A 57,671-nucleotide genomic window follows, 5' to 3' on the forward strand; every position below is an offset into this window, starting at 1 on the left:
ACAGGCCCGAATCTATCATTAGACCATTACTTCAGGAGTCGTCAGACCTATGAAACTAATCGTAGCCATCATCAGACCGGAGAAGCTCGACGACGTCCGGAACGCGCTCGACGAGAAAGGCATCCCCGGCATGACCCTGTCCAGGGTGTCGGGGCATGGCCGCACCGCCCATCGCACGGGGCTTTACCGGGGCCAGGAGATCGACATTCCCCTCGCGGCCAAGATACGCATGGAAATCGCCGTCACCAACGATCAGAAGGACGAGATCGTGGACGTGATCTGGAAGGCCGCCAGGTCGGGCGGCGACCGGACGGGAGACGGCAAGATATTCGTCGTGCCCGTGGAAGAAAGCGTCCGCATCAGCAGTGGGGAACGCGGCGAGGACGCGGTGTAGGCCTACAACGCCTCGGCCCGCGCCCTGAGTTCGTCTATACCCTCTGCCATGGCCCGCAGGCGCGGGCTATCTGACTGCATGATCCGTTCGTGGGGCTCCAGGGTGTAGGGACTGAACCGCTTGATGGACGCCAGGTGGGCGTCCGAAGTGGGACGGGCCGCGTACTTGAGGGCGACATATCGCCTGCGCCCGGCTTTGCCATAGACGGCGTGGTAGAGACTCTGGTTGAATACGACCGCGTCGCCCGGATCCGTCTCGACGGGATGACAGGGCACTTCGCTGCCCGGAGATCCGAAGAAGGCGGGATCGTCGAGTCCATGCCGCTGCTGGAACGGGGCAAGTTCTTCGTGGAAGGGAGACCGGTGCGATCCGGGTATGAAGCGCAGTGCTCCCCCGTCCTTCCGCATGGGATCCAGGTACATCATGATCTTGATGCGCAGGTAGCCGAGTTCCTGCGGCCCGGGCCGGTCCGCGTGCCAGTGGTGGAAGGGCCGCCGGGTCATGGTGCCCTGTACGCCTTCCGACCCCGACCAGATCATGTCCTGGCCGAGCAGTTGCAGCATGGGCGTATATAATCGGTCGTCCTCGATCATCGGCAGGGCGGCCGGGTGCAACTCGAGGAACGGCGCGATGGACACGTGCTCGTCCTCCGAGGGCTGATGTCCCAGCTCCGCCGTCCATATCACGTCCGCCAGGCGTCCCAGTTCTTCGGTTTCCTCCACATTCAACACCTGCCTGAGCACGATAAATCCGAACACCCTGAAATGATGGATCTGGTCTTCTGTCAGCATGGCGGGAACCCTGCCTGAAGGTGGTTTACGTGGTCGTGTGATGGCACAATAAGGTCTTGTAAAAAAGCCGTATCCTTAATAACATGGGTGCATTGCGAACCGCAAGACTAATTCAACTGGATACGTAACCGGCGCGGCGCGACCCGCTCATGAGTGGCCCGACTGACTCAAGCGCGGCGCCACCGGTCGATGTGCGACCTGCCCCTGCGCGCCCGCCTTGCACGGTGTGGCCAACCTGTGCGCTGCCAACCTGACACAGGATCAAATGACCATGGCCCTCACAGAAGGCAAGACCGTAAACGGCAAGAAGGACGGCTACTGGATTACCTATTACGCTAACGGTAATAAGCGGTCCGAAGGCTACTTCCGCATGGGCGTGAAGGACGGGAACTGGATCCAGTACCACAGCAACGGAAACAAGAAGAGCGAAGGACGGTTCAAGAACGGCCTCAACGAGGGCTGGTACGTCTGCTGGCACGAGAACGGAACCAGGCAGTGGGAAGGCGATTACGGTCCCCACGTGGGGAAGTCCTACGACGGCAAGAAAGAGGGCCGTTGGATGTGCTACTCGGCGAAGGACGGCGAGACCGTGTGGCGCACCATCGAGTACAAGCACGGCACGCGAACGAAACCCGACGAGTATCCCCTCGGATCGTGTTCCTCATGCGGAGATCCCATCCACGATCTCGATACCGATCGGTGTCCAGTCTGTTCGGGGTGATAGGGGGCCTCGTGTCTACTCGTGCCAGTTGGCCGCTCCTACCCCCCGGCCGCATCGCGCGGTTTTCATCTGAAGGGATCGACCGCCCGTGAAATCCTGGATGACGCGCCGCGCATTCCTCCAGTCGTCGACCGCCGCGGGCCTGGGCCTGGCGGCCGGCTGCAACCCGGCGCCGGCGCCCGGCGTCATCTTCAAAGGCTGGGTCTACGAACCCGACCTGGTCCGGGAGAACCTGGACTACTTCGAACGGCAGACCGGCATTCGGGTGGACTACAACGCGGTGTCGGGCAACTACCACGACAAGATGGTGGCGCTGCACGTGGGCGGCGCACCCATGGAATGTTGCTACGTCCGCGACGACGACTTCGCCGAGTGGGTAGAGGCCGGCTGGTTGCGTCCCTGCGATGACCTCCTGGCCGCGGATCCCGATACGTCGGCGACGACCGCGGATCTCTTCCCCTACAACCTCTCGTCCATGACCTACGGCGGCAAACGCTACGGGTTGCCGTACTATACCGACTTCAACATCTGGATCTACAACGCGCCCATGCTCGAAGCGGCGGGGTTCGACACCCCGGCCCGCACGCTGGACGAGCTGACCGAGCAGGCCATCAAGGTCCGGGAAGCGCGGGTCCGCACGCCGGCCGGGGACGTCATCGAGTACCCGATCATGCTGAACTTCCGGCAGAGCGTGCTCGGATTCCTTGACTGGTGGACGCTGAACTACGCCAGCGAGGCGACGCTGTTCGACGATGACCTTAACCCCACCTTTCCGGACGACGAGGACCGCCGGGCCGAGACCATCCTGCAGTGGCTCACCGACGGCATCCACCGTCACCGCATCATCTCCCCCTCGTCGCTCACCGCGGGACAGATGCGCGACCACGTGGCCAGCGGCCGGCAGGTCTACGGCATCCTCAACAAGTACGACCTGGAGTACGTGAACAACCGCCGGAACTCGGCGGCCGCGGACGATGAGCTGAAGCGGAGGGGATCCGACGCGCAGCACGCGAAGGTGTACCGGATGGCGCCGGTGCCGTCGATCTCGGCGGAACAGCACGGCACGCTGGGCTGGACGCGCATGTACTGCCTGACCTCGAGATGCCGAGAAGACCGGATGCAGGACGCGTGGGCGCTGATGAAGTTCCTGGGCGCGAGGGATGCGGAAGGGGAGTACTACACGGCGCGGCGATGGTTCCGCCTGCGGGGACTGGGCTTCGCCTACCGGTCGCTGCTGGACGATCCCGACATCGTCGCCCAGACGGAGCAGTGGGGCGAGATCGACAAGGTCCGAGAGCAGTCCCGCCACGTCCGGCCGCGGGAGAACATCAAGGCGCCCTGGTTCCCCGATTTCAAGATCTACTACCAGCCGGAAATCCAGAAGATCCTCCTGAGACAATTGACCGCCCGGGACGGCCTCGCCCGGATCGCAGGGCGGTGTCGCCAGTTGATCGCGGAATGGAGCTGAGCACGCAGATATGACCGTACTGAGACCTTCCCTTCTCATGACGAGGACGCGGGACTTCCTGCCCCTGGTGCTGAACCTGCCGGCGGTGATCCTGCTCCTCGCCTTCATCGCCTATCCCATCGGCATCTCCTTCTGGATGAGCCTGCACCGGTACAACCTGCGACGGCCCGACCAGGTGTACTTCCACGGCCTGGAGAACTACGCGACCATCCTCGCGAGTCCCGAGTTCTGGAACGCCCTGTGGATCTCGCTGTACTTCACCTTCATGGCCGTCCTCCTGGTCATCGTGATCGCCATGGCCATCGCCCTGCTGCTCCACGAGTCCTTCCGTGGCCGCGGCGTCGTGCGCGCCCTGCTGCTCATCCCCTGGGCCATCCCGGGCGTGGTCAACGGCCTGATGTGGGTGGGGCTGCTCGGGGACTACGGCGCCTTCAACGCCATGCTGGAGGACACGGTCGCCGCCGTCAACTACCTGTTTGGTCTAAACATTGTGTATACAGGCATGGCCTCGCCCTTCGTCGCGCTGAACGCCGCCATCGGCGCCCACGTGTGGCGGAGCGTGCCCTTCGCCTGCATCATCTTCCTGGCGGCGATCCAGGCCATTCCGACGGAACAGTACCGGGCCGCCCGGGTGGACGGCGCCACGTCGTGGAACCGCTTCCGGTTCATCACCTTGCCCTGGCTGTACCACGCCGTGCTCGTCGTTGCCATCTTCGAGACCATGAACGGCTTCCGGGCCTTCGACCTGATCTACGCGCTCACGGGCGGCGGGCCCGGAGACGCGACCCACGTCATCGCCTGGCAGACCTACAAGGAGGCCTTCGCCCGCCTCGATTTCGGCGGGGCCAACGCCTATTCCTACCTCATCACGCTGATTACCATGACCCTGGCCATCATCTACATCCGGCTGCTATATCGCCGCGGACTCGTTCAGGGATAGGGGACTATCATGTGGCGACGCGCCTCGCTCTACATCTATGCTCTGGCGGCCGTGATCTACCTGACCCTGCCCTTCGCCTGGGTGGCGGCCGTCAGCTTCATGCCCGAGCGCGAGGTGACGCAGCAGCGCTGGTGGCCCGAGGAGCCCACCATCGGCAACTACAGCCTCTATTTCGACGTGGAAGGCCGGACGGCGGACGTGGGCGCCGCCATCGCCCGGCAGTTTCCCCGCGCCATCGTCAACAGCCTGATCATCGGGACCGCGGTGATGCTCCTGAACCTGACCTGCGGCTCCCTGGCGGCCTACGCCCTGTCGCGCCTGCCGTTCCGGGGCAACCTGCTGCTCCTGCTGTTCTATCTCGGTTCGCGGAGCGTGCCCGGCGTGGCCATCATGATCCCCATGTACCTGCTGATGCGGAGCTACGGACTCCTGGACACGCACCTGTCGGTGATCCTGTCCCATACGACCTTTACCCTGCCCTTCACCATCTGGATCCTGAAGGGCTATTTCCAGACCGTGCCCCTGGACCTGGAACGGGCCGCGCGGGTCGACGGATGCACGCCGCTGGGCGCGTTGCTGCGGGTGTTTCTGCCGGTGACGACGCCGGGATTGGTCGCCGTGGGCATCTTTGCCTTCATCGCGTCCTGGGGCGAGTTCCTCTTCGCCCTGCTCTTTACCACCACCATCGCCTCCCGGCCGGTGACGGTGCTGGCATCGGATTTCGCCCAGGAATTGCAGGTGCCCTTCACCGTCATCGCCGCGGGCGGCGTGCTGGTCATTCTCCTGCCCCTGGTCCTGTCCTTCCTCTTCCAGCGGCTCATCATACAGGGTATCGGCGGATCGGTGACGGGGTAGGCAAGCGATTGGATAGTCAGATGGTCAGATGATCCCGCGGCCGGTTCATCGTTTAATTGAGGAGCAACTCCATTGGCACGAGTCCGGTTGAAAAACCTTACGAAACACTTCGGCGACGTGGTGGCCGTGGACGACGTGACGCTCGACATCGCCGACCGCGAGTTCCTGACGCTCCTGGGCCCCTCGGGCTGCGGCAAGACCACCCTGCTCAACATGATCGCCGGGCTGGAATCGCCCACGGCGGGCGAGGTGTGGTTCGACGACCGGAACGTGACGGCCGTGCCGCCCGAGCGCCGGGACATCGCCATGGTTTTCCAGACCTACGCCCTCTATCCCCATATGAGCGTCTTCGACAACGTGGCCTTCGGACTCAAGATGCGCGGCGTGCCCGCGGAGGATCGAAAGCGACTCGTGCTGGCAGCGTCAAAGACCATGGAGATCGAACACCTGCTGGACCGCAAGCCCCGGGCGCTGAGCGGCGGGCAGCGGCAGCGGGTCGCCCTGGCTCGCGCCATCGTCCGCGATCCGGGCGTGTTCCTCCTCGACGAACCGCTGTCCAACCTGGACGCGCAGCTTCGCGTGGTAATGCGAACGGAATTGAAGCGCCTCCACGGCGAGCTCGAAATGACCTTCGTCTACGTCACCCACGACCAGGCCGAATCGCTCATCCTCTCCGACCGGATCGTAGTCATGAAGGAGGGGCAGATCCAGCAGATCGGCACCCCCGAGTCCATCTACGACAGCCCCGCCAACACCTTCGTTGCCGGGTTCGTGGGGAGCCCGCCCATCAACCTGCTTAAGGGCACGCTGAAACAATCGGCCGGTGGCGCCTGGCAGGTAGTCGGCGAGGGGTACGCTTGTGATGTGGCTGCGTCGATGGTTGAGCGCATGGAACCGCCGGAAGGGCAGGAGGTATTTCTGGGTGTTCGGGCCGAGGATATCGAGGTCGGTGAGGTGACGGCTGCGGGATCGGCCTGCGAGGCGCAGGATGCGGAGACTGCGGTAGCACCGACGCCTGATTCCGAGTCGGAAAACACCCGGTCCGTGGCTCGTGCGTCCGTCGTCGTGCGCGAACCCATGGGCAGCGACCTCTACCTGACGGTTGACGTCGGGGGCAACAACGTCAAGGTACGCACCCGGCCGGACGTTCGTTTCGACCGGGGCGACAGCGTGGACCTCACCTTCGATCCGGAGAAGATACACCTGTTCGACGGGGAGAGCGGAACGTCGTTGACACTTGAAATTTAAATCAGGGAAGTCCGGCCAAGCGTTCTTTCGCACGTATTCTGATCCCTGTCCGAAATCACGAGGTGAAAAATGACGGCAACATCACAGCGCATATTGGTAGTACTGGCATGGGCTTGTGCAGGTTGCTGGCTGATCTATTGCCTGATGCTCAGGAGCCAGTTGCCCGCTGACATGGCCATTCAGTTCAGCCTGGACGGCGATCCGAACCTGTGGCTGGGGCGCGAGATGTTTATATTGATAACCGTCCTGTTGATCGCTGTCGATGCCGGAATCTTCCATCGCATGGTCAGCCAGGTCGGTGACGCATTAACTTCAGTGGTTGTTTACGTTTTCTTTTTGTTCTACGGGGGTGTGATCGGTGTATTCTGGGAGGTCCTGGCGTTTAATCTGAGTAATTCACCCATCCAATGGATGTGGATCGGTACATTCGCTGTCGTATCGGGTCTGATTACCCTGGTGGTCGATATGGCGGGGAGGATGTCAAAATGAGATTCGGCGCGCCGTGGAGTACGTCTGTAAAATGGATTACAGGAATAACGGTTACTTTTCTGGCTATCCTGGTGATCTTTGGGATATCCCAGATGGAGGAGATAGGATCCGGGTCCAGCATCCTGCTTGCCCTGCTCACTGTCGTTTTACCTGCTTTGGTACTAGTCTTGTCGGCATGCTGGATGATCCGGGGTTTTGTGTTATCCGGCGATTCGCTGTTGATCCAGCGCTTGGGATGGCAATCGAGGCTGGACTTGACGGAATTGGTGTCCGCAGAGGCGGATCCGGAGGCGATGGATAAATCTCTCAGGACTTGGGGGAACGGCGGGATATTTTGCTTCTGTGGCCGGTTCCGGAATACGAAGTTGGGCGCCTATCGCGTTTACGCAACAGACCCGAAGCGGTCCGTTGTGCTGAAGTTTAATGACCGGTCTGTCGTAGTTACCCCGGACCGGCCGGATGATTTTATCGCCAGCATCAGTGAGCGGACATGACTGTAGGAAATCGGTGTCGGCTCCGTATCCGACTGCCGGCTTCGTATCCGACTGTCGGCTCCGCATCCGACCCATCACGTCGCTTCATTTAATCCTCAATACTTCTGCTCATCCGGTGCGTTCGGCTGGCCCGGATGGGATCCGCCCGCGTTCTTGGCCGTGTTCCCGCCGTCCAGCGGCATCAGCGCCCCGGTGACCCAGCTAGAGGCGTCGGAGGCGAGGAAGATAGCCAGTCCCTGGATGTCTTCCGATTTACCCAGGCGGCCGATGGGGATGCCCCGCAGGTAGGTGTCGCCCAGCTTGGCGTCGGCGTCGATGCGCTTGCTCAGGCCTTCGTTCATGATCTGGGCGCATACGATGGCGTTGACGCGCACGCCCTTGCTGCTCCACTCCGTGCTCATCTCCCGCGTCATCTGGGCCACGCCGCCCATGGCGATGCTGTAGGACATGTGGCCGCGGCCGAGGGCCGACAGCCCGGCGATGGACACGATGTTGATGATGCTGCCCCGTCCGGCCGCGATCATGCGCTTCGCGCCTTCCTGGCAGCAGACGTACCTTCCGACGACCAGGGTGTTCAGGGTCTGTATGAGCCCGGCTTCGGTGATTTCCAGCGGCAGTTGGTTGATGCCGCCCTCCCCGGCGATATTGGCCAGTACGTCGAGGTGTCCGTAGGTTTCGTCCAGCCTGCCGAACATCTTGCGGATCTGCGCGCCGTTGGAGACGTCGCATACCACCGGCTCTGCGCGCCGGCCCCGACGTTCGATCTCCTTAGCCGTATCCTGCATGCCTTCTTCATTGATATCGGCCAGCATGAGATCCGCGCCCGCTTCGGCATAGGCGATGGACGTCGCCCTGCCCATGCCGGCGGCTGCGCCGGAGACCAGGGCCACCCGTCCGCTCAGGTCGAATAATGGATGAGACATTGCCACTCCTCCTTTGCATTTGAGGCTTCTTCGGCATATATTATATGGGTCGTTGCACCTATTTATCCAGTCGAAATTACGGCCAGTTACCTCGACGGACTTACGAATGCCTCCCTTCACTGTTGTCTCCGACTACGAACCCCGGGGTGACCAGCCCAGGGCGATCGAGGAACTCGTCCAGGGCGTGCACCGGGGGGACAAGCACCAGTGCCTCCTCGGCATCACGGGCAGCGGCAAGACCTACACCATGGCCCAGGTCATTGCCGAGTTGCAGAAACCTGCCCTGGTGATTTCGCCCAACAAGACCCTGGCCGCCCAGCTTTACGGCGAGTTCAAGGGGTTCTTCCCGAAGAACTCCGTCGAATACTTCATCAGCTACTACGACTACTACCAGCCGGAAGCGTACATGCCGGTGACGGATACCTATATCGAGAAGGATTCGTCGGTCAACGAGGACCTGGACAAGCTCCGTCTTCGGGCGACCAGCGCGCTGCTGGAACGGCGGGACGTGGTGATCGTCGCCTCGGTGTCCTCGATCTACAGTCTGGGATCGCCCGACGAGTGGAAGGAGTTCATCCTTCTCGTGGACCGGGGCGAGGCGTACGAGCGGGACATGATCATGCGCAAACTGATCGACATGCACTACAACCGGAACGATTACGATTTCGCGCGGGGCACGTTCCGCGTGCGGGGCGACACCCTCGACATCCTGCCCGCGGACCAGGAGAAGGGTATCCGCATCGAGATGTTCGGCGACGAGGTCGACCGCATCACCGAATTCGATCCCCTGACGGGCGAGGTGCTGGCCGAACGGGACCGCATTGCCGTCTACCCGGCCCGCCACTTCGTCACCACGGCGCCGCGCCTGGATCACGCCATGAAAGCCATCGAGGAGGAACTGGACGAGCGTCTACGGGTGCTGTACGACGAGAACAAGCTGCTCGAGGCCCAGCGGCTGGAACAGCGCACGCGCTTCGACCTGGAGATGATGCGGGAGATCGGGTTCTGCGCTGGCATCGAGAACTACTCCATGCACCTGTCGGGCCGGTCCCCGGGTGAGCGTCCCTTCTGCCTCTTCGACTTCTTCCCCAACGATTTCCTGCTGGTCATCGACGAGTCCCACGTCTCCCTGCCCCAGCTCCGGGCCATGTACAACGGCGACCGTTCGCGGAAGACCACGCTGGTGGAGCACGGATTCCGGCTGCCGTCGGCGCTGGACAACCGGCCGTTGACCTTCGAGGAATTCGAGACGATGGTCAACCAGGTGATCTACGTGTCGGCCACGCCGGCCGACTACGAGCTGAGCCAGTGCCAGGGCGTCGTGGTCGAACAGATCATCCGGCCGACGGGGCTGATGGATCCCGAGATCAGCGTTCAGCCCGTGGAAAACCAGATGGACGATCTCCTGACTCGGATCCGGGAGCGCGCGGACCGGCAGGAGCGAGTGCTCGTGACGACGCTGACCAAGCGGATGGCCGAGGACCTGACCGACTATCTCAGGCAGCTGAACGTGCGGGTGCGCTATCTCCATTCCACCATCGATTCCATCGAGCGCGTCGAGATCCTGCGCGACCTGCGCCTCGGAAAGTTCGACGTGCTCGTGGGCATCAACCTCCTCCGCGAGGGGCTCGACCTGCCCGAGGTCTCCCTGGTCGCCATCCTGGACGCGGACAAGGAGGGGTTCCTGCGGTCGGAACGCTCGCTGATCCAGACGGCGGGGCGGGCGGCGCGGAACGTGCGCGGCGAGGTGATCTTCTACGCCGACAACATCACCGACTCCATGCGGCGGGCCATGGAGGAGACGAACCGCCGGCGGGTGCTGCAGCAGGAGTTCAACGAACTGAACGGAATCGAGCCCGAGACCGTGTACAAATCCATCGAGGAGATCATCCAGACCACGGCCGTGGCCGACGTGAAAGCCGTGGACGACGACATGCCGATCCTGAACACCATCGCGAAGATGGACCAGAGCACCGTCCTGGAGGAACTAAAGCACGCCATGTACGAGGCCGCCGCCAACCTGGAGTTCGAGAAGGCGGCCAGGCTGCGCGACGAGATCAACCGGCTGGAGTCCCAACCCACGAAATGAGACGGGCCGTTGCCTGCCGGGTCGGTTCGCTCCCTCCCGGGCCGGCCGCGACCCGTCAACCTGCCCATGCTCCTACCTCTCCAGGCTGAAAGCCCGTCCTATGGCCGGCCCGTGATCACCTACGGGCTGCTCGCGGCCAACGTGGCCGTCTTCCTTTTCCAGTTCGTCCTGGGACCGGTGGGCGAACAGATCTTCATCTTCAAGACCGCGGCCATTCCCTTAGAACTGACCCATTTCATCGACCGGAACGAGATACCCATTCCAGGCACCTCCCTGCTTTACCCCGACGCCCTGGTGCCCTTCCCCCTGACCCTTTTCACGGCCATGTTCGTCCACGGGGGGTTCATGCACCTCGCCGGCAACATGCTGTACCTGTGGATCTTCGGCAACAGCGTGGAAAGCGCCATGGGGGCGGGCCGCTACCTGCTCTTCTACCTCCTGACCGGCCTGTGCGCCACCATGGTGCACGTGATATCCGAGCCCGATTCCGCCATCCCGATGATCGGCGCCAGCGGGGCGATCGCGGGCATCCTGGGCGCCTACTTCATCCTGTATCCCAAGGCCTACATCAAGACCTTCGTCCTGCTGTTCATCTTCATCCAGATCATCCACGTGCCCGCCATCATCGTACTCGGGATCTGGTTCCTGAGGCAGATCCTGGGCATCGGCAGCGACGGCGTGGCCTGGTACGCCCATATCGGGGGATTCCTCGTCGGAATGGTCCTCGTGCGGCGCTTCCTGCAGCGGCGGCCCCGAACGATTCATATCCGTCCGGGGGGCGAGTGGTGAGCGGACCGGCGGTGGAAACACCCTTTCTCGACACGCTCGGGATTCGCCGGGGAGACGCCGTGGCTATCGTCGGCAGCGGCGGCAAGGCCACGCTGATGTACCGGCTGGCCGGCGAGGCCGTCGATCGGGGAGACGCCGTCATCACGACGTCCACCACGCATCTGCATCCGCCGACGTCGAAGCAGACGCGCGGGTTCTACGTGACTAGCGAAACGCCGGACTGGCTGGCGCTTGTTCCTCCTGAACTGAAAACGCGCCGACACGTGACCGTCCTGGGCGACCGGCCCCGGCCCGACAAGCTCAAGGGGCTGGACGCGGAGGAATTGGAGAAGTTGCGGGAGGTTTGCGCGCCCGACCTGCTGCTCATGAAGGCCGACGGCGCCCGCGCCCGTCTGTTCAAGGCCCCGGGGGACCACGAGCCCGTGGTGCCGGAGGGTACAACACGGGGCGTGGTCGTCGCCACCGTGAGGGCCGTCGGCATCCCGCTGGACGAGCGGCAGGTGCACCGGCCGGAGCGCGTGGGCCGTCTGACCGGGTTGGGACAGGACGAACCGGTAACGCCCGAGGTCATTGCCGGCGTCGTGAGTCATCCCGACGCATACCGGCGGGCCTTTCCGGATTCCGTACCTCTTTCACTGTACCTCTCCTGCGCCGGCGACGGGGAGAGCCGGGACCTGGTCCGGCGAATCGTCGCGGCCGTACCCGGCTCGGTTTTCGAAGGGATCTACTGCGGGGATATTCAGCGGTCGCGGGCGGTGGTGTTTCGGCTTGCCTGATGTGGGTTGAGGGCCCCGGCGGAACCGTGTCCCCGCCGACTTGCGCGACCCTGTGCAGCCGTGTCCTCGCCGCCTTGCGCGCCCCGGCGTTCCGCCAAAACCGCGTTGACACTCGACGCCCGCCGTGGTACTTTCTTGCCACGTCCCTGGGCTTTCCGGTTTCGGAGAAACGGAGCGGCGCGGCGAAGGTTACGCAGGATTACCGGTGATTTCTGAGGAATGCCATGAAGATGGGTATGCGCTTTTCGACATTGGTTCTGTTCACGGCCGTTTCGGCGTGCACGGTCATCCTCGCCTGGGGCTGTGGCGGCGGCGATCCGGACCGGCGTGTCGTGACGGTCTATTCGCCCCACGGCAAGCCGATCCTGCCCGAGTTCGAGAAGCTCTTCGAGGCCGCTCATCCCGATGTGGACGTCCGCTGGCTCGACATGGGCTCGCAGGACGTGCTGGACCGGGTGCGTTCGGAGCGATCCAATCCCCAGGGCGACGTCTGGTGGGGCGCGCCGGCGACCAATTTCATCCAGGCCGCCGACGAGGGCCTGCTCAGTCCCTACCGGCCGACCTGGGCGGACGCCCTGCTTCCCGAGTTCAGGGACGAGGAGGACCGGTGGTACGGCACGGCGCAACTGATTCCGGTCATCGCTTTCAACAGTCTCGAGCTGACGAAGGAGACGGCGCCCGGGGACTGGGACGAACTCCTCGACCCCCGGTGGCGGGACCTGATCGTGATCCGGTACCCGCTCGCGTCCGGCACAATGCGGACGGTCTACTCGGGGATGATCTGGCGCACGTACCGGGATACCCGGGTCCCCGACGCGGGGTATGAGTGGCTTACGCGGCTCGACGCCAACACGAAGGACTACGCCGCCGATCCGAACATGATGTTCCAGAAACTCGCCCGCAAGGAAGGGCTGGTGTCCATCTGGCTGATGAGCGACATCATGCTGCAGGTGGACCGGTACGGCTATCCCTTCGATTTCGTAGTGCCGAGGAGCGGCGCGCCCGTGTTGACCGACGGCATCGCGCTGATCGCCAACGGCAAGAACCTCGACGACGCCCGGCTGTTCTACGAATTCGTCACCAGTGTGGACCACACCGTCCTGCAGGCCACGGAGTACTACCGGATCCCGACCCGGGGCGATATCCCGAAAGACCGCCTGCCCGCGTGGATGGCCGATCTCTCCGTCGCCCCCTTCGACATCGACTGGAAGGTCTTCTCCGAACAGTCCAGAACCTGGATGAAGTACTGGGACGACAACATCAAGGACCGGGGATAGCTCTTTTCGCCTGCTGTTGCGGCCGGTTCTGATCCGCGGCCCGTTTTGATCTAAGCTTCATACTGATCCGCGCCCTATTCTGATCTCCGCCCATGGCCCAGGTCACCCTCAATCGCCTCACCAAGCACTTCGATGACACCCCGGTCGTGAAAGGCATCAGCCTGACGGTGGCCGACGGCGAGTTCTTCAGTCTCCTGGGACCGAGCGGTTGCGGCAAGACGACCATCCTCCGCATGATCGCCGGGTTCATCTTCCCCACCTCCGGCACCGTGCTCTTCGACGACCAGGACGTCACCCACGTGCCCGCCAACCGGCGAAACACCGGGATGGTATTTCAAAACTACGCCCTCTTTCCCCACATGACCGTCTTCGAGAACGTGGCCTTCGGCCTGCGCACCCGCAAGGTGGCTGCAACCGAGACCAGGGATCGCGTGGCGCGGGCCCTCGACCTGGTGGGACTGGCCGGGCTGGAACAGCGTCCCGTGCCTCAGTTGTCCGGTGGACAGCAGCAGCGGGTGGCCCTCGCGCGGGCCGTGGTCATTGAACCCGACCTGCTGCTGCTCGATGAGCCGCTGTCCAACCTGGACGCCAAGTTGCGGGAAGAAACCCGGGACCAGATCCGGGAGCTGCAGACCAAGCTGGGCATCACGGCCATCTACGTCACCCACGACCAGGAGGAGGCGCTGGCCGTTTCCGACCGGATCGCGGTCATGGAGGAGGGTGTGTGCCGGCAGCTGGACCGCCCCGACGCGATCTACCGCAGGCCGGCCAACCGGTTCGTGGCCGCCTTCATGGGCAACATGAACCTCTGGGAGGGGGTGCTGGATAAGGACGGGGGCAGGACGGTTTTCCGCCACGCGAGCGGACTGGCCGTCGCCTTGCCCGCACCGGCCGCGTCAACCTCGTCGGCCGATGACTCCGTGCCGCCGGCCGATGACACCTCCGCCCCGGCCGGCACCGCGCCGCCGGCTGATCCCAAAGGCCCCATTCACCTGGCCTTGCATCCCCAGGCCGTACGGTTGACCGACGAGGATACGGAAGACACGGTGGGCGGCGTCGTGACCACCCGGCGATTCAAGGGCGCGACGGTCGAGTTCACCGTCGATGCCGGCGGCGTCTCCATCCAGGTCGTGGAGAACGCGGAAGGCCCCATGGCCGCGCGTCAGCCCGGCGATACGGTGCGCGTCCGCATCCCCGGCGACCAGGCGATCATCCTGAGGGATTGAACCGGACCATGAACCTGTACGCATTCCTCCGGCAACCCCGCGCCCTCGTCTTCATCCCCCTGGGATTCATCCTGCTCGGTTACATCGTCTATCCCGCAGCGCTCGTCCTGTGGGAAAGCCTGTTCCGGGAAGGGCAGTTCGGCTTCGGCAACTACGGGGAGTTCTTCGATCCGGACAGCCCGTCCTACATGGAAGGCCTCTTCAACAGCGTCATGGTCTCCGTGGGCAGCGTGCTGCTCTCGGCCCTGATCGGCGTCCCCCTGGCCCTCATCTTCACCCATTACGATTTTCCCGGCCGGTCCGTGTTTTCCGCGCTGGCCATCCTGCCCATCGTCCTCCCGCCCCTGGTGGGCGTGCTCGCCTTCCTGTTTCTCTACAGCGAAAGCGGCATGGTCCCGCGCCTCATCCAGGCGGCCCTGGGACTGGAGCGCCCGCCCTTTTCGCTGAACGGGGTGTGGGCCGTGCTGCTCGTGCACGGTTACACCATGTACGTCTTCTTCTACCTCTTCACTTCGGCGGCGCTCCGGGGCATCGATCCCGCGGTCATGGAAGCGGCCCGCAACCTGGGCGCGTCGTCCTGGTTCAGCTTCCGGACCGTCACCCTGCCCCTGCTCACGCCCGCCATGGTGGGGGCGACGCTCCTGGTCTTCATGACGTCCATGAACTCCTTCAGCGCACCCTTCATCTTCGCGGGCGGATTCCGCTTCCTGAGCCTCAACATCTACACGTCCAAACTGAACGGCGATATGGCTATGGCCGTCACGCAGACCGTGGTCCTCTCCGCCTTCTCCATCGCCTTTCTGTTCTGGATGCGCCGGTACGAGGGGCGGCGGCAGTACGCCATGAGCACCAAGGGTACTGCGAACGTCCGGCGCGAAATCCGGGGACGCTGGGCGCGCCTGCTCACGGGCGCCGCGGGAATCGCCATGGTGGTGGTGCTCCTGCTGCCCCACCTGACCATCCTCCTGCTGTCCTTCGTCCAGGACGGCACGTGGACCCACCAGATCCTGCCCCAGGTCTATACTTCGGACAACTACGGCCGCCTCTTCCAGGATTCCACCTTCTGGGAACCGATCCGGAACAGCCTGAACATGGCGGTGGTTTCCACGGCGGCCGACGTGGCGATCGGCGTCACCGCGGCCTACCTGGTCGTCAAGGGCACGTTCCGGGGCCGCAAGCTGCTCGATGCACTCGTGATGGTGCCCTGGGCCCTGCCCGGCACGGTGGTGGCCATCAACCTGATCGTCGCCTTCAGCCAGGGCACGCCCTTCAGCTTCGGACAGGTGCTGGTGGGTTCCTTCTGGCTCTTGCCCATCGCGTACTTCGTCCGCCACCTGCCTATCGTGTTCCGGGCGTCCTCGGCGGCCTTCAGGCAGCTGGACGACTCCCTGGAGGAGGCGGCGCGCAACCTGGGCGCGGGGTGGTTCTACGCCTTCCGCCGGGTTACGCTGCCCCTCATCGGTCCGGGCGTGCTCGCCGGCACGCTGCTGGCCTTCGTCACCGCCCTGGGTGAATTCGTGGCCTCCATCCTGCTCTACGTCTACGACAACCGGCCCATCGCCATGGAGATCCTGTCCCACCTGCGCCAGTTCAACATCGGCAGCGCCGCGGCCTACGCCGTCCTGCTCCTGCTCCTCGTGTCCGTCGTGCTGCTGGGCTCCAACTACTTCTCCCGCGGCACGGCGCAGCGCAGCCTGTCATAGACCCACGGATGCAAGCGTCTCCCTCCACCCAGGCCACACGGAGTCATACGTAACCCGTGCTCAAGCGTTCCGACTACTTCCTCTTCACAGCCGCTTTCGTCATGGACTTCTGCACAGGCCTGGTGTCCTTCGCCGTGCCCCTCCGGGCCCTCGACCTGGGCGCATCCGTGGTGGAACTCGGGTTCATAGGCACGGCGGGCTCCCTCAGCTTCACCCTGGCCTGCACCTTCACGGGCAAACTGGCCGACCGCTTCGACCGGCGCCGGATCCTGGCCATCGCCGCCGGGTTGACCGCGCTGGTGTTCGGCATGCTCTTCCTGGCGGTGAACTACTGGATGCTGCTCGCGGGCACGGCCATGGGATGGGGGCTGCTGGCCCTCTTCTGGCCGTCGGTGCAGGCGATGCTGGCCGAGGGCCGTAGCCGGACCCAGCTGGTCAAGACCCTCGGCACGTTCAACATGTTCTGGACCATGGGATTCATGCTGGGCCCGTTGGCGGGGGGCTATCTCTACCTCGTGGGTCCATCCGTGCCCTTTGCCACCGGCACGATCGGCATGGTCCTGCTTACGCTGGCGATCGCCTTTCTGCGCTTCCGGTCCGCCACAACGCAGGATGAGGATCCGGTAGAGGAGGCACAGGGACACTCGCGCGAGGACACGGCGCGCTTCCGCTGGATCGCCTGGACGGCCAATTTCACGGCATTCTTCATGATCGGCATGCTCAACAACCAGTTCCCCAAGCTCGCCACCGAGCTCCTCATCCGGCCCGATACGCTCGGTATACTGCTCGCCATCCCGCGGCTTCTGCAGATGACGGTCTTCCTCATCGCGCGGTACACGACCTGGTGGCAGTTCCGCCTCAGGCCCCTCGTCATTCCCCAGATTGCCGCCGTAGCCGGCATGATCGTCGTCGCGACGCAGGATGCCACCGTGGTGCTGGCCTTCGCCTTCGGAACCGTCGGGTTGCTGGTCGGCGCCGCCTTTTCGGCCAGCCAGTTCTATTCCTTCTTCCAGGAGGAACGAAAGGGGGAAAAGGGCGCGCGCAACGAGATGATCGTCGGCATGGGCATGGTTTCGGGACCCCTGGTCGGAGGCCTGCTGGCGCAGCTCATCGGACTGCGCATGCCCTACGTGCTTTGCTGCATCGTGCTGATCGCGGGAATGATCGTCGAATACCGGTGGTACCGGAAGCGGGATTAGGGATCGGGATCAGGGGCTTGGGATCAGGGGCTTGGGATTGTTCGAACGCAGCAATCACGATCCCTGAAAATAAAATGCCGAGATGTCTTCGCTCAAATCTGACTAATCCGTAAACAGTCCGATTTACCGCATTCAACCGATGCAGGAGACGCCGTGTCCTATTATCCCATAGATACCCACGCCACGGTCCGCGAATTCGAAGCCGCGGGCATCGAGACGAGGCAGGCGGAAGCCATCGTCAAGGCGATGACGTGGAGCCGGAACGACCTGGTGACGAAGACAGATCTCGCGGGATTCGCGAAGAAAGAGGATCTGGAGGAACTTAAATCTCGTTTGGATGCACTAAGCGCGAAGATGGAGCGATTCGCAACGAAGGCCTATCTTGAAAAGTTCGCGACGAAGGAGGACCTGGAGCGATTTGCGTCGAAGGAAGACCTGGAGCGATTCGCCACGAAGGAGGATCTGGAGGAACTTAAATCGCGTGTTGATTCCTTAAGTGCGAAGATGGAGCTTTTCGTGACAAAGGAAGAATCGAAGCGATTCGCCACGAAGGAGGATCTAGTTGTTTTAAGGGCCGAGATGGCCGCGATGAAATCGGACCTTGAGAAGCAGATCAGCAGCGCCGTCAACAAGATGATGATATGTATGATCAGCATGTCCGCGCTGATAGTGGGTTTGATGAAATACCTTTGACCACCCACGAGCACCTAGGCGTAGAACGACGGTAAAACGCCTGTTACCCTTCGGCGATCCGCTTGATCTCGTCCAGCCCTTTGGGCCAGGTCTCGTTGAAGTACTCCACGTAGTCGTTAAAGGTGTCCGTTTCAACGGTCAGGTGGGTGCCGCCTTCCACGTCCTTCAGCGTGTAGTTCTCGAACGCCGGCGTCCATGATTTCACTTCGTCGCTATCCGTATCCTCCACGCCATTGACAATATACCCGAGATGCCGTATGGACATGAACTCGTGGGGTCGGTTTGCGTCGATCATGCTGATCATTCCGTCGTTGCCCGCATTCAGGAACCGTATTTCACTGCCTTCGCTCCAGTCCCCGACAAAGTAGGACCCCTCGGCGAACAGGCTCGTCCACTTCCGAAACGATTCGTCCTCGAACAGGGCCTGCCACACCCGTTCCCTCGAAGCGTTTACCGTAATCGAGTAGCTGAGTTTCTCGGTGGCGTTTTGTTCTGACATTGCTCTACTCCTTCTCCAAGTCTGTTTTCTCTCCGGTTTTTTTACCCTTTTACTTTCCAAGTTTGGTTTCGTCAACTTCTTCACGCTTCGTCTTGCGTCATGGGCACTATCCTTCGCCAATCGCCGCCTGTTCGACCACCTCCGGCAGGCGCACCAGTGCCATTTCCAAACGGTGGGCACACGTCTCTTTCCCCAGGACGGCGATAAGATGGAACAGGGACGGACCAGCCATTTCGCCGGTCAGCGCCACGCGGCAAGGATGGATGAACTGGGCCGCCTTCAATCCTTCCCGTTCCGACAGGTTCCGGACGACCTCCTCCACTGCTTCCGTGTCGAACGCTGCAAGCGCGGCGAATTCGTCGCGAAGCCAGCTGATCCGCGCAACAACGCCATCCGGATCTTTCGACCAGTGCTTCCGGACGGCCTTGGGATTGTACTCGAATTCGTCCGTGAAGAAGAACCTGCCCTGGACCGCAAAATCGGCCAGCGTGCGGCACCGTTCCCGCAGCAGGCCGACGACCTCCAATGCGTAGTCGTGGTTTATAGGCTGTTCTCCGCCGAGGAGCCCCGCGCGTACCAGAAACGGCTTCGCCAGCGTCCACAGTTCCTCGTTGGACAGGGCCATGATGTGCTGGCCGTTGAGCCACTCGAATTTGCGCAGGTCGAAGACGGTGTCCCGCTTGTGGACCTGGTCCAGGGAGAACCGCTCCATGAGCTCGGCGCGGGTGAAGAACTCCTGGTCGTCGCCGGTCTGCCACCCGAGCAGCGAGAGGAAGTTGACCACGGCGTCGGACAGGTAGCCGGCGTCGCGGTATTCGGAGACGGACACGGCGCCGTGACGCTTCGATAGCTTCTTCTTGTCCTCCCCGAGGATGCTGGGAAGATGGGCGAACTCGGGCAGCTCGGCACCCAGGGCGCGGAACAGGTGGATATGCTTGGTGGTATTAGTGACGTGGTCGATACCTCGGATGACGTGAGACACGTTCATGTCCACGTCGTCGGCCACCACGGCCAGGTGGTACAGGGGCGTGCCGTTGGACCGTACGATGACGAAATCGTCGATGGTCTCGTTCTCCACCGCGATCTCACCCAGGATCCGGTCCTGGAATACGGTTTTCCCCTCGGGGATCTTGAGCCGGATGACCGGCTTGCGGCCCTCTGCCTCCAGGGCTTCGGCCTCGGCATCCGTGAGGTCCGCATAGCGGAGGTCGTTCCGCCAGGACCGGCCCTCGGCGAGGGCTTCCTTCTTTTTCGCTTCCAGCTCTTCGGGCAGATAGTAGCACCGGTAGGCTTTGCCGCTATCGACCAGGGCCCGGGCCCTGGCGACATGCCGGTCGGACCGCTGGGACTGATAGACTACCTCTTCGTCCCAGTCCACGCCCATCCACTCCAACACCTCGAATATGGCATCGACCCACTCGGATCGGGAGCGGGCGGTGTCGGTGTCTTCGATGCGCAGGAGGAAACGGCCCTTCTCCCTGCGGGCGAAGAGCCAGTTGAACAGGCCCGTGTGGGCGCTGCCGATGTGGAGCAACCCGGTGGGACTGGGGGCGAAGCGAACGCGTACGGGCCGGGACATGGGTCGTCAGGATGCCTGCGGATCCGAACCGCCGGCGTCTGTCGCCGAGGTCGAAGCATCGGTGGCGGGAGGCGTGGCAGGGGGCGTGGCGTCCGCCGGTGCGGGTGTTGCCGCTGGCACGACGGAAGGTGGCGGCTCCAAGGTCATGGTCACCCCACCTATCGCGCCTGCCAACAGGTTGTACAACCAGGTGGCCAGCGAGACCACCAGGGCACCGAGCACGGCGTACAGGATGGTAATCACGATCCAGGCTAAGACCGCGATGAAGCCCGTGGCCCCCACGATGTAACCCATCTCGTCGGGCATGCCTTCGGACATCCCCACCATGCCCATGAAACTCGCCATCAACGTGATCATCACGGCGTATAGCGCTCCGACCACGAAACCCACGGCGCCGGCGATGAGGAAGGTGATCTTGCACGCGGACCATGGGTCGATACGCTTTAGCTGGTACCTCATAGGTGGTGCTCCCGTTGGCATTACGTGGATGGGGCTCCCGAGGTTCCGGTTCGGTCCGGAACCCGGTGGCGGCCGCCATGCTGCCGATGAAGAACAGCGAACTGACTACGAACGGAGAGGGAGGGATTCGAACCCTCGGTAGGTTTTTGACCCACAATCGCTTAGCAGGCGATCCGATTCAGCCACTCTCGCACCTCTCCCAAGAGATTTCCGCGTCGCTGGACGGTGGGGGTGGGATTCGAACCCACGGTACCCGCAAAGGTACAACGGTTTTCAAGACCGTCTCTTTCGGCCACTCAGACACCCCACCTGACAGGCGGCAATATAGGCCGATAAAGTGACGGGTGTCAATCTAAAACAGCGGTCTGAACCGCCTTTGACGTCCCGGAAGGTACGTCCTTCGGCTCCCCGGAGCGCTTGACCTGATTTACAGGTTTCTTAGTATATATTTTAAACCATTTACAGGAGACAAGTACCATGAAACGGCGAATCTGGCGGCTCACCGGCTACGTGCTGTTCTCCCTGTTCATCGGGACGTACACGGCTTCCCACTTTGCATCGCCATATGAATCTACGAACGAGGACGGCTCATACCCTGTGGATGGCACGAAATCGGTGGATGGCAAGCACTCGGGGAATGCCACGCCGGGGAATGCCGCGCCGGGGAATGCCGCGCCGGGTGATGCCGTGCCGGGCGATGAGGACTGTTATGCGGAGATCGCGTCCATCGACTACGGGGACGGGAGCGAGAAGCTCGAGAACAACCGGTTCCGCCATGTCTTCCAGTACATCGATACGTATCCCTACTTTCGTCGAATCAGCGACGTGTACGTGGGCATCGAGACGGTCCGGTACTTTCCAAATTCGACCCGGCCGAACCGGTCCTACTGGAGAATCGTGGACGGAAGAAAGGGCGTCGGCGCCGAGGGACACTACTCGTTCATCCAGGACTTCCGCGGTGAAGCGAACGTCCTGGGCGTCGCCGTCGGTGTGAATGTGGCCGACGAGTTTGCGTTCTTCTTCTACGACCGGGACAGCGATACAAACGCCAGTCATTATGCGCACGGCGCGAGGGAGGGCCTGCTCGACGTGATGACGACCATTGAGGACAAGGCGGAGTTCATCATCGTGGAGAAGGCGTCGAGCTGGCGCATCGGTACCAATACGAAGCTGCGAGCGTGGAGCTCGCGTTTCGTGGATTCGGACGGCGATTGGAACGAAGGGATTTACTCGAACAAGCTGTTCAGGACGTTGTACTTCATCAAAAGCCAGGTGACCGTTGCGGGCGTCGAGCGTGAAGTGAACGGGATCTGCAGGCTCGCCTGGTCTCCCGTGGCCGTGACGAATTCAGACAAACTGGTACCGGCCATCGAGGCGGAACTGTTGCGCCGGGCTGATAGGATACACGCGTTGCGGATCGTCAACAACGAAGTGCCGGCATCGCGGGCGGAATGGAGGTCCGCTTTCAACAGCTTAAGACCCGAGACGTTCATTCATGTGCTGACGGTCCCGAGGAGTCATTCCGGTGACTTCGGCGTGAGCACTGAAGTCGGTGAAATCGCGATCACCTTTACGCGTGATCCTTACAGCGACCAGATCCGCTATCGCCCTGAAAAGGTGTGGAGGCTGGATGGAGCACAGCACAACTCCGGATTGTATCACTTCGACATTCAGGGACGTCTGTCCGTCGACGGACGGGACTTGGGATGGATCATCGACGCCAGGATCGGTACCTACTGGCGGTGCTGCGACGAGAACACCTACAATCTGAAGCACCAGAAGTTCGGGATGCAATGGAGGAATGTCGACAGGGATGACTACCGTATGCGATGCGGGTCCGAGGAGTGCAAGGTGTACATCAGGAAGGGGATCCTGCGGTTTCGCTGAGCCCTCCTACACCCGTACCGTCAGCCCATCGTGGAGGGCCGTGCGGTAGGCTTTGAGGGCGGGGACGAAGCCCATCAGGAAACCGGCCGTCACCACGGCGCCCATGAAGAGCAGCTCGACGGAACCGGGGGGCCGGATGGGGATGAAGAGCCCTACCTGTGCTTCGACGATAGACTGTCCGACTGAGAGCAGAACATACACCAGGCCAAGTCCGGCGAGCGCTCCCGCCGCGGCCAGGCAGGCCGATTCGAGCACCAGCAGGGGAACGATCCGGTTGGGACCGGCTCCGACGGCGCGAAGGATCGCCATCTCCCGGCGGCGCTCGTTGAGCGACGTGTAGAGCGAGACCAGCATGCCCAGCAACCCCACCATTACGACGAAGATGGTCACCAGCCGCAGGCCGGTCTCGGCGTAACCCAGGCTCCGCCACATCTCGTTCAGGGCGACTCCAGGGATCACGGCCATCATCGGCTCGTCCTCGAAGTCGTTGATCTCGCGTTGCAGCATGAGCACGTCCCGGCGGTCGGTCGTGCCCACGAAGAACGAGGTCACCTGGGTGACTTCGACATCTTCAATCGAGAGATTCGCTTCGCCGTGTGCGTGTCCGTCGTCGGCGGCAGCCACCTCGGACTCGTCGTCATGCGTGTGTCCGTCGTCCGCAGCAGCTGTCTCCGTCTCTTCCTCGTGGTCGTGTTCGTCTTCTGCCGGAACCACCTCGGCCTCCTCCTCGTGGGTGTGTCCGACGTCCGCGGGGGCCGCCTGCGCTTCTTCCTCGTGGGCATGGCCGTCTTCTGCCGAAGCCGCCGCCGTCTCCTCCTCGTGTGCGTGTCCGTCGTCTATCGGGGTCGCCTCGGTCTCCTCCTCGTGGGCGTGCCCATCGTCAACAGGGTCCTCCTCCTCGTGTGCGTGCCCATCGTCGGCCGGGGCCGCTTCCATCTCTTCATCATGGGCGTGCCCATCGTCAACAGGGGCCTCCTCCTCGTGTGCATGCCCGTCGTCCGCGGCAGCCGCCTCAGGCTCCGCCTCGTGTGCGTGTCCGTCTTCTGCCGGGGCCGACTCTTCCGCTTCCTCGTGCACATGACTATCGTCCGTCGGGGCCTCCGCCTCATCGTGGGCGTGCCCGTCGTCCGATGCCGACGACGTACCTTCCTCCAGGTGGATAGCCTCCATGCCCTCGAGGGTCACGTAGAGGGCGCGGTCGACGGGGGTGAACGTCTTGGCGAGGACGCCCACTACCGTGAAGGGCATGTGGTCGTGGACCAGGAAGCCCACTTCGCCGATCCCGTGGGTCACCGCGATCTCGTCGCCCAGTGTATAGTTCAGTTCGGTCGCCACGTCTGCGCCCAGGGTCACGTCGTACAAACCCTCGCTCGCCCGTCCCTCCGCCAGCGCGATCTCCTGGCCTCCACGGTAGCGGTAGCGGTGATAGAAGTCGTCATTCGTTCCGATGACCCGGAATCCTCGGTGGCTGTCCCCCAGGCTGTAGGGGATGGTCCATGCGACGGCGGGGTGCTCCGCCCACTGCCGGTAGGCCTCCCACGAGACGTTCTCCGTCGGCGCGCCCATGCCGAAGACCGAATACAGCAGCAGCTGGATCGTGCCGCCCTTGGTACCCACGATCAGGTCGGTCTGGCTGATGGTGTTGGAGAAGCTTTCTCGCATGCCTACGCGCACGTTCTCAACACCGATAAGAAGGGCGACGCTGAGGGCGATGGAGCCCACCGTGAGCGAGGTGCTGAAGGCGCGGTTGCGGAGCGACTTGAGCGCGAGGTCCAAAACCAGCATCAAAGCACCGCCTTGTTGATGTCGGGGAGCGAAATGGTGCGGGAGAACATGCCTTCTAGGGCGCGGTCGTGGCTCACGAACACCAGCGTTGCGCCCGCGCGCTCGCACTCCTGGAAGAGCAGCTCGAGGAAGTCCTCTCGGCGGTCGAAGTCCAGGGAGGAGGTCGGCTCATCGGCGACGATGAGCTCCGGTGCCCCGATGAGCGCGCGGCAGGCCGCCACCCGCTGTTGCTGGCCCACCGAGAGTTCGGTCACCGGCTTATTCAGTAGATCGCCGATGTGGAGATGACCGGCCAGCAGTGCGGCGGACTCCTTCACGCCTGCGCCGTCCAGCCGGGCACGGCGCCCCGCGTGCATGCGCACCGGAAGGGTGATGTTGTCGAGCACCGACAGGTAGGGGATGAGGTTGAACATCTGGAAGACATAGCCGATGTGCTCCGCCCGGAAGGCATCCCGCTGTGAGCCCGAAAGTGAGGTGAGGTCTTCGCCCAGCACCGTGACCTCGCCCTCGTTCGCTTCCAGGACCCCCGCAAGTACGCCGAGCAGCGTGGTCTTGCCGCTGCCGCTGGGGCCGAACAGGAACGCGCGCGTTTCCCGTTCGAGGGTCAGCTCGGGGATGTCCAGCACCCAGGGGCCGCTGCCGTAGCGGAAGCGCAGATTCCGGATGTCGATGGCGAGACTCATCTGTAGCCTATCCCTGCGAAACGTTGTTCAAAAAAAACCGCGCGTCCCGGCACAATCGAGTGCGCGCGCTGAGTGCATGCTGGAGACCGCGTCGTGCCTTGCAGGCGTCCGCGTCACGGATCAGTACTCGTACGGATAGACCCGCTTGCCGGTGATGGTGAAGCCGACGTAGCCGTACACGCTTTTGGTCATCTCGATCTTGAGCACGCCTTCGACCCACACCGGGTTCCACCCGTTCAAAAACGCCCATTTGTCCTTTTCCATCTCGATGTAGATGAGCTGGTTGGGCGGCGGAGGCGGCGTATGGATGCAGGCGCCGACATAGGGTACAAGGAGGAACTCCGTCACCGAGGACGCCCAGTCTTCAAGTGGAACAGCAAATCCGGGGACCTTGACGACTTTACCGTCGAGTTCCGCCAACTCCTCGCCCGGTTTGCCGGTGCGGTAGTCGAGACTGGCCAGGAGGTGCCAGCCCACCTTGATGGGCTCGTCGGCCGATTCGACCGACGGTACATCCGGCGGTGCGTACACCGGTGCGACGACCGGATGATTAGGAGCGGGCTTCGGTTCGGCCTTCGGGGATTCGCGCACAACGCTGAGGGACACCGTGACCAGCAGGGCGGCGGAAACAAAAAGTAGTTTGCGGGTGACGCCGATCATCGAAAAACTCCGTTTGTCAGGTCGTCTGTTCAATATATATAGCATACAGCCATCTATTGGCAATATAAACGTATATGCTCCTTTAACGCGTTCACTGCTTGAAATGAAAACACGAACCGGTCATTTCCATCTGATCCTTTTTCTGGCGATCGCGCTCCTGGCGTTCACGACCTTTGGTTGCGACAAACCGACGTCCAGTGTCTTCAGCGAACTGCAGATCCGGCTGGCGGCGCAATCACCGAACCAGCAGCACGTCGGATCCGTCGTCGTGCGATTCTCCGAGATGGCCGTACGCTCCGCCGCGAACAGCGAGTACGGAACCCCTGGCGCCGTGCCCCACACGATCGACCTGGCCGAACTCGGCGGGAGCGGAACCCGTATTCTGGATGTCTTTTCCGTGGCCGAAGGCAGATACGACGCGGCTCGGCTCAAACTCGACGGCGTAACCGTGACGCTGACGAACGGTTCTCAGTTCAGCGAAGTGTTCTCGCCACCGCTCGACGTGGAGATCGTCGTCCAGGGATCTACCCCCGTAGTCGTCGAGCGAAATCGAAAAGCCGATGCGGTCATCGATTTCGACCAGATGCGATCGATCACCCTCGAGGGGGGCACCCGGCGACCCCACGACATCACCGGCTTCAGGTTCCAGCCGAGGGCCCGGCTAGTCGACCTGGCGAGTTCGGGACAGGTCTCCGGAACCGTCAAACACGATAACGGCACGCCCTCGGTCCTCCGGGACGACGTGCCATTGCCCGGATACCCGGTTACCCTCTTTCAACCCGGCGGGACGGATTCGGTGACGGTCCGTACCAATGACGCGGGCCGGTACACCGCCTTCTTCATGCCGGCCGGGTCGTACGCCCTGTACGTTCCGCAGACCGAAGCAACCGAAGCCTGGGCATCGGAAAACGTCGAGGTGACGACCGCCAGCACCACCCGCCAGGATATCGTCCTCGCCAGGCGCTGAAGTCACGGCCGGGCGGCTGATTTCGCCAGGCGCTGGAGTCGCGGTCGGGCGGCTGATCTCCCGGGAAATGAAGCCTTGACGGTACCGGGGCCGGCCTGCACATTGTCTTTCTGTTTTCAGGCAAAATGGCTGGCCGAATGCGAGCGATACCGATGCCGCGGCCCGGTGCGTTTGCCACCGCGTGGGAAGGGGCGTTTGATGGCATTTTACATGTACCTGTCCATCACCGGCGAGGGTAAAATCGCCCTTTACGAAATGGACCCGGATAGCGGCGGATTGACCTTCAGGGAAGATGTCGCCGCGGGTGCCGGCGTGATGCCCCTGGTTGCGGATAGCGACCTTGAACGTCTCTACGCCGGACTGCGCGGCGAGCCGTCGGTACAGACCTACAGCCTGGATCGCGGAACGGGCCGCATCACGCTGCTGGGCACCACGCCTTTCGACTGGGACACGACATACATGTCCCTGGACAACACCGGTCGATTCCTGCTGTCGGCTTCCAACGGGCACGCCGTGGCGGGCGTCCATGCCATCGGTTCGGGCGGCATCGTCCAGAAAGCGCCGGTAGACCGGCAAAAGACGGCGCGGGGCGCCCACTACATCCAGACCGACCGGTCGAACCGTTTCGCCTTCGTGCCCCACGTGTCCGAATCGAACACGATCTGCCAGTTCAAGTTCGACGAGCACACCGGCAGGCTGACACCGAACGATCCGCCCCGGGTGGAGCAGCCCCCGGATACCGAGCCGCGGCACTATTGCCACCATCCCACGCTGGATGTGCTATACGTCGACAATGAGAAGGCAAGCAGCGTGACGGCCTACCGGTTCGATCCGGACCGGGGGACGCTGGAGGCGATGCAGACGGTGTCGACGTTACCCGCGGGGTTCACCGGCGAGAACACCTGCGCGCAGTTCCATATCCATCCGACCGGCCGGTTCGTGTACGTGAGCAACCGGGGGCATGACAGCATTGCCGGATTCGCGATCGACCCGGACTCCGGGCTGCTGCGTGCCATCGGGCAGACGCCGACCGAGAAGACACCCCGCGCCTTCAACCTGGATCCACACGGTCGGTTTCTCTACGCCGCGGGACAGGCAGACGGAAGACTGGCGTCCTACCGAATCGACCAGGACACGGGCGCGCTTGCGCCGCTCGACGTGTACGACGTGGGACCTTCGCCGGCCTGGGTGATGGTCCTGGACATGGATGCGTAAAGCCGGACTGCGCACCGTTTCATCGGACTGACGGGAGTAAGCCATGGCTTCCACCTTTGATCTACTCGTAACCGACGGCCTGGTCGTCAACCACGATGACGTGACCGCCGCCACGGTCGCCGTGCGGGACGGACGCATCGCGGGCGTGCTCGAACCCGACGCCCGGCCCGATAGCGCACAGCAGATTTCCGCGAAGGGCCTGCACGTACTGCCCGGCCTGATCGATCCCCACGTGCATCTCAGGTCGCCCGGCCACGAGGAGCGGGAAGATCCCGTCTCCGGCACGAGCGCCGCGGCGGCCGGCGGCATCACGACCCTGCTCGAGATGCCAATCTCTCCGGTCGCTGCCAGCTCCGCCGAGGGTCTCCGCACGCGGGGCGAGGCCATCGGCGCGCAGTCGCTGATCGACTTCGGCCTCTACGGCGCGGCCGGCCATCAGAACGTGGACCTCATCGCCGAAGTGGCCGAGGCGGGCGCCGTGGCCTTCAAGACCTTCCTGACCGCGCCGCCGACCCATCGCGAGGGCGAGTTCTTCGGCCTCTGGTGCCTGGACTACTCGCTGTTGCGGGACGTCATGGCCGCCACGGCCGCCACGGGCCTGCGCCACAGCTTCCACTGCGAGAACTGGCCCATGATCGAGACGCTCATCGCGTGGTTGTCCGCCCAGGGCCGAAACGACGGCCTGGCCCACGCGGAAAGCCGGCCCTCCATCGTCGAAGACACCTCGGTCGCCATGATGATGAGCCTGGCCGCCGAGGCGGGCGGTCCCGTGGAGGTCGTGCACCTTTCGAGCCCTCGGGCCGCGCAGATGGTGAAGGAGGCCAAGGCGCGGGGTCTCGACGTCATCGCCGAGACCTGTCCCCAGTACCTCTTCCTGACCGACCAGGTCCTTGCCGCGCACCGCGGCTTCGCCAAGTGCAACCCGGCCCTGCGGCCGGCCGAAGAGGTCGAAGCGCTCTGGTCCTACCTGCACGACGGCACCCTGGAGTTCGTCGGCAGCGACCATTCCCCTTTCCGGCCGGAAGAGAAGGAAGGGGAGGACATCTTCGCCATTCCGCCCGGCCTGCCCGGCCTGGAGTCTATGGCGCCCCTGATGCTGACTGCGGTTAACGACGGCCGGCTGTCGATCACCGACCTGGTTCGGCTGATGTCGACCCGCCAGGCCGAGATCTTCCGGCTTCCCGGCAAGGGACGCATCGCCATTGGAAACGATGCCGATCTCACCTTCGTGGACCTGGACGCGCGGTGGACCTTCGACCGGAACCAGTGCTTCACCAAGGCGAGGGACGTCATGCGCATCGTGCACGGTATGCCCATGAAGGGCCGCGTCCGACGTACCATGGTGCGCGGGGAGACGGTGTACGAGGACGGCAGGATCACGGGCCGGCCCGGCTACGGCCGGTGGCTTAAGCCCAACTGACCGAGGAAACCCGGCCGATCGAAAGGATAAAGTATGGCAGTTCCAGATCCCAGGGGCGTGTATACCATTGCGCCAACGCCCTTCGAAGAAGACGGCAGCCTGGATACGGGCAGCCTCTCGACGCTGACCAATTTCCTTATCGACCTGGGGATCGACGGGATTACCGTCCTGGGCGTAATGGGCGAAACCAGCAAACTGGTCGAAGCCGAACGGGACCGGGTCATCGCCGGCGTGGTCGAAGCCGCCGCGGGTCGTATACCGGTCTGCGCCGGAACCAGCCACACGGGGACGGACGGATGCGTCGCGCTCAGCCGGCGTGCCGAGGAGCTGGGCGCCTCCTCGCTCATGGTGGCGCCGTCGAAACTGGCCAAGGGCACGGACGAGGCCCTGCTCGCCCACTACCTCAAGGTGGCCGACGCCGTATCCATACCCCTCGTGATCCAGGACCATCCCACCAGCAGCGGTGTCCAGATGAGCATCGACTTTATCGCGACGGTGGCCGACCGGTCTCCGCAATGCCGCTTTCTCAAGTTGGAAGAAGAACCGTCGCCGCGCAAGGCCAGCCAGGTGCTCGCGGCCAATCCCGACGTGGAGATCTTCGGCGGCCTGGGTGGCGTCATGCTCCTGGAGGAACTCCGCCACGGGTGCATGGGCACCATGACCGGCTTCGCCTATCCCGATATCCTGAAGGACATCCACACGAAGTACATGTCCGGCGACCTCGACGGCGCCACCGAGACCTTCTACAGGTACTGTCCCCTGATCCGCTTCGAGGGCCAGCCCGGCATCGGGCTGTCCATCCGCAAGAACGTCTACCAGCGTCGCGGCGCTATCAAGACTGCACGGGCACGCCAGCCCTACGTCCCCCTGGACGACGGGACCCTGGCGGACCTGAACGATCTGCTGACGAGACTCGGATTGGAGTGATCGAAGAGGCTACCGCTCAATCCCGCCAGTCGAGCAGGACTCCCAGCGCTTCGCCCGGTTTCTGATAGAGCAGCGCGAAGGCGTCTGCCGCCTGGCGCCAGTGGAAACGGTGCGTGGTCATTCGATCGGTCCGGATCGCGCCCGACGCGAGGAGTTCCATGGCGCGGCGGGACTGGCGGGCACCCGCACGCGTCCGGAAGTACCCGCCCAGCAGTTTGCGACCCTGGATCTTGTTCGAAGGCAGCGAAAGCGGCTGGTCTTCGTACAGCCCGATCAGGTGCATCAACCCGCCTAAGGCCAGCATGTCGAGTCCCTGCCCGAAGGCGACCGGACCCGCCGGACCGCCCACTGCATAGACCACGATATCGGCGCCGAGGCCGTTGGTCAGGCGCTTCACGGCCCTGACGGGATCCTCCTCGCGGGCGTTGATCACCGTGTCGGCGCCGCATTCCGCCGCCATGGCACACCGGTTGGCCAGTGCGTCCACGGCCACCGTCCTGCCCACGCCATTGGCCTTGATGACCTGAAGGATCAGGTTGCCCACGAGGCCCTGGCCGAGCACGACCACGGTGTCCTGGGGCTGGATATCCTCCACTTCCACCCAGGTGACCGCACCCGCCGTCAACGGGTAGTACGGGGCGCGGTCGAAGGAAAGGTCCGCCGGCATGGGCATGACGACGGTCTGGTCCCACGGAAAGACGAGCCGGGCCGGCCGGACCACGTACTGGGCGTGGGGCGCCAGGGCGACGACGCGGTCGCCGGTTTCCAGGTGTTCGACCCCTTCTCCGAGCGCATCCACCGTCCCCGCCATGGAATAGCCCATGATGTCCGGGCTCACGGCGTGTTCCCGCGTGTACCGGCCGCCGAGTTCGGAACCCCGGCTGATGAGGCTGCACGCCGCCTTGATCCGTATCTCTCCGGGACCGGGGTCGGGAATCGGCACCTCCTCGATCTCGATCCGGTGAAGTCCTTCGGGCTTGATGACGCGCTTCATGGTTGGGGGTTTCTTTTTCGACATACCCATATATCAATCCAATGTGAACTTCGCCAGGGTCCTTTGAACGTCGGTTACGTCAATCCCCTTCTTGAACTCTTTCTTGACTGGCAATTCGTTACCTGAAATCCATACCTTCATCTCGGAGTCGAGATCGACCCGCCCCGCAGTCTCGAACGAAAAATGGGTGATCGACTTATACGGGATGGAGTGGTACTCCGTCTTTCGGCCGGATATCCCCTGTTTATCCACCAGGATCAGCCGCCGGTCCGTGAAAGCGAACAGGTCTCTGACCAGCTTGAAGACCCTGACCAGTTTCTCTTCCTCGATCAGTATCTGCGAGAACTCCTTTTCCATCTCTTCAACTTCAACCTCCGAAGCGTTGCCCATGACGGCGTTCAGAATCGACACAATGCCTCCCTGTGGTTTCTCCCTGTGGTTTCTCCTGATATGCGCTACCCGGGTTCTTATTGAACAGTCCTGATTCTTCCTGAACAGTAATGCCGATTGAACGGCAGCCCGTCAAGACCGGTCTTCCTCGTCCAGCAGCGCCGCGGCCTTTCGCAGGACGTCATCCATGGCCTCGGCGGGCAATGTGCAGATCCGCACCACCGTGCCGGACCGCCAGTCCACGCTTTCCAGTTGGTCGGCCAGGATGATCCCGGTTGCCGCAAGCCCCCCGGGGATCGAAACTTCAAACGGATACCCCTTCTCCTCGTCGGTAATCGGACAGAAGAGGGCCAGGCCGGACCTGCGGTTATAGGCCTCGGGCGAAACCGTGACGGCGGGCCGCCCGGAAGGCAGGTAGGTGCCCTTCCCCGACCGGGAATAGATCCACACGATTTCACCCCGAACCGGTACGTAGCTTGGTGTAGCCATTGTTCGTCTCCTTTTGTCTCGCCTTCAGCGGTGGCTGCCGATGCTTATTCTGCCGTGCAGGTTGCGTTTCGAGATGCCCGGAAGCAGGTCGGGAAGTTTGAACCGGGTTCGTTCCAGCGGCACCAGGGTCAATTCCTTGCCCCGGAGCATGAGTACCACCGGTGAATCGTCCCGGACACCCATCTGGACGGCGACCGGTTTCGGTATGCGCAGCGCCAGGCTGTTGCCCCATTTCTTAATGCGGGATTTCATGCGAGCCTCCTGTAAGAATGATGTAGATGCCTCGTCTAGACACACTGCCAATGGGTGTATCTACCATGGTTCGTTAATTGATTAGTCGAGGTAGTTGCCGGAGTCTCGACTGAATAGGTAACACGATCAATTTCATCGAAGGCAGTTTGCTAGGAATAGACTACAGGAGGAGTGGCGGTGCTCAAATACGACTCAGTCAGATATCCTGCATTGATCGATGGCCAAAAAGGTGCCTATGGCGTGGCCTTCCCCGATCTTCCAGGCATCGTTGCCGTGGGAGACACCATAGACGAGGCCCTGATGAACGCGGAAGAAGCACTCAGGGATTATGCGATTGAAACGGAAATGGACGGCGAGGCGATCGTGCAGCCATGCGAACTGGACGAAGTCGTGGTTGAACCGGGCCAGATACTGACGGCCGTTCCACTGATCCGTCAATCCGGACGAAGCGTACGCATACATATGGCCATCAACGAGGGCGTGGCCGTTTTCATAGACAGCGAGGCGAATCGGCGAGGAATGACGCGTACGGCTTACGTGGAGTGGATGGCGCGGTGTATCGCCAAGATGGGTGGTTAAGGCGAGTTACTTTATCGTCTTCCGCAGCGTATACCGTCCCGGTTCGGGAACATATCCCAGCTTGCGGTTGAGCGCCAGCATGGGACTGTTCGTCGAGTCGTTGTGCGTACTGATCGACCGTGCGCACTGGCTTCGGGCATAGCGTATCGCGGCGAGTTTCAGCGCGAGGGCGATGTTTCGCCTGCGGTACGACCGGATCACCCCGGTGTGCACGTTGAAAGCCTGGCCCACCTCCGGGTAAAGCCGGACGGCGCAGATCCCAACCCAACGATCGCCGTCGGCCGCGATTAACTGGCCGTCCGGACGGTACCAGCCCGCCTCGTAGACCCACTCGTTGAACTCCTCGAAGGACAGCCCGGGCCCGGTCCAACCCGGCACATCCCGGTCGGTGATCGCATTGACTTCGTAGAGTTTCCTGCGCGCCTCCCGCGTATCTCCGAAATCCGCAAGGGAGTGGATCCGCAGACCCGAAGCCGCATTGTCCGCGATGATCTGCGCAAAAGGTGATTCGTCGAAGTGTTCCAGATCCAGGCTCGACTGAAACAGATGCTGGTCGTTTACGAAACCCCGCCGCTTTGCGAAGGCCTGCGAAACGGCACAGTCGTCCCGGACCTCGCTGGTAACCGTGCCGGCGTTGTGGTGCTGAAGAAACGCCAGCATGTCCGCATACAATGCCGCGCCGATGCCCCGTCCGCGCCACTCCGGCGCGACCCCTGCCCATGCGTAGAACTGCCCTTCCGGATCCCAGGTCTCGTGAACCGACACCGCGTAGCCCACCACGGCATCGTCCTCGTTTACGGCGACCCGGCGATAGCTGATTCTGCCAGGCGCATCGTGGGTCAACCACTCGTGCACAGTCTCCACGGATACGGGATTCTGCTCGAAGGTATTGACGACGGAAGCGATGCCGGGTTCGTCGGTGGAGGGAAGGGCAGGGCGGAGGCGGAACATGAGATTGGACAAGTGGGTAGGAAGCTGAATTCCAGAAGCCTCGTGGGTAACCACTACACCAGCACCCCGGGCATGGGCTTGAACTGGCAGGCCTCGACGAAGACCTCGAAGAAGTCGGGGGTGGTCTCGAGTTCGACGTGCTCGATGTCCTTGACCAGCGCCTCCAGCTCCGCGCGGCGGGAGCGGGACAGGAGGATCTCCCGGGCACCCTGGACGGCGGCGTTGCCGACCTTGACGATGCGGTCCTCGGGCACGGGGGCGAGGAACCCGATGTCGATGGCGTTGCGCACGTCCACGTAGTTGGCGAAACCCCCGGCGAGGAAGAGGCGGTCCACGTCGCCGGGCGCGACGCCGAACGTGCGCAGCACGATGTACTGCCCGCAGTAGTTGGCGGCCTTGGCCTGGGCCAGGTTGCTTGCGTCCTGCCGGGACAGGGTGATGCCGGCCTCGGCCACAACGTCCACTTCGAACTGTTTCCGATCGGAAAACACGCCCTTCGGGCTCATCATGCCGTGGCGGCGCAGTTCGGCGAGGAGGTCGATCAGTCCGGAGCCGCAGATGCCCTGGGGCGCGGTATCGCCGATGGTGCTCCAGGCAAACCGCCCGTCTTCCCATTTCAGCGATTCGATGGCGCCCTCGTAGCCCGGCATGCCGTACTGGATGCCGCCGCCCTCGAAGGCCGGTCCGGCGGGGCACGAAGCCGTGATCATGCGCCCGTTACCCGCCACGACCACCTCGGTGTTGGTGCCCACGTCCACAAGCATGGATACGCCAGGCTGCGCGGCCAGTTCGACGGTAGCCAGATCGGCCGCCACGTCGCCGCCCACGTGGCTGGCGATGAGGGGCATACCGTAGACCCGGGCCTTCGGATTAGCCCGGAGCCCCAGGCGGCGGGTGCCGATGGTGAGCGCCGTAGTCTCCCGCTCGCCCGCGAGGTATTCGTTTTCGATTTGTGACTTGTAGGGCTTCTGGCCGATGCTCTGCACGTCGAGCCGGAAGAAGAGGTCCCGCATGGTGGAATTGCCCGCGACGACGATCTCGTAGATCTCCTGCCGTGCGGTTCCCGTGCGCTCGCACCAGTCCATGATCTCGTGATTGACGGCGTTGATGATGGCGTTCCAGAGTTCGTCCTCGAAGGCGCCGTCGTAGGAAATCCGGTGCATCACGTCGCTGCCGCCGAAGCGCTGGGGGTTCTCGAAGGAGCAGACGTGGACGCTCTTGCCGGTCTCGAGGTCTACAAAGTCCATGACCACCGTGGTCGTGCCCAGGTCGATCGCGAGCCCGTAGACGTGTCCGCGGTACTGGTCCACCTGTTCGCCGTCGTAGAAGACGTCATCTCCCCGCCTGGTGACCATGGGGTCGAGCGGCGTGTCTTTTTCTTCGGTAACGGTCAGGATCTTGGGCGTGCGGCGCAGGGGTGCGAAGGCGACGTCCACGTTCGGGTCGATGACGCGGGCCTGGCAGGCGAGGCGATAGTTCTCCCGCAGGAAGGACTCCGGCTTCGTCCGGGGCGCCAGGCCTTCCATCCCCTGCTGTATTTCCACGATGCACTCGTGGCAGATTCCGTTGCGGAAGCAGGACGTAGGCACCTGCACGGCGAGGTCGTCGGCGTAGTCGAAGATGGACTTGCCGATGACCGCGGGCCGGGTCGTCGTGCCGTCGGTCACCGATCCGCCAGCTGGATCCGCGGCCGGATCCGCTGATATGTCCAAAGGCGCTTCCTCCGTCTCCCAGGCGCTGCGGTAGTCGAGCTTGTCGTCGCCGCCGCATACGAGCAGTCCGCCGGCTTCCCGGGGCTTGCGCTGGTTGCGGCACCCGAACCGGGCGGTGCATTCGTCGAAACGGTTCTTGTAGGGGCAGCGGTAGGTGGCCTGCTCGGTCGCGTGGGCCATCATGTCCTTGAAGATGGCCGTAATGCGGTCCAGCCGCTCCTGGTACGCCGCCTTGTCGATCTTTTTCATGGGAGAATTCTGGGGAGGTTGCCGGTGCTCAGGCTTCCTGTTCCTGCTTGAGCTCTACGAGGAGACGCTGGGCCAGTTCCACGCAGCCCACCGCGTCCTCGGCGGTGCCGTCGGCGCCCATGTCGTCGGCGAACTCCTGGGTGACCGATGCGCCGCCCACCATGATCTTGACGTCCTCCCGCATGTCGTTGTCGATGAAGGCGTCAATGGTCTTGCCCATGTTGGGCATGGTCGTGGTGAGCAGGGCCGACATGCCCAGCAGGGGCGCTTCATACTCCTCCACCGCGTCCATGAACTCGTCCTCGGAGGTGTCCACCCCCAGGTCGTGGACCACGAACCCGGCGCCGCGCAACATCATGATGCACAGGTTCTTGCCGATGTCGTGGAGGTCACCCTTGACCGTGCCCATTATGACGGTGCCGACGGGTTGGATGCCCGATGCGGAGAGGATGGGTTCGATGTGGGCCATCCCGGCCTTCATGGCCCGGGCGCAGGCGAGGACTTCCGGGACGAAGATGAAGTTCTCCCGGAACTTGATGCCCACGACGCTCATGCCGGCGATCAGGCCGTCGTCCATCACCTCCAGCGCCTCGACCCCGCCGTCCAGGGCCGCCCGGGTCAGCGTGTCGACCGTCCCGTTGTCCCCATCGATGAGGGCCGCGGAGATCTCCTGCATGGCGGGCGTCGCCCGAGCGAAAGCGTCGATGATCCGCGTCCGCTCGTTGGGCCTTTCGATGAACTCTTCTATTTCGTCCTTCAGAAAGTCGTTGGCGATATCGTTTAGTGCTGCCATGCGCTCCTGTCCGGTCCTCCCGGTTTCATGCCGTGTGAGCCTTGTGCCAGTCCTTCACCGCCTGCGGGATCGCCTTCAGGTTCTCGACGGACGCCTGCAGGGGCACCGCGCACTCCGGTCCCACCATATGAATACCATGTTCCAGGTTCTGGCAGACTTCCTGGCCCACTTCTTCGGGTCCTCGAGCGAAAAGCGTCTCGGGATTGTTGATGTTGCCCACGAGAGCGATCTTGCCGTCCACGGCCTCCATGGACTCCTCGGGCTTGTTCTTCGAATCGAAATGAAAGGCCGCGAAGCCGGTCTCCGAGATGTAGCCCATGCGGTCCACGGTGCGCCCGCAGATGTGCATGATCAGCGGGATGGGAATCCGTTCGGCCATCTCGATGTGCAGGTCCCGCAGGAAGCGGCGGTAGTATTCGCCGCTCACCAGGTCGCCCGTGGCATGATCCGGCAGGGTCAGGGCGTCGGCCCCGGCCTCGATCTGCGCGATGCCGAATTCCACCGTGGCTTCCTTCATGCGGTCCAGGGCGAGATGGGTCCTGCCGGGGTCGTCGAGGGACATGAGCAGGAAGGGTTCCACGCCGAAGCAGTGGTATCCCAGGGACCAGGGCCCCATGGTCTTCCCGATGACCGCCACCTCGTCGCCGTATTCCTTCTTGAGCTTGCTGATGGCGTCGAGGACGCACTTCGTGTCCCGGTGCGTCAGGAAATCCGAAGGGAGCTTGATATCGTCCACGTCGGTCCAGATGGGCTCGCGCATCTTGACCGTGGGCCAGTTGTCCTTCTGCTCCCACTGGATCTTGCAGCCCAGCGCGGAGGACTCCTGGATGATGGTAAAGACCGGCATGATGGTGTCGAATCCGAGTTCCGTGTAGCTCGTGGCCGCCAGACGGGCCATGAGCTCCGGGTCCCGGTTGGCGTCCGGGAAAGGCGCGTCGACGAGATCCATCAGTTCCACCGTGGCGACGGACGTCGGGTTGCACACGGGCGTGCGGTCCACGGGCTCTCCCCGCAGTGCGGCGAGTACCCGGTCCCGGCCCTTCATCTGCTTGATGGTGTCTTCGCTCATGACTGTCTCCTCATCCTTCCTGCTGGCTCGGCGCGGCCAGGACGCCCCGGCTCGCGACGGCCTCCTGTTCGCGCAGGACGGCCCGGACGTTGGGCGCGCGGACCAGCAACAGCCCGACCAGGGCGTCGTGGACTTCTCCACAGGGGAAAGCCACCTGGTCCAGGGTGCCGCTTACCTCGTCCATCTCGGCCAGCTTCATCAGGCCGCCCGCGATGAAGGAGATGCGGCGGTCGCGGTCCTTTCCCTCGCCATGGGCCGTGACCCGGTAGACGCCGTCTCCCTCGCTCAGGACCTTGATCTGCAAGCCCGACTTCTTGTCCAGGATCTCCAGCGGCCGCGGTTCGACGGGGCCGGCCGAATCCAGTTTGCAGGCTTCGAGGAACACCCGCTTTACCGCCAGGTGGTGTGCATAGCCGCAGTGAAACCGCAGGCGCCCGCCGCCGGCCGGCTCCATGCCTCCGAGGACTTCCATGGCCTTCACCACGAAGGCGATCCGGTCCTCGACGCCTTCCCGCCGGCTGTAGGTGAATACCTGGTAGACCGGTCCCGTATCGTCCTGCTGGCGATACAGGCCGATCGAAATGTCGTCGAAATGGGGATCTAACGGAACCAGTTCGATGCGCCTGCCTATGTCGACCGTCTGTCCCAAATCCCTACCTCGTTCGTGGTTGGCCCTATCCTTTGTCGTAACCGTCTTCCAACTGCTTCAAAAGGGCTTCGGCCACCGCTTCGGCCTCTGCCTCCTCGCCGGTCCATTCCTGCTTGTCGGACCAGTGCCACTCGTCCAGGTAGGCGTCTGTGCCCGTCAGTCCGTCCCGCATGGCCACCCGGTCGATTTCCTGCTGGAACCAGTCTGGCATCTGGCGCGAAAGGGGCCGGCGGCCCCCACTTCGCCCTCCGTAGACGCGTACCTGCGCCGGGATGTCCCGCCAGTACAGTACCTGGTAAACCGCCATGCCGACCGATCCCGTGCTCAGGCCACAAGCGCTTCGTTTACGCTGCCGCAGGCCGTCCGTCGGCACGCTGCTTCCGTGTGCTCATGCCGCCCCGTTCATCGCCTCGCGAAAGGCGCGGATGTGGGCGACACCCGTGCCGCAGCATCCGCCGATGAAATAGGCGCCGGCCTCGAGGAGTTCCGGTATGTAGGCGGCCATCTGTTCCGGAGTGTTGTCGTAGTAGGTCCGGTGTTGATCGTCGAGCCGGGCCCTGCCCGCGTTCGGATAGGCCATCATGCGTCTCGGCGTCTCCCCCCGGGCCTCCATGGCGCGCTTCAATTGGCCGATTCCGTTGATGGCGTAAGGCATCCCCGTGTGCTCGTCGCGCCGGGACTCGGCGCCGCAGTTGAGTCCGACGACCTGCACGTGATCGAGCAGGTCGCGTCCGCCGGACTGCGCGCCTCCCAGGCCGGCCGCAAGGATCTCCAGGAGATTGGCCGCCGAATGGCCCCAGTCTGTCTTGTAAATGACCTCGCCCGTGGCACGGTCCTTCGTATACTTGTACGTCTGGTTCACGGCAATCGGCAGATCGAACTGCCTCAGTACGTCGACGGCCAGGGCCGCCTCGTTGGCGGAGAACATGGTCTCGACGCAGAAGAAATCCACGCCGCCCTCCGCGAGCGTCGTGCCCACACGCTCGTGGGCGTCCCGCGCAATGCTGTTCGCGATGCCGAACTCCGTGTCGCCGCTGTCGGCCTCGATGGCGCCCGGCAAGGGACCGATGGAACCGGCGAGGTACACGTCCCTTCCGCTGCGTTCGATGGCGGCCCGGGCATGCTCCACGGACAATCGGATCAGCCCGTCGGATTCCGAGGCATCCTTGCCGGCCATTTCGAGATGGGGAAAAGACGCCACGAACGTGTTCGTGCCAATCGCTTCCGAGCCTGCTTCAATATAGTCGAAATGGATGTCCCTGACAATGTCGGGGTACAGCTCGTTGGCCAGCGCGCTGTTGGCCAGCTCGATGCCGCGGGCGAAGAGTTCGGTGCCGAAACCGCCGTCGTAGAGGAGGGGGCGGTCGTCGGCGATGCGTTCAAGAAAAGATATCATGCGGTATGCTCCGGAAGACCAGTCCGTCCGCTACCGGCGCCTGTAGACTGCCGCCGCGGCTCAGGGCGCCTCGAAGGACACCTGCTCGCGGGTGCGCAGTTCCATCGGCCGAAGCGCATGGTAGATGAATTCGTTGACCGGCGTGGGCACGCCCGCGTCCCTTCCCATGCGGACCAGCGCGCCGGTCTGGGCCTCCAGTTCCGAGAACCGTTCTTCCATGATGTCCCGCTGCATGGAGGCGGTACCGCCGTATTCCACACTGTCCAGGATGGCCAGGGTCTGGGCCACGATGTCTTCCGGGAGGTTGACCTCCAGGGCGGTGGCCACCTGGTGGATTTCCTCCATGGCCGTCTCGAGGAGATGCCGCGTCCCGGGCTGGCTGCGGACGACGCCGATCGGCGCGCGGGTCACGCCGCCGATCCCGCTCCACGAGGCGATGAGGATGTACTTGCGCCACATGGCGGCCTGAATGTCCGCCGGAGTGTCGACGATGAGTCCCCTGGTGCCTTCGAAGGCCCGTCGCAGCCGGTCGACCCGTTCACTGGGCCGGTTGTCCCATTCGCCGAAATTGACGAAGGGTTCGTAGGCGACGTGCCGGATGAGACCCGGTTCTGCGATGAACGAGACGATCCCGCATACGCCGCCGAGTACGTGACGCCAGCCGAATTCCTTTGCGAGTTGCTCCGGGGTCTCCACCCCGTTTTCCATGGGCAGAATGCAGGTGTCCGGGCCGAGCAGGGGCCGGAGACCGTCGAGTGCGTCGGGCACCTGCCAGCACTTGACGCAGAGCATGACGACGTCCACGTCTCCGGCCTGCCTGGAATCTCCGATGGCCTCGATGGAGGGCAGCGTAAAGTCGCCCTTGGTGCTTTCCACGCGGAGACCGTCCCGCTGAAGGGCTTCCAGGTGCTCGCCGCGCGCGATGAAAACGACCTCTTCCCCCGCCTCGGCAAGCCGTCCGCCGTAATAACCGCCTACGCCTCCTGTACCGAATACCGCAATGCGCACATGTGCCTCCGCTGGTCCGGGAATCCCGGTCGATGAATCTATTGCCTTATGACGCCTTCCATATGACGCCGCGCCAGGTCGTTAGCCGCCTTCGACTCCGGTCCGGCGCCGTCAAGCAAGCAGGCCAATATAATGGAATGAAGTTCGGGAGATCAACTGCTTTTCGAGCGTTTTGGCAGGAGACTACGGCCAGCGTGACGCACGGAGAACAACGCGCTCGCCCCGCGGTTACGTCACGACCCGCCGCGGTTACGTCAACCCCCGCCGCGCTCGAGGACGAAGGCTTCCATGGCGTAGTACTGGGGAAAGCCCAGCTTGTCGAGACGCCGGGCCGTGTGGGTGTTGCGGTCCTGCACCCGCTCCCAGAATTCCCGGTCGTCGTAAGCGCCGGGGAACATGGCGGTGTCCTTCTGGGATTCGTGCCGGAAGATGGCCTGGATCTTGCGCTGGAGGTCTTCATAAGAAAGGGGGATGAAAACGTCCGCCTCGTCCACTTCCCACTCCTGCCAGGCGCCCCGGTAGAGCCATACGTCCGGGTCCGTCCGGTCATAGACGGCGAGGGCCTGGTCGATGACCTCCTTGCACATGCGGTGGGTGCCGTGGGGATCGGAAAGGTCTCCCGCGACGAAGACGACTTCGGGACGGATGTCGTTCAGCAGGTCGAGGACGATCCCCACGTCTTCTTCGCCGATGGGAAGCTTCTTCACCTGGCCGGTCTTGTAGAAGGGCAAGTCCAGGAACCGGGTCTTTTCCGGCGGGATGTCGAGCGTCGAAGCCGCCGCGATGGCTTCGGACCGGCGGATGTTGGTCTTGATGACCTGGACTTCGGGGATGTCCACCTGGCCGGCCTGTTTCGTCTCGATGAAGGACCGTACCTTGTCCACGATGCCGTCGAACTTCGCGTGCGCGCATCCCAGGTCCCGGAAGGTCAGGCCGATGAAATCGATGAGCCGCTTCACGTCCTCGTCGAAGACGGCGATGTTGCCGCTGGTCATGTAGGCGATGGTGATGTCGTTCCCGGCGCCGGACAAGCGGTACAGCGTGCCGCCCATGGAAATGACGTCGTCGTCGGGGTGGGGCGAGAAGCAGATGCATCGCTTGTTGGAGAAGAAGTCCTCGCGGCCGTAGATCTTGGCGCGGACCGCGTCGAAGGTCTTCCGGTTGAGCTCGTCGACCGAAGGGACGGTATCGACCAGGGAGTAGAGGTCGCAGGCGTTGTAGTCCCTTCGCTGCAGGTGCAATACCGGCTTTTCCACCTGCTCGCACAGCCAGAGCACGGCCCGTTGCGAGAGCTGGTCGGTCCAATCCACCGCGTGGTTGTTCAGCCAGGGACGCTTTACCCGGGTCAGCTCGCTGGACGCGGGCGGATCGATGAAGACCGTCGCGTTCGGGTGGTTCTGGAGGTAGCTGGCCGCCACCAGGGGGCTGACTTCGCCCTCCACCGCCTGGCGGATGATGGGCGCCTTGTGTTCGCCCGTGGCCATGAGGATGATGCGTTCGGCGTCGAGTATGGTACCCACACCCATGGTCACCGCCTCGATGGGCACGTTATCCTCGCCGAAGAAATCGGAGGCGGCGTCCTTGCGCGTGCTCTCGTCCAGCCGGATCAGCCGGGTGCGGGTGTTCGGCAGGGAGCCCGGCTCGTTGAATCCGATGTGGCCGGTGCGCCCGATGCCCAGGAGCTGGATGCCGATGCCGCCCACGGACCGGATCCGTTCCTCGTACCAGGCGCAGTGATCCTCGATCTCCTCCGGGGCCAGGTCGCCCAGGGGGATGTGGACCTGGTCCGTGGGTATGTCGACGTGGTCGAAGAGATACTCGTGCATGTAGCGGTGATAGCTCTGGGTCGACCGCCGCGACATGGGGTAGTACTCGTCGAGGTTGAAGGTGACGATGTTCTCGAAACTGACGCCGCCGCGGTGAAGCGCGATCAGCTCCCCGTACACGTCGATGGGCGTGGAACCCGTGCAGAGGCCCAGCACGGCCATCTTGCCCGCCTGTGCGCGCGCCTGCGCGTACGATACGATCTCCGCGGCGACGGTCCGCGAAAGCGCCTTGTGGTCGGGACAGAGGGCGACGGGAATGTGTTCGGTGGCGGGATGCATAAATAACGTTCCGGTCAAACGTGTGACGATGTGTGGCGACGGTTACGCCGGGTGACGACAATTACGCCGTGCGGCGACGGCTACGCCGTGGGTTTCTGTCCCGAGGCCACGAAGATCCCGATGCGGGCGAAATCGTCGCAGCAGGTCGACTGTACTTCGCAGCATGTACCGGCGTCGTCCACGCGGACGTCCCGCAGCCCCGCCGCCTCGAACCAGGTCCTGATATCGGTTCGCTTGAACCCCAGCCACCGGTCGTGGTGCTCTTCGCGCAGAAACTCGAACTCGTGCTCGTCCGCGTCCGTGATCACCAGTTTCCCTCCCGGTTTCAGGATTCTCGCCATCTCCCGGATGGCGTCCGGCGGGGATTCAACGTGATGGAGACACATGTTGGCGAAGGCGTAGTCGACCGCTTCACCGGGAATGGGCAGGTCCTCCGCGTTTCCGACGCGATAGTCGATCGCCGGGTACCCGGCAAATTTCGTCTTCATTTCGTCCAGGATGACTTCGGACTGGTCGACGGCGATCACCCGCAGTCCTTCCACGATCAGGCCCTGCGAGATAAACCCCGTGCCCGCGCCGATGTCGGCGGCGACTCTGCCCGGTTCGACCGAGGCGGCCGCAAGAGCGCTTACACGGACATCGTCGGAATAATACCCTTCGCGCATTTCGTCCCAGTCCGGGGCGACGCGATCGAAGAAGTCCTTGCTGCTCAATGGCAAGCCTTTCCCTGGGTGTGCCTTCCTGCGGAATCGCAACCGGCACCTTGATATAATTGCCTACGTTCAATATACATATATTATCAAATTACACGCGAAAGTGTCAATTCCTTCGCGAACCCGTGACCGGTCGTTCACGTAACTGATTTAAACAACAAGAGTTAATTCATCATTTCCCATCCCTCATGAGACTTTGCCTGGATAGTTTCGTCCCGCCTCTCGACCGGATCACGAAGGGAACCGCAAGCTGGGTCAGGGAGCTGGGTTTCTCCGTCGTGGGCGTGGACCTGGAACCGGCCGTGCCGGTCGATGCGAACGCCTGTCGCGCAGTCCGCGAGATCCTCGAGCGGGAAGGCGTCTCCATCGGACAGGTCTGGAGCGTGGGCACGCCGCTCGTGCGTCCGGATCCCGATGATTCCGCGACCCATCTCGAGGTCCTGCGCGAGCGCGTGCCCCTGGCCGCGGCTCTCGGCTGCCGGGTGCTGCTCACGGAGGCCGGCGGCATGCACCCGGCGAACGCCTGGTATCCCCACCCGGAGAACCACGGCGAAGAAGCGCTGGCACGCCTCGTCGCGGCGTTGAAGGACGTCGCGCCCTTCGCCGCGGACCACGGCGTTATCATCGCGCCGGAGATGTCGCTGATGACGATCCTGTCTACGGTAGCCCGGGCGGAAGCCATGGTCGCGGAAGTCGGCCACCCCGGCGTCGGGATCAACTTCGATCCCGCCAACATCCTGGATCCCCTGTCCCTGTTCGATTCCGGTGCGTTCGTGAACGACGCCTTCGACCGCCTGGGAAGCCGCATCGTGAACGTCCACGCCAAAGACGCGGCGGCCCGGGACGTGCCGCTCATCGTGCATCTCGAGGAACGGCCCGCCGGGCAGGGCGTGCTGGACTACGATCGCCTGTTGCGCCGCGCGGCATCCCTGCCGGAGTGGACGTGCATCGTCGTGGAGCACCTGGCCGATTACGGACAGGTGGATGTGGTGAGGCGGTTCCTGGTGGAATCGGCCGAAAAGGCGAGCGTGCGGTTCGAGTAACCGGCCGCGGGTGACCTCCCGGCTCGGGACAGGTTGGTGCGCTGCGCGGTGCCGGCATCATGGGCAACCGGCCGCGGGTGGCTCCTACGCGCAGAGCTCGTGGTCTTTGCTCCACCGGTTGAAGGACGGGTTGGGCAGACCGGCGAGGGCGTCCCTGGCATCCAGCCACATCTGGTTCCAGGCCACGGGATCAGTCAGGATACGCTCCGGGTTGGCCGAACTGCGGGCCACGAATCCGGGAAAAGCGCCTCGTCCCGACGCCTGGCCGATGGGGTTGTAGCGCAGGTCGTAGCTCCACCGGATCTCGTTGCTCTTGTTGGGCAGCGACGAGTGGCAGGTGTGCTTGTGCAGGAACAGGACGTCGCCGGGCTTTGTCGGCTGGGGAACGGCCGTGGACCGGTCCTTTACCTTCTCGGGGATTTCGAGGCCCCAGATATCGGGACAGTGGTGAAGCAGCCCGTCGCGGTGGCTTTCGGGGATGACGGCCAGGCATCCCTGGTCGACGGTCGCCTCCTTCAGCGAAAACCAGACCGTCAGCATGTCAGTGTCGTCGGCCTCTTTCGTGACGACGCCGTTGTCCTGGTGCCACGGGGATATTCCGAGTTGAATGCGACCCGTGTTGGGGTTGATCGGCGTCAGGTGCTCGGGCAGCTTGATGCGCACGTGCTGGACCGGGTTGGAGTAGATCTCCGGACCGATGAAGCACTCCACGGCGTCAAGCAGCCGGGGGTTGGTCAGGACGTTGAACACCGCGGGACCGCACCAGAACGGTGTGTCTTCCTTGATATTACCCTGGGGCAGGGTGAAATCGAAATACTGCTGGTGTACCATGCCGCTCTCACCCCAGACTTTCGTGATGCGTTCGCCGAACGGCAGGTCTTCGTACCTGGATTCGATTCTACCAGCCAGGAAGAGCTCTTCCGCCAGTTGATCGAGCACGGTTCCGTACTCCTCGATCACGGGGTCGAGTACAGATTCCTGGTCCAGCAGGCCCCGCACCATCAGGTATCCCTGGTCTTCGAAGAAGGCCATCTGTTCGTCGGAAATGGGTGACATTACAACCTCCCTATCGCCTTTCGCCGGGGTCTGGCGGGTCGTCCGCGTCAGGACGCGTCAACATATAGACAAGAATTCGGCGCGTCAGCGGTATATTCTGGGTGGAACCGGGTTCGACGTTATACTATTCATATTGTATAGTCGGCAAGTATAGTCGGCCGGTCATATTATAGCGGCCGTTCGGACCGCGCGCAAGGGAAGATGGTTCGCGGTTCTCGATAGCGGTTCCATAAATTCGCAACCGGTGTTTGTGTTGGCGGCGCCCGCGTCGTGCCCGATCCGCCGCATTGACTGAAAGGTGCCGTTGACCGTGGCCGAAAACCATCGATCTGGACCGGGACGGGATGATGCGCCGGATGACCGGCAGGAGGTCTTTCAAAGGCTCTTCGACGCGTGGCACGGACGCATCTACCAGACCTGCTTCCGGCTCATGGGACACCCGCAGGAGGCGGAGGACATCACCCAGGACGTTTTCGTACGGGCCATGCAGGCTTACGACCGGTTCCGGGGCGACGCCGACCCGGGCACGTGGCTTTACCGTATCGCGGTGAACCAGTGCCTCAACGTCCGGCGCCGAAAACGCCGGCTGCAGTGGCTGGCCCTGGACTTCTGGAACGAGGGCGTTGACGAGACGACATCGACCGGAGACCGAAGCGGCGGTGTCGAGGACGCACTTCAGCAGACGGACCGGGAGCGCATCGTCGGGAAGGCTATCGACGCGCTCCCCGAACGGCAGCGCACGGCCCTGATCCTCTCTCATTTCGAGCGCATGTCCTACAAGTCTATCGCCGAAGCCATGGACTGCACGCCTTCCGCGGTGGAGTCCCTGCTGCACCGGGCCAAGACCAATCTCGCCAGGCGCCTGCGGCCGCACCTGGGCGAGCTGTGATTCGTTCGCGCGGCCCCGCCGCAATACGTGGGCCGGTCCAGCCGCATCGAGTTGCACAAAAAACGAATGGATCGGGTGATCGGGTTGTCTAAGCGTACAGATAGGGACAGTCAGTGAAGCGACCGCACCGTCCCACGGACCCACAGGATCATCAACAGGCGGGCGAACATCATGAATCAACGGTACTTCGAAGACCGGATCATGCTCTATATCGACGGAGATCTTCCGCCCGATGAAAGGACCCGGTATGAAGAATACCTGCGTACCCATCCGCGATACCGCGAGCGGGTCGACGCGCTTCGTCAGGCCTGGAATTCGGATAACCTGCTGAACGTGACCGGGCCTACCCTGCGGCTGCGTACGCGTTTCGAGGCCGCGCTCCGGGGCGAAGACATCATCGAAACCGGCCCGACAGTGGGGACGCGGATCGCCTGGCTTGCCCGTCCGGCGCTGATGGCCGTTACGCTGGTCGCGGGCATCCTGATCGGGACCTATCTCGGCAGCGGCACCAACGGAGATATGGCGGGGATCGAACCGTTACCCGTGCAAACCGGCGTAGTGGCTTACTCTTTTGCCAATGACCTGCAGGAAATCTCATCCGAGCCGGTGGAACAGGAATTCCTGCTGCTGGACTGGGTCGAAACAGGGGACGATACCGGACGATGAAGAAGAAGCTGATCATATGGGGCGTGGTCCTGCTGACGGTCATCAACCTGGCTTCGCTGGCGACGCGCGCATACCATCGCTGGGGCGACGACGAGCGCCGCAGCCGGGAGGACCGGCGCGAGGCAAGGATGTCCATCACCGAACGGCTCGGCCTCACCGAGGCCCAGGTGGAACAGGTCAGGCAGATGCGGACCGAACTCGGAGATCAACTGACGCCCTACCGGGATGGTTACCGTGAAAAACGGGACCAGTTGTACGATCTGCTCATGGCGCCGGACGTCGACCGCGGGGAGATCGACCGGGTCAAGGCGCAGATGGATTCGCTCCAGGCGGAGCGGGAAGCCATCGTCTTCGACTACATCGTGGCACACAAGGAAGTGCTTACCCCGGAGCAGCAGACGGAATTCTTCACCATGATCAAGGAGCGGTTCCGAAGCGGATACCGTCGTAGATAGCGGGGCCGGCCGCGTGTGTGCCCGGGAAAGCCTGGAGGGCGTCGGAAAAAACCCGCGGCGCAGCTGGGAAGACGTTGAAACCGGATTGTGAAGGATCTACCATCGGAGGAGCAGTTCATGTTCAAGCGGCTTGGGATAAGTAAACTGGCGTACTGGCCCGTTGTGCTGGCGATCGCAGGCGTCCTCGCCTGCGGCGGCGGTGAGGAGGAGTCGGAAGACGCTGCGCAGAATCAGCGCGGCGGCCGGCCCGGGATGGGCGCCATGGCGCGTACCGGCGCTTCCATACCGGTGGAGGTGAAGACCGTGGGCCGCGGCAACATCGCCGCGACGCTGCTGACCTACACGTCCCTCGAGGCGGAGCGGCACGTGGACGTGGTCTCGCGCACGCAGGGGCTCGTGAAGTCGATCCTGGTCGAGGAGGGAGACCGGGTGACGGAGGGGCAGCCGCTGGCCCAGCTCGACACCGACGCGCTGGAATTGACGCTCAGGGAGCGGGAAGTGAACATGAACAGCCTGGAATCGAACTACAAGCGGTCCCAGGAACTGTTGGAGCAGGAGTTGCTCAGCAGCCAGGAATTCGAGCAGACCAAGTTCCAGTACGAGGCCGCCGCGACCCAGTACGAGTCGGCGAAGCTTCAACTGGAATACGCCACGATCCGCAGCCCTTTCTCAGGCATCGTCACGGAGCGGCTGGTCGAGGTCGGCAACCTGGTGAACGCGAATGACGTGGTATTCCGGACGGCGGACCTCGATCCGCTGCTCGCCCGCATTCACGTGCCCGAGAAGGACATCGGACAGGTTCGGCCGGGGCAGTCGGTGCGCATCAACGTGGAAGGGTCTGACCAAACCCACACGGGCCGGGTCGCTCTGATCAGTCCCATCGTGGATCCCGAGAGCGGCACGGTAAAGGTCACGGTGGAAATCCGGGACCGGATGGGCACGTTGAGACCGGGCATGTTTACCACGGTGAACCTGGTGATCGCGATCCAGGAGAACGTGCTGCAGGTCGAGAAGAAGGCCCTGGTAGCCGAGGCCGAGGGATCCTACGCCTTCCTGTTCCAGGACGGTACGGCCGAAAAACGGCTCCTTGAAATCGGCATCGCGGAAGGGGATTACGTGGAGGTGCTGTCGGGTCTGTCAGACGGCGACTCCATCATCACCGTGGGCCAGGAGGGGCTCCGAAACGGCGCGCCCGTTCGCATCGCGGGACAGATACCGCCCGCCGCGGAAGGCATGGGCGGTGGACCGGCGGGCATGGGCGGTTCAGCCGGTGAAGCGTCCCAGGCGCCCGCCGCGCGGCCGGCGAGCGCAGGAGAAGGAACCGGCGGCCAGCCAGGCGGGATGGGCGGCGGACGCATGATGGCCATGGACCTAGACCAGATGAAGGAGCGGATGTTCCAGAACCCGGACATCAAGGCGGCTTATGACAAGCAGGTGGAAGAAGATCCGAGCTTCGCGGAAGACGAAGAAAGGCAACGTACGTTCCTTATCCAGCAGATGCGCCAGATGCGTGCGCAGCGCGGAGGGGGACGGCAGCAGTAACATGTACGCTCTATCAACTTTCACATTCGTGGGAGGTGAGTCATGCGTTGTTTGATCATTGCACTCATATTGGTGATTGCATTACCGGCCGCGGCCCAGGACGATCAGAAACTCGAGGAACTGATCCAGCGGTCCCTGACCTTGGAAAGCCCCGATCCGGCCAAGCTGGAAGAGGTCGAAAAACAGTTTCGGACCGCCTATGCGAAGCTGCACGAACTGTGCAACTGCGAACCGGCCGATATAGGCGAGGTGCTGGCCACTGCATGGGATGAAGTGCGGAAGGCGGAATTCAAGGACGGTTTCCTCGAGACGGTCGAGATGTTTCAACTGACGCTGGACGGCGTTCGCAGCGAGCTGGATTCGGCCGGCGCATACACGCCGTCGCTTCAGATATGTCAGCAGTATGCAGACCTCTACGTCTCTGCCCGCCGCGAGGCGCCGACCATGGATGACGCGCGAAAGGCCCTGGTCGAGATGATCCACAATCTGATCGGCGACGAGCATTGAAACGAAAGGTAATACGGTAGAGGATTCATGAAAATCATCGGTTTCTCCATCGGCAGGCCCGTCACGATCATCATGCTGATGACGGCGATGCTGCTCTTCGGTACCATCGCCTTCTCGCGGCTGCCCATCAATCTGCTCCCGGACATCACGTACCCGACCCTTACGGTGCGCACCGAGTACGTCGGCGCCGCGCCGAACGAGATCGAGAACCTCATTTCCGAGCCCATCGAAGAGGCGGTGGGCGTGGTGACCGGCGTGGTGCGCGTCAGCTCCATTTCCCGCCCCGAGCGGTCCGACGTCATCCTGGAGTTCGAGTGGGGCACCAACATGGATTTCGCCAGCCTGAACGTGCGGGAGAAAATCGACCTGCTCAACCTGCCCCAGGCGGCGGAGAAACCCATCCTCCTCCGGTTCGACCCGAGCCTCGATCCGATCCTGCGTATCGCGCTGTCCGGCAACGAAAGCCTCACCGCCCTTCGGATCATGGCGGAAGAGGAGATCAAGCGCGAGCTGGAAGCCCTCGAGGGCGTCGCCGCCGTCAAGATCAGCGGCGGCCTGGAAGAGGAAATCCACGTGGAGCTGGACGAGTCCAGACTGGCCAGCCTCGGCATACCCATCACCCAGGTGGCCACCCGGCTCGAGCAGGAGAACGTCAATCTCGCGGGCGGCACCATTAAGGACGGCGAGACGGAATACCTGGTGCGCATCCTGAACGAGTTCCAGGCCGTGGACGAGATCGGCGACATCATCGTCGGGCAGGTCAACACCGTGCCCATCCTGCTTTCCGACGTCGCCTCGGTGACGAAAAGTCACAAGGAACGCAAGCTTTCCGCGCGGATCGACGGCCGGGAGAGCATCGAGATCGCCATCTACAAGGAAGCCGGGACCAATACGATACAGGTGGGGCGCGTGGTCAAGGACCGGTTGGATTCGGTGCGGGAGACCGTGGCGGGACTCACCTCCGGGGTGAACCTGGAAGTCGTCTTCGACCAGTCGATCTTCATCCAGCAGTCGGTGGACGAGGTGCTCAAGACGGCCATTTACGGCGGTATCCTCGCCATCCTGGTCCTGTACCTGTTCCTGCGCAGCTCGAGCAGTCTCATCATCGGCGTGTCCATCCCGATCTCGGTGGTCACCACCTTTTTCTTCCTCTACGCCTTCGACGTCTCGTTGAACATCATGTCCCTCGGCGGCCTGGCCCTGGGGGTGGGGATGCTGGTGGACAACTCCATCGTGGTCCTGGAAGGCATCGACCGGCACCGAAGGCGAGGGGGCGACCAGCCCGTTGCGGAACGGGTGCGCCTCGGCGCGTCCGAGGTCGGACAGGCCGTCGTGGCCGCGACGCTGACCACGGTGTGCGTATTCGTGCCTATCGTCTTCGTGGAAGGCATCGCCGGGCAGTTGTTCCGGGACCTGGCGCTGGCCGTTACTTTTTCGCTTATCGTGGCCACCCTGGTGGCCGTAACCCTGATCCCGGTGATATCGTCGATCCTGCACCGCGAACGGGATGCGTTCGCGGATGACGGGGACGACCTGTCCGCGCAGGATCCGGCCACGGCGATGGGAAAGATCCGGTCCGTGATCGGGACCGTCTGGACCGCATTCTCCCGTGGGCTGGGATACATCATTACCGGCGTATTCTACCTCGTCAGGTGGGTGCTTTTCTCGGCCTGGGGACTGGTGCGCGTCCTGCTCTGGCCAGCGGGCTGGGTGTTCGACCGGATCTTCCCGGTCATCCGCCGGGCCTACCCGCCTTTCCTCCGCTGGGCCCTGGCCAACCGCGTGCTTACGCTGTTCACCGGGACCGCCCTGCTGGCGGGTTCCCTCTATGTTGTCCCCACGATCGGCATCGAGCTGATCCCCCAGATGAGCCAGGGCGAGTTCTTCGTCAACGTGAAGCTGCCCGTGGGCACGCCGCTGCCTGTTACCGAGGACGCATTGAATCGCATGTCGGCGATCGCCCGGGACTACCCTGAAGTAAGCACGGTGTACGTGCTGGCGGGAACCATGGGCCAGTCCGGCGGCAACGCGGGCGAGGAGCGGGAAAACATCGGGCAGTTGCACATCCGGCTGGAACCGGGCCTTCGCGGCGCGGTGGAAGAGGACGTCATGAACCGCCTGCGGGACAGCTTCGCGCCCATTCCGGGCATCGAGGCGCCCGAGTTCGCCCGTCCCGCGCTCTTCAGCTTCAAGAACCCGGTGGAGGTGGAAGTCAGCGGGTACAACCTGACCCGGCTCACGGAAGTCTCCGAGGAACTCGCGGCGGAGATGTCCACGGTACCCGGCCTGACCGACGTGAAAGCCAGCATGGAGGGCGGGAACCCGGAAGTGCAGATCCTTTTCGACCGCCGGAAGCTCGCCAACCTGGGGCTCAACCTGGGCACGGTCACGCAGATCGTGCAGAACAAGGTCCAGGGCAACGTGGCCACGGAGCTCACCCGCCGCGACCGGAAGATCGACATCCGCGTGTGGGCGGAGGACGAGACCCGGCTGAGCCTGGACGCCATCCGGCGGCTGGTGGTGAACCCGGAGGGCACGGTGCCCGTGCCGCTGGCGGCCGTGGCGGAAGTCCGCGTCGCCCAGGGTCCGAGCGAGATCCGGCGGGTCAACCAGCAGCGGGTGGCCATCGTGTCCGCGGGTCTTACGGACCGTTCGCTCGGCGATGCGGCTGAAGACATCCAGGGGATCATAGACGGCTTCATGCTGCCCATCGATTTCGTCGTGGGCATCAAGGGGCAGAACGAGGAAATGCAGGTGGCCTTCGCGAGCCTGCAGTTCGCCATTCTGCTCTCGATCTTTCTCGTCTACCTGGTCATGGCGTCCCAGTTCGAATCGCTGCTCCATCCCTTCGTGATCATGTTCACTTTCCCCTTCTCGATCATCGGCGTCGTCGCGACGCTGGTGCTCACGGGCCAGACGATCAGCGTCGTCGTGCTGATCGGGGTGATCATGCTCACCGGGATCGTGGTGAACAACGCTATCGTACTGGTGGATTATATCAACCAGTTGCGACGCGGGGGCACCGAACTGCAGGAGGCCATTGTCGAGGCGGCGCAGACGCGCCTCTGGCCCATCATGATGACGACGGCGACCACGGTCCTCGGCCTGCTTCCGATGGCCATCGGCGTCGGTGAAGGCGCCGAGTTGCGTGCGCCTATGGCCATCACCGTGATCGGTGGCCTGATCGCCGGAACGATGGTGACGCTGGTCCTGGTGCCGCTCATCTACATGACGATCGAGTCGGCCATGGCAAGAGTGTACGGGCTGTTTACAAGAACCGCCGGGCAACCGGTGTCCCAGGAGGTGGTAGAGGCATGAGCATCGCCGAATTTTCCGTAAACCGACCGGTGACGACGATCATGATCATCGTCAGTGTCGTCACCCTGGGTATGATTTCCTATACCAAGCTGCCGCTGATGTTCCTGCCGGACATGTCCTTCCCGTCCCTGAACGTCAGCGTGCCGTATCCTTCCTCGTCGCCCGAGGAAGTGGAACGGCTGATCACGCGGCCGCTGGAGGACGCCTTCGGCACGCTGAGCAACATGAAGAGCATGGAGTCCCGTTCCAACGACGACAACGCGCGTGTCCGCATCGAGTTCGAGACGGGGACGGACATGAACATGGCGGCCATGGAGGTCCGGGACCGGATCGACCAGGTCCGGGGTGAACTGCCCGACGACGTCGAACGCATAACCATCCGGCGCTGGAACCCGAACGATATGCCCATCTACAACTTCAGCGTCGCATGGAATGGGGACCCCGCCGAGTTCTACAACATCGTCACCAAGGTGATCCAGCCGCGCATCCAGCGCGTGGACGGCGTGGCGAACGTTGAAATCAGCGGGATGATCGACAAGCAGTTGCTCGTGCACGTGGACAGCGAGAAGCTGCAATCCCACAACCTCGATCTATTCAATCTCAGCCAGACCCTGACGCAGAACAACGTCACCATGACGGCCGGGACCGTCACCGAGGGCGGGAAGAAGTACTCAGTGCGTTCCGTGAACGAGTACCGGGCCGCCGAAGAGGTGGCGAACCTGCCCATACCGGGCACGACCCTTTCGCTTCGCGACGTGGCGGAGGTAAAGTACGACTATCCGGAAGACAACAGTTTCCAGCGCCTGAACGGGGTCGACGCAGTCACGATCCGGGTGTACAAGACGTCTACGGCCAACATCGTGGACGTAGCGCAGCGCACCCAGTCCGTGCTGGACGAACTCGAGACGCAGCCCCAGTTCGCGGACCTTGAAACGCGGGTCTTCTTCGACCAGTCGCAGAGTATATCGGACCGGCTTTCGGACCTGCGGAACACGGGACTGCTGGGCGGCATGCTGGCCGTCATCGTGCTGTTCCTCTTCTTGCGGAACGTGCGGAGCACCATGATCATCGGCCTGGCGATCCCCATATCGATCATCTGCACCTTCACCTTCATGTACCTGCTGCGCCAGGGCGCCGGGTCCACGGTTTCCATCAACCTGATCTCGCTCATGGGCCTGATGCTGGCGGTAGGCATGCTCGTGGACGCGGCCGTCGTGGTGCTCGAGAGCATCTACCGGCATCGCCAGGAGGGCAACCTGCCGGCTCGGATCGCGGCCGTCGTGGGTACCCGCGAGGTAACCATGGCCATCATCGCGGCCACGGCGACGACCCTCTGCGTGTTCATGCCCCTGGTCTTCCTGGGCGGCGGCAGCCGGTTCATGCTCTTCATGAAGGACTTCGTCGTCACCTTCTGCATCGTCATGGTCGCGGCCGTCTTCATCGCGCTTACGCTCATACCGCTGGTATCGTCGAGGCTGTTCAACCGGCCGTTGGGCAAGCCCTCGGCGTTCTTCGCGAGGCTGTCGGGCTTGTACACGACGGTCCTGGCCTGGAACCTCAAGCACCGCTTCGTCACGGTAGTTTCCTTCGCCGCGATCCTCTACGGCAGCTACTGGCTGTACCAGAACATCGAGACGGAGTTCCAGCCCATGGCGCCGACACGGGACATCGCGATAGCCGCGGACCTGCCGGGCAGCTACAACATCGAGGACGTCAAGGCCGTATTCACGGACGTGGAGACGCTCCTGCTGGACCGCAAGGAGGACTTCCACATCGAATCCATTTCGTCCTACGGCAGCCTGCGTCGGGCCAATATCCGCATCGTGCTGACTCCGCCGGAGGAGCGGCAGGAGTCGGCCACGCAGCTTCAGACCCGGATCACCAGGGCGCTGCCTGAAATCGCCGGCGTACAGTGGAGACCCGGTCGCATGCGGCGTTACGGCGGCGGGCAGTCGGGTGTGGACGTCGAGCTGAAGGGCGACAACATGGCGGTGCTTTCCAACATCGCCCAGGATATCCGGACCCGGATGGAGGTCATCCCGGGCCTCAAGGACGTGGATACCAGCCTGGAGCGGGGCGACGAAGAGATCCAAGTACAGGTCGACCGGGCCGTGGCGCAGACGTACGGGATCTCGCCGAGGCAGGCTGCACGTACGGTACAGGCGGCGCTGAGCAGCCGGGCGAGGGGCAAATTCAAGGCCGACGACCGCGAGGTGGACATCCTGCTGCACCTCGAGGAAGAGGACCGCGCCAGCATGCAGAAGCTGCAGAACATGACGTTCGAGCGGGCCGAAGGCGGCATGATCCCCGTGGGGAACCTGGCCAGTTTCTCCAGGCAGAAGGGACCCGACGCCATCGAGCGGAAGGACCGGGAATCGCAAGTTGAAGTAGGCGGAAATACGACAGGGCCGGGCACGCGTGCCATAAACACCCAGGTGACGGAGATGATGGAAAGCATCGAACTGCCGCCGGGCTATTCGTGGAGCATGGGGCGCAATTTCAACATGATGCGGGAATCCCAGGGCGAGTTCCTCTTCGCCATCATGCTGTCCGTGGTCCTGATCTACCTGATCATGGCGGCCATATCGGAGTCCTTCATCCAGCCCTTCACGATCCTGTTGTCGGTGCTCTGCGGACTGGTGGGCGCCTTCATCGTGTTCTACCTGTCGGGGACGACGCTGAACACGAACTCGTACCTCGGGGTCATCGTGCTATCCGGACTGGCGGTCAACAATGCCATTGTGCTCATCGACCACGTGAACCATTTGCGCCGGGAGGGGATGACCCGCACGGAGGCCCTGCTCCTGGGCGGCCGGCACCGGTTGCGGCCGATCCTGATGACGTCGTTGACGACCATCTTCGGCCTGATGCCCATGGTGGCCCCCCTCCTCTTCCCCGAGTTCTTCGGTCCCGTGGAAGACCGCGGCGCCAACCAGTGGGGCCCGGTCAGCCTGGCCCTGGTGGGCGGCCTGACCACTTCCGGCATCCTGACGCTCATCCTGCTGCCGACGGTCTACACCATCTTCGAGGACCTGAGCAACTGGGTCACGTCGAGCGTCAAGCGGGCCTGGGCGTAGGCTGGCGCAGCAGCGCCGCCACGTCCCCGTGGCCTTCCTTCTCGGCACCGTAGAGCGGTTGGGCCCAGACCGACTCGGCCGGTACGGTCGGGTCGGCGCCCTGGTCCAGCAGGAAACGCACCATTTCCGCCTTCCCGCTGCGCGCCGCTGCCGCCAGGGGTGTTCCCCCGTATTCGAGCTCGATCGCATCGATGTCGGCACCGAGTTCCAGGAAAGCACGAGCCGCCGCGACATCGCCCTTTTCGGCACAGCCGTGCAGAAAGGTCCGGCCGATCCAGTTGGCGCGGCACAGGTCGAGGCCGTGGCCGGCCAGGGTGCGGATCATATCGGGATCCGAGGGGTAGTTTCCACCCCATATGTCCGTCAGACGGAAAAGATCGCCGACGTCCGGCGTGTTTTCCAGAAAGACGTTGATGAGTTCGGCATTGTTCCGTCCCATTAACTCATGCAGAAACTGAGGATGCGAAACGACGGCTCCTCCCTCGCGCACGGCCCGTTCCAGTTCCGAATCGTCCACCATGGCAAAGGGCGGCGTCACGGCGCCATACTCGTGCAACATGGCCTGCATCCGATGGCCGTCTGTGCCATGATTGTACTCGACAGTAGTCAAACAAGATCCGGATGAGTCCACCTCGGCGTTTGGATCGGCACCGCGTTCGAGCAGCAGTTTCGCCGTCTCAATGTGGTTGCCCGAGCAGGCGCCGAATAGTGCTCCGCCGCGCGGTGCGTTTTCTTCCGGCAGGTTGGGGTCGGCACCCAGGTCCAGCAGTTTTTCGACGATCTGTGTGTGTCCCCTGCCGGCGGCATAGGCAAGCGGACTGCGTCTGCCGGCATCGAGCGTGCGGGCCAGGACCGGGTTGGACGCCAGTACCGCATCGACCCGGTTCTCATCGCCGGCCGCACAGGCGACGCTCAGGGCGTACTCCGCGCCGCAGGCGAGAAGGTGCCGCGTGATGACCCAGGTATCTTTCGGGGCCTCCGTCGGCAGATCGCGCGATCGGAACCAGTAGTCCCCGTTGAGTGAGACCAGCAGTGGGGTCTGGCCGTCGGCGCGGCGGGCTTCCAGGTCGGCGCCCCGAGCAACGAAGATATCCACCAGGTCGTTCTGCCGCGTGATCACCGCCCAGTGCAGGGGGCCGTTGCCCAATGCGTCTGATGCGTGTATCAAGTTGGCCCGGGCGGCCAGCACCACCTCCACACGCGCCTGGTCACGGCTTTTTATCGCGTCCGCCAGCTCCTCGAAAGCTGGATCGTACCCGAATCGTTCCCGCATCGCCGCCTCGAGCAGCGCCTGTACGCTGTTGAAGCCGCGCTCCTGCGAGATGTCCAGCAGCTTGTCCCACGAATTGTACGTATATCGCGACTGGCCCGGGTCGGCACCGGCCTGCAACAGCAGTTGGACCACCTCGGCATGGCCCTCGCGCACTGCCATGTGGATGGGAAACTGGTACCAGTACTGGGCATTGACCAGCCTGGGGTCGCGGTCCAGCATCGCGCTGACCCGCGCCAGGTCGCCTGCTCCGCTGGCGCAAAACAACGCCCAGGCCTGGTGGCCGTCTACGGCTTCGATCCCATACTGGTAGCGTTCGGTCTTCAGGTCATCGGGCTGGAGC

Annotated in this window: 54 protein-coding genes and 2 tRNA genes (1 of these 56 running past the window's edge); 30 read left to right on the plus strand and 26 right to left on the minus strand. The window is 63.2% G+C overall.

Annotated elements, in window-relative coordinates:
- Positions 1-49: 49 nt before the first annotated feature.
- Positions 50-394: a P-II family nitrogen regulator gene (locus F4X08_03770; protein ID MYD24917.1), complete on the plus strand. Its 345-nt coding sequence runs from the start codon at positions 50-52 to the stop codon at positions 392-394.
- Between the two features lie 2 nt (positions 395-396).
- Here F4X08_03770 and F4X08_03775 read toward each other — a convergent pair whose 3' ends face one another.
- Complete coding sequence (locus F4X08_03775) at positions 397-1,185, minus strand: phytanoyl-CoA dioxygenase family protein (GenBank protein ID MYD24918.1); 789 nt, start codon at positions 1,183-1,185, stop codon at positions 397-399.
- A gap of 265 nt (positions 1,186-1,450) precedes the next feature.
- Here F4X08_03775 and F4X08_03780 point away from each other — a divergent pair, with 265 nt between their 5' ends.
- The 7 genes from F4X08_03780 to F4X08_03810 all read left to right on the plus strand — a co-directional run bounded on the left by F4X08_03780 (position 1,451) and on the right by F4X08_03810 (position 7,400).
- Positions 1,451-1,906 carry a hypothetical protein gene (locus F4X08_03780; protein MYD24919.1) on the plus strand — a complete coding sequence of 152 codons (456 nt, stop codon included), beginning with the start codon at positions 1,451-1,453 and terminating at the stop codon, positions 1,904-1,906.
- A gap of 88 nt (positions 1,907-1,994) precedes the next feature.
- Positions 1,995-3,374: an extracellular solute-binding protein gene (locus F4X08_03785; GenBank protein ID MYD24920.1), complete on the plus strand. Its 1,380-nt coding sequence runs from the start codon at positions 1,995-1,997 to the stop codon at positions 3,372-3,374.
- Between the two features lie 10 nt (positions 3,375-3,384).
- Positions 3,385-4,314: a sugar ABC transporter permease gene (locus tag F4X08_03790; GenBank protein MYD24921.1), complete on the plus strand. Its 930-nt coding sequence runs from the start codon at positions 3,385-3,387 to the stop codon at positions 4,312-4,314.
- 9 nt (positions 4,315-4,323) lie between these two features.
- A complete protein-coding gene (locus F4X08_03795; protein MYD24922.1) occupies positions 4,324-5,169 on the plus strand; it encodes a carbohydrate ABC transporter permease in 846 nt (281 codons plus the stop codon).
- A gap of 72 nt (positions 5,170-5,241) precedes the next feature.
- A complete protein-coding gene (locus F4X08_03800) occupies positions 5,242-6,417 on the plus strand; it encodes an ABC transporter ATP-binding protein (GenBank protein MYD24923.1) in 1,176 nt (391 codons plus the stop codon).
- Positions 6,418-6,486: 69 nt separating this feature from the next.
- Positions 6,487-6,906, plus strand: a complete 420-nt coding sequence (locus tag F4X08_03805; GenBank protein MYD24924.1) for a hypothetical protein — start codon at positions 6,487-6,489, stop codon at positions 6,904-6,906.
- On the plus strand, positions 6,825-7,400 hold the full coding sequence (locus F4X08_03810) for a hypothetical protein (protein MYD24925.1): 576 nt from the start codon (positions 6,825-6,827) through the stop codon (positions 7,398-7,400). The genes F4X08_03805 and F4X08_03810 overlap by 82 nt, the downstream gene beginning before the upstream one ends.
- A gap of 95 nt (positions 7,401-7,495) precedes the next feature.
- Here F4X08_03810 and F4X08_03815 read toward each other — a convergent pair whose 3' ends face one another.
- Positions 7,496-8,323, minus strand: a complete 828-nt coding sequence (locus tag F4X08_03815) for an SDR family oxidoreductase (protein ID MYD24926.1) — start codon at positions 8,321-8,323, stop codon at positions 7,496-7,498.
- Between the two features lie 106 nt (positions 8,324-8,429).
- On the opposite strand from F4X08_03815, the gene uvrB reads away from it, so the two are divergent.
- The 8 genes from uvrB to F4X08_03855 all read left to right on the plus strand — a co-directional run bounded on the left by uvrB (position 8,430) and on the right by F4X08_03855 (position 18,075).
- The gene (gene uvrB, locus F4X08_03820) at positions 8,430-10,412 is read left to right on the plus strand and encodes an excinuclease ABC subunit UvrB (protein ID MYD24927.1); all 1,983 of its coding nucleotides are present in this window, start codon (positions 8,430-8,432) and stop codon (positions 10,410-10,412) included.
- A gap of 66 nt (positions 10,413-10,478) precedes the next feature.
- Positions 10,479-11,201 carry a rhomboid family intramembrane serine protease gene (locus F4X08_03825; protein MYD24928.1) on the plus strand — a complete coding sequence of 241 codons (723 nt, stop codon included), beginning with the start codon at positions 10,479-10,481 and terminating at the stop codon, positions 11,199-11,201.
- Positions 11,198-11,977, plus strand: a complete 780-nt coding sequence (gene yqeC, locus F4X08_03830) for a putative selenium-dependent hydroxylase accessory protein YqeC (GenBank protein MYD24929.1) — start codon at positions 11,198-11,200, stop codon at positions 11,975-11,977. The genes F4X08_03825 and yqeC overlap by 4 nt, the downstream gene beginning before the upstream one ends.
- A 224-nt stretch (positions 11,978-12,201) precedes the next feature.
- Positions 12,202-13,254 (plus strand): extracellular solute-binding protein, encoded by a 1,053-nt coding sequence (locus F4X08_03835; protein MYD24930.1) that lies wholly within the window; start codon positions 12,202-12,204, stop codon positions 13,252-13,254.
- A 92-nt stretch (positions 13,255-13,346) separates the two neighbouring features.
- Positions 13,347-14,480: an ABC transporter ATP-binding protein gene (locus tag F4X08_03840; GenBank protein MYD24931.1), complete on the plus strand. Its 1,134-nt coding sequence runs from the start codon at positions 13,347-13,349 to the stop codon at positions 14,478-14,480.
- Between the two features lie 8 nt (positions 14,481-14,488).
- Entirely contained in the window at positions 14,489-16,183 is a 1,695-nt protein-coding gene (locus tag F4X08_03845; GenBank protein ID MYD24932.1) for an iron ABC transporter permease, read from the plus strand.
- Between the two features lie 56 nt (positions 16,184-16,239).
- Positions 16,240-17,382 carry an MFS transporter gene (locus F4X08_03850; GenBank protein ID MYD24933.1) on the plus strand — a complete coding sequence of 381 codons (1,143 nt, stop codon included), beginning with the start codon at positions 16,240-16,242 and terminating at the stop codon, positions 17,380-17,382.
- Between the two features lie 168 nt (positions 17,383-17,550).
- Positions 17,551-18,075 (plus strand): DUF1640 domain-containing protein, encoded by a 525-nt coding sequence (locus F4X08_03855; GenBank protein ID MYD24934.1) that lies wholly within the window; start codon positions 17,551-17,553, stop codon positions 18,073-18,075.
- Positions 18,076-18,118: 43 nt separating this feature from the next.
- Here the strand turns inward: F4X08_03855 and F4X08_03860 are convergent, their stop codons facing one another.
- From F4X08_03860 to F4X08_03880, 5 genes are all read right to left on the minus strand, one after another.
- Positions 18,119-18,574: an SRPBCC domain-containing protein gene (locus F4X08_03860; GenBank protein ID MYD24935.1), complete on the minus strand. Its 456-nt coding sequence runs from the start codon at positions 18,572-18,574 to the stop codon at positions 18,119-18,121.
- A gap of 106 nt (positions 18,575-18,680) precedes the next feature.
- Positions 18,681-20,153 carry a glutamate--tRNA ligase gene (locus F4X08_03865; protein MYD24936.1) on the minus strand — a complete coding sequence of 491 codons (1,473 nt, stop codon included), beginning with the start codon at positions 20,151-20,153 and terminating at the stop codon, positions 18,681-18,683.
- A 6-nt stretch (positions 20,154-20,159) separates the two neighbouring features.
- Positions 20,160-20,633 (minus strand): hypothetical protein, encoded by a 474-nt coding sequence (locus F4X08_03870; protein ID MYD24937.1) that lies wholly within the window; start codon positions 20,631-20,633, stop codon positions 20,160-20,162.
- 91 nt (positions 20,634-20,724) lie between these two features.
- Positions 20,725-20,812: transfer RNA gene (locus tag F4X08_03875), tRNA-Ser, on the minus strand.
- A gap of 23 nt (positions 20,813-20,835) precedes the next feature.
- A tRNA-Ser gene (locus tag F4X08_03880) sits at positions 20,836-20,922 on the minus strand.
- A gap of 167 nt (positions 20,923-21,089) precedes the next feature.
- Between F4X08_03880 and F4X08_03885 the strand changes: the two genes are divergently transcribed.
- Positions 21,090-22,499, plus strand: a complete 1,410-nt coding sequence (locus tag F4X08_03885; GenBank protein MYD24938.1) for a hypothetical protein — start codon at positions 21,090-21,092, stop codon at positions 22,497-22,499.
- 6 nt (positions 22,500-22,505) lie between these two features.
- Here F4X08_03885 and F4X08_03890 read toward each other — a convergent pair whose 3' ends face one another.
- The 3 genes from F4X08_03890 to F4X08_03900 all read right to left on the minus strand — a co-directional run bounded on the left by F4X08_03890 (position 22,506) and on the right by F4X08_03900 (position 25,627).
- Positions 22,506-24,284, minus strand: a complete 1,779-nt coding sequence (locus F4X08_03890) for an ABC transporter permease (GenBank protein MYD24939.1) — start codon at positions 24,282-24,284, stop codon at positions 22,506-22,508.
- Entirely contained in the window at positions 24,284-24,967 is a 684-nt protein-coding gene (locus tag F4X08_03895) for an ABC transporter ATP-binding protein (protein ID MYD24940.1), read from the minus strand. Before F4X08_03895 ends, F4X08_03890 begins: the two co-directional genes overlap by 1 nt.
- 120 nt (positions 24,968-25,087) lie before the next feature.
- Entirely contained in the window at positions 25,088-25,627 is a 540-nt protein-coding gene (locus F4X08_03900; GenBank protein ID MYD24941.1) for a DUF3299 domain-containing protein, read from the minus strand.
- 103 nt (positions 25,628-25,730) lie between these two features.
- Between F4X08_03900 and F4X08_03905 the strand changes: the two genes are divergently transcribed.
- From F4X08_03905 to F4X08_03920, 4 genes are all read left to right on the plus strand, one after another.
- Complete coding sequence (locus F4X08_03905) at positions 25,731-26,594, plus strand: DUF4382 domain-containing protein (protein ID MYD24942.1); 864 nt, start codon at positions 25,731-25,733, stop codon at positions 26,592-26,594.
- Between the two features lie 198 nt (positions 26,595-26,792).
- Positions 26,793-27,809: a lactonase family protein gene (locus tag F4X08_03910; protein ID MYD24943.1), complete on the plus strand. Its 1,017-nt coding sequence runs from the start codon at positions 26,793-26,795 to the stop codon at positions 27,807-27,809.
- Between the two features lie 43 nt (positions 27,810-27,852).
- Positions 27,853-29,229: a dihydroorotase family protein gene (locus tag F4X08_03915; GenBank protein MYD24944.1), complete on the plus strand. Its 1,377-nt coding sequence runs from the start codon at positions 27,853-27,855 to the stop codon at positions 29,227-29,229.
- 33 nt (positions 29,230-29,262) lie between these two features.
- Positions 29,263-30,156, plus strand: coding sequence for a dihydrodipicolinate synthase family protein (locus tag F4X08_03920; GenBank protein MYD24945.1), 894 nt, complete (start codon positions 29,263-29,265; stop codon positions 30,154-30,156).
- Between the two features lie 16 nt (positions 30,157-30,172).
- On the opposite strand, the gene F4X08_03925 is transcribed toward F4X08_03920, so the two are convergent.
- The 4 genes from F4X08_03925 to F4X08_03940 form a co-directional block, all read right to left on the minus strand.
- Positions 30,173-31,180: a zinc-binding dehydrogenase gene (locus F4X08_03925; protein ID MYD24946.1), complete on the minus strand. Its 1,008-nt coding sequence runs from the start codon at positions 31,178-31,180 to the stop codon at positions 30,173-30,175.
- A gap of 3 nt (positions 31,181-31,183) precedes the next feature.
- Entirely contained in the window at positions 31,184-31,561 is a 378-nt protein-coding gene (locus F4X08_03930; GenBank protein ID MYD24947.1) for a PH domain-containing protein, read from the minus strand.
- 111 nt (positions 31,562-31,672) lie between these two features.
- The gene (locus tag F4X08_03935) at positions 31,673-32,029 is read right to left on the minus strand and encodes an mRNA-degrading endonuclease (GenBank protein MYD24948.1); all 357 of its coding nucleotides are present in this window, start codon (positions 32,027-32,029) and stop codon (positions 31,673-31,675) included.
- A gap of 24 nt (positions 32,030-32,053) precedes the next feature.
- Entirely contained in the window at positions 32,054-32,281 is a 228-nt protein-coding gene (locus F4X08_03940; protein ID MYD24949.1) for an AbrB/MazE/SpoVT family DNA-binding domain-containing protein, read from the minus strand.
- A gap of 171 nt (positions 32,282-32,452) precedes the next feature.
- Here F4X08_03940 and F4X08_03945 point away from each other — a divergent pair, with 171 nt between their 5' ends.
- On the plus strand, positions 32,453-32,860 hold the full coding sequence (locus tag F4X08_03945) for a hypothetical protein (protein ID MYD24950.1): 408 nt from the start codon (positions 32,453-32,455) through the stop codon (positions 32,858-32,860).
- Between the two features lie 6 nt (positions 32,861-32,866).
- Here F4X08_03945 and F4X08_03950 read toward each other — a convergent pair whose 3' ends face one another.
- The 10 genes from F4X08_03950 to F4X08_03995 all read right to left on the minus strand — a co-directional run bounded on the left by F4X08_03950 (position 32,867) and on the right by F4X08_03995 (position 43,505).
- Positions 32,867-33,811: a GNAT family N-acetyltransferase gene (locus F4X08_03950; GenBank protein MYD24951.1), complete on the minus strand. Its 945-nt coding sequence runs from the start codon at positions 33,809-33,811 to the stop codon at positions 32,867-32,869.
- A 53-nt stretch (positions 33,812-33,864) separates the two neighbouring features.
- The gene (locus F4X08_03955) at positions 33,865-35,772 is read right to left on the minus strand and encodes a DUF4445 domain-containing protein (GenBank protein ID MYD24952.1); all 1,908 of its coding nucleotides are present in this window, start codon (positions 35,770-35,772) and stop codon (positions 33,865-33,867) included.
- 28 nt (positions 35,773-35,800) lie between these two features.
- Positions 35,801-36,448 (minus strand): cobalamin-binding protein, encoded by a 648-nt coding sequence (locus F4X08_03960; protein ID MYD24953.1) that lies wholly within the window; start codon positions 36,446-36,448, stop codon positions 35,801-35,803.
- Positions 36,449-36,590: 142 nt separating this feature from the next.
- The gene (locus F4X08_03965; protein ID MYD24954.1) at positions 36,591-37,610 is read right to left on the minus strand and encodes an MtaA/CmuA family methyltransferase; all 1,020 of its coding nucleotides are present in this window, start codon (positions 37,608-37,610) and stop codon (positions 36,591-36,593) included.
- Positions 37,611-37,644: 34 nt separating this feature from the next.
- Entirely contained in the window at positions 37,645-38,283 is a 639-nt protein-coding gene (locus F4X08_03970) for a hypothetical protein (protein MYD24955.1), read from the minus strand.
- Between the two features lie 25 nt (positions 38,284-38,308).
- Positions 38,309-38,590, minus strand: a complete 282-nt coding sequence (locus tag F4X08_03975) for a hypothetical protein (GenBank protein ID MYD24956.1) — start codon at positions 38,588-38,590, stop codon at positions 38,309-38,311.
- An 81-nt stretch (positions 38,591-38,671) separates the two neighbouring features.
- Positions 38,672-39,679 (minus strand): homocysteine S-methyltransferase family protein, encoded by a 1,008-nt coding sequence (locus F4X08_03980; protein ID MYD24957.1) that lies wholly within the window; start codon positions 39,677-39,679, stop codon positions 38,672-38,674.
- Positions 39,680-39,739: 60 nt separating this feature from the next.
- The gene (locus F4X08_03985) at positions 39,740-40,687 is read right to left on the minus strand and encodes a 2-dehydropantoate 2-reductase (protein ID MYD24958.1); all 948 of its coding nucleotides are present in this window, start codon (positions 40,685-40,687) and stop codon (positions 39,740-39,742) included.
- Between the two features lie 254 nt (positions 40,688-40,941).
- Positions 40,942-42,792: a glucosamine-6-phosphate deaminase gene (gene nagB, locus F4X08_03990; protein MYD24959.1), complete on the minus strand. Its 1,851-nt coding sequence runs from the start codon at positions 42,790-42,792 to the stop codon at positions 40,942-40,944.
- An 80-nt stretch (positions 42,793-42,872) separates the two neighbouring features.
- Positions 42,873-43,505 carry a class I SAM-dependent methyltransferase gene (locus tag F4X08_03995; protein ID MYD24960.1) on the minus strand — a complete coding sequence of 211 codons (633 nt, stop codon included), beginning with the start codon at positions 43,503-43,505 and terminating at the stop codon, positions 42,873-42,875.
- Positions 43,506-43,693: 188 nt separating this feature from the next.
- Here F4X08_03995 and F4X08_04000 point away from each other — a divergent pair, with 188 nt between their 5' ends.
- Positions 43,694-44,548 carry a sugar phosphate isomerase/epimerase gene (locus F4X08_04000; GenBank protein MYD24961.1) on the plus strand — a complete coding sequence of 285 codons (855 nt, stop codon included), beginning with the start codon at positions 43,694-43,696 and terminating at the stop codon, positions 44,546-44,548.
- Positions 44,549-44,632: 84 nt separating this feature from the next.
- Here the strand turns inward: F4X08_04000 and F4X08_04005 are convergent, their stop codons facing one another.
- On the minus strand, positions 44,633-45,604 hold the full coding sequence (locus F4X08_04005; GenBank protein MYD24962.1) for a phytanoyl-CoA dioxygenase family protein: 972 nt from the start codon (positions 45,602-45,604) through the stop codon (positions 44,633-44,635).
- A 298-nt stretch (positions 45,605-45,902) separates the two neighbouring features.
- Here F4X08_04005 and F4X08_04010 point away from each other — a divergent pair, with 298 nt between their 5' ends.
- From F4X08_04010 to F4X08_04040, 7 genes are all read left to right on the plus strand, one after another.
- Positions 45,903-46,493 carry a sigma-70 family RNA polymerase sigma factor gene (locus tag F4X08_04010; protein MYD24963.1) on the plus strand — a complete coding sequence of 197 codons (591 nt, stop codon included), beginning with the start codon at positions 45,903-45,905 and terminating at the stop codon, positions 46,491-46,493.
- Positions 46,494-46,664: 171 nt separating this feature from the next.
- Positions 46,665-47,159 carry a hypothetical protein gene (locus F4X08_04015; protein ID MYD24964.1) on the plus strand — a complete coding sequence of 165 codons (495 nt, stop codon included), beginning with the start codon at positions 46,665-46,667 and terminating at the stop codon, positions 47,157-47,159.
- Positions 47,156-47,614 carry a periplasmic heavy metal sensor gene (locus F4X08_04020; protein MYD24965.1) on the plus strand — a complete coding sequence of 153 codons (459 nt, stop codon included), beginning with the start codon at positions 47,156-47,158 and terminating at the stop codon, positions 47,612-47,614. The genes F4X08_04015 and F4X08_04020 overlap by 4 nt, the downstream gene beginning before the upstream one ends.
- A gap of 117 nt (positions 47,615-47,731) precedes the next feature.
- Positions 47,732-49,156, plus strand: a complete 1,425-nt coding sequence (locus F4X08_04025; protein ID MYD24966.1) for an efflux RND transporter periplasmic adaptor subunit — start codon at positions 47,732-47,734, stop codon at positions 49,154-49,156.
- Between the two features lie 42 nt (positions 49,157-49,198).
- On the plus strand, positions 49,199-49,663 hold the full coding sequence (locus F4X08_04030; protein ID MYD24967.1) for a hypothetical protein: 465 nt from the start codon (positions 49,199-49,201) through the stop codon (positions 49,661-49,663).
- Between the two features lie 27 nt (positions 49,664-49,690).
- Complete coding sequence (locus tag F4X08_04035) at positions 49,691-52,981, plus strand: efflux RND transporter permease subunit (GenBank protein ID MYD24968.1); 3,291 nt, start codon at positions 49,691-49,693, stop codon at positions 52,979-52,981.
- Complete coding sequence (locus F4X08_04040) at positions 52,978-56,058, plus strand: efflux RND transporter permease subunit (protein ID MYD24969.1); 3,081 nt, start codon at positions 52,978-52,980, stop codon at positions 56,056-56,058. Before F4X08_04035 ends, F4X08_04040 begins: the two co-directional genes overlap by 4 nt.
- Here the strand turns inward: F4X08_04040 and F4X08_04045 are convergent.
- On the minus strand, positions 56,039-57,671 hold the 3' portion of the coding sequence (locus F4X08_04045) for a sigma-70 family RNA polymerase sigma factor (protein MYD24970.1). The gene runs 659 nt beyond the window's last position; the window shows 1,633 of its 2,292 coding nt (coding positions 660-2,292); the start codon falls outside the window, past its right edge — the gene reads right to left on this strand; it ends in the stop codon at positions 56,039-56,041. The two genes, F4X08_04040 and F4X08_04045, sit on opposite strands and share 20 nt — an antisense overlap.

The organism is Gemmatimonadota bacterium (assembly GCA_009841265.1).
In the GTDB taxonomy this organism is placed as follows: domain Bacteria; phylum JAAXHH01; class JAAXHH01; order JAAXHH01; family JAAXHH01; genus JAAXHH01.

Coding starts and splice junctions, on each gene's coding strand:
- F4X08_03770 (MYD24917.1), top strand. CDS start 50: ATGAAACTAATCGTAGCCATCATCAGACCGGAGAAGCTCGACGACGTC.
- F4X08_03775 (MYD24918.1), bottom strand. CDS start 1,185: ATGCTGACAGAAGACCAGATCCATCATTTCAGGGTGTTCGGATTTATC.
- F4X08_03780 (MYD24919.1), top strand. CDS start 1,451: ATGACCATGGCCCTCACAGAAGGCAAGACCGTAAACGGCAAGAAGGAC.
- F4X08_03790 (MYD24921.1), top strand. CDS start 3,385: ATGACCGTACTGAGACCTTCCCTTCTCATGACGAGGACGCGGGACTTC.
- F4X08_03795 (MYD24922.1), top strand. CDS start 4,324: ATGTGGCGACGCGCCTCGCTCTACATCTATGCTCTGGCGGCCGTGATC.
- F4X08_03805 (MYD24924.1), top strand. CDS start 6,487: ATGACGGCAACATCACAGCGCATATTGGTAGTACTGGCATGGGCTTGT.
- F4X08_03810 (MYD24925.1), top strand. CDS start 6,825: ATGGATGTGGATCGGTACATTCGCTGTCGTATCGGGTCTGATTACCCT.
- F4X08_03815 (MYD24926.1), bottom strand. CDS start 8,323: ATGTCTCATCCATTATTCGACCTGAGCGGACGGGTGGCCCTGGTCTCC.
- uvrB (MYD24927.1), top strand. CDS start 8,430: ATGCCTCCCTTCACTGTTGTCTCCGACTACGAACCCCGGGGTGACCAG.
- F4X08_03825 (MYD24928.1), top strand. CDS start 10,479: ATGCTCCTACCTCTCCAGGCTGAAAGCCCGTCCTATGGCCGGCCCGTG.
- F4X08_03835 (MYD24930.1), top strand. CDS start 12,202: ATGAAGATGGGTATGCGCTTTTCGACATTGGTTCTGTTCACGGCCGTT.
- F4X08_03840 (MYD24931.1), top strand. CDS start 13,347: ATGGCCCAGGTCACCCTCAATCGCCTCACCAAGCACTTCGATGACACC.
- F4X08_03845 (MYD24932.1), top strand. CDS start 14,489: ATGAACCTGTACGCATTCCTCCGGCAACCCCGCGCCCTCGTCTTCATC.
- F4X08_03860 (MYD24935.1), bottom strand. CDS start 18,574: ATGTCAGAACAAAACGCCACCGAGAAACTCAGCTACTCGATTACGGTA.
- F4X08_03865 (MYD24936.1), bottom strand. CDS start 20,153: ATGTCCCGGCCCGTACGCGTTCGCTTCGCCCCCAGTCCCACCGGGTTG.
- F4X08_03870 (MYD24937.1), bottom strand. CDS start 20,633: ATGCCAACGGGAGCACCACCTATGAGGTACCAGCTAAAGCGTATCGAC.
- F4X08_03885 (MYD24938.1), top strand. CDS start 21,090: ATGAAACGGCGAATCTGGCGGCTCACCGGCTACGTGCTGTTCTCCCTG.
- F4X08_03890 (MYD24939.1), bottom strand. CDS start 24,284: ATGCTGGTTTTGGACCTCGCGCTCAAGTCGCTCCGCAACCGCGCCTTC.
- F4X08_03895 (MYD24940.1), bottom strand. CDS start 24,967: ATGAGTCTCGCCATCGACATCCGGAATCTGCGCTTCCGCTACGGCAGC.
- F4X08_03900 (MYD24941.1), bottom strand. CDS start 25,627: ATGATCGGCGTCACCCGCAAACTACTTTTTGTTTCCGCCGCCCTGCTG.
- F4X08_03905 (MYD24942.1), top strand. CDS start 25,731: ATGAAAACACGAACCGGTCATTTCCATCTGATCCTTTTTCTGGCGATC.
- F4X08_03910 (MYD24943.1), top strand. CDS start 26,793: ATGGCATTTTACATGTACCTGTCCATCACCGGCGAGGGTAAAATCGCC.
- F4X08_03915 (MYD24944.1), top strand. CDS start 27,853: ATGGCTTCCACCTTTGATCTACTCGTAACCGACGGCCTGGTCGTCAAC.
- F4X08_03920 (MYD24945.1), top strand. CDS start 29,263: ATGGCAGTTCCAGATCCCAGGGGCGTGTATACCATTGCGCCAACGCCC.
- F4X08_03925 (MYD24946.1), bottom strand. CDS start 31,180: ATGGGTATGTCGAAAAAGAAACCCCCAACCATGAAGCGCGTCATCAAG.
- F4X08_03935 (MYD24948.1), bottom strand. CDS start 32,029: ATGGCTACACCAAGCTACGTACCGGTTCGGGGTGAAATCGTGTGGATC.
- F4X08_03940 (MYD24949.1), bottom strand. CDS start 32,281: ATGAAATCCCGCATTAAGAAATGGGGCAACAGCCTGGCGCTGCGCATA.
- F4X08_03950 (MYD24951.1), bottom strand. CDS start 33,811: ATGTTCCGCCTCCGCCCTGCCCTTCCCTCCACCGACGAACCCGGCATC.
- F4X08_03955 (MYD24952.1), bottom strand. CDS start 35,772: ATGAAAAAGATCGACAAGGCGGCGTACCAGGAGCGGCTGGACCGCATT.
- F4X08_03960 (MYD24953.1), bottom strand. CDS start 36,448: ATGCAGGAGATCTCCGCGGCCCTCATCGATGGGGACAACGGGACGGTC.
- F4X08_03965 (MYD24954.1), bottom strand. CDS start 37,610: ATGAAGGGCCGGGACCGGGTACTCGCCGCACTGCGGGGAGAGCCCGTG.
- F4X08_03975 (MYD24956.1), bottom strand. CDS start 38,590: ATGGCGGTTTACCAGGTACTGTACTGGCGGGACATCCCGGCGCAGGTA.
- F4X08_03980 (MYD24957.1), bottom strand. CDS start 39,679: ATGATATCTTTTCTTGAACGCATCGCCGACGACCGCCCCCTCCTCTAC.
- nagB (MYD24959.1), bottom strand. CDS start 42,792: ATGCATCCCGCCACCGAACACATTCCCGTCGCCCTCTGTCCCGACCAC.
- F4X08_04000 (MYD24961.1), top strand. CDS start 43,694: ATGAGACTTTGCCTGGATAGTTTCGTCCCGCCTCTCGACCGGATCACG.
- F4X08_04005 (MYD24962.1), bottom strand. CDS start 45,604: ATGTCACCCATTTCCGACGAACAGATGGCCTTCTTCGAAGACCAGGGA.
- F4X08_04015 (MYD24964.1), top strand. CDS start 46,665: ATGAATCAACGGTACTTCGAAGACCGGATCATGCTCTATATCGACGGA.
- F4X08_04020 (MYD24965.1), top strand. CDS start 47,156: ATGAAGAAGAAGCTGATCATATGGGGCGTGGTCCTGCTGACGGTCATC.
- F4X08_04025 (MYD24966.1), top strand. CDS start 47,732: ATGTTCAAGCGGCTTGGGATAAGTAAACTGGCGTACTGGCCCGTTGTG.
- F4X08_04030 (MYD24967.1), top strand. CDS start 49,199: ATGCGTTGTTTGATCATTGCACTCATATTGGTGATTGCATTACCGGCC.
- F4X08_04035 (MYD24968.1), top strand. CDS start 49,691: ATGAAAATCATCGGTTTCTCCATCGGCAGGCCCGTCACGATCATCATG.
- F4X08_04040 (MYD24969.1), top strand. CDS start 52,978: ATGAGCATCGCCGAATTTTCCGTAAACCGACCGGTGACGACGATCATG.